The 57671-nt window shown below is 67.3% G+C and carries 49 protein-coding genes, 2 tRNA genes and 1 riboswitch (2 of these 52 cut by a window edge); of the genes, 20 read left to right on the forward strand and 31 right to left on the reverse strand.

Translation table 11 applies throughout. The features are described from left to right. A protein-coding gene (locus EV191_RS01380; protein ID WP_132874951.1) for an ABC transporter ATP-binding protein crosses the window boundary here: on the forward strand, window positions 1-219 show its final stretch. Its footprint begins 570 nt before the window's first position; 219 of the gene's 789 nt are visible here — the last part of the coding sequence; the start codon falls outside the window, past its left edge; the stop codon is at window positions 217-219. Window position 220: 1 nt separating this feature from the next. Continuing rightward, on the forward strand, window positions 221-2797 hold the full coding sequence (locus EV191_RS01385) for an ABC transporter permease (protein ID WP_132874952.1): 2577 nt from the start codon (window positions 221-223) through the stop codon (window positions 2795-2797). Window positions 2798-2944: 147 nt separating this feature from the next. Here EV191_RS01385 and EV191_RS01390 read toward each other — a convergent pair. After that, window positions 2945-3017, reverse strand: a tRNA-Leu gene (locus tag EV191_RS01390). A gap of 83 nt (window positions 3018-3100) precedes the next feature. Next, complete coding sequence (locus EV191_RS01395) at window positions 3101-4426, reverse strand: NAD(P)/FAD-dependent oxidoreductase (protein WP_132874953.1); 1326 nt, start codon at window positions 4424-4426, stop codon at window positions 3101-3103. Window positions 4427-4599: 173 nt separating this feature from the next. On the opposite strand from EV191_RS01395, the gene EV191_RS01400 reads away from it, so the two are divergent. Both EV191_RS01400 and EV191_RS01405 read left to right on the forward strand, forming a co-directional pair. Continuing rightward, a complete protein-coding gene (locus EV191_RS01400; protein ID WP_132874954.1) occupies window positions 4600-5409 on the forward strand; it encodes an ArsR/SmtB family transcription factor in 810 nt (269 codons plus the stop codon). Between the two features lie 14 nt (window positions 5410-5423). Next, on the forward strand, window positions 5424-5894 hold the full coding sequence (locus EV191_RS01405; RefSeq protein ID WP_132874955.1) for an SRPBCC domain-containing protein: 471 nt from the start codon (window positions 5424-5426) through the stop codon (window positions 5892-5894). A gap of 24 nt (window positions 5895-5918) precedes the next feature. On the opposite strand, the gene EV191_RS01410 is transcribed toward EV191_RS01405, so the two are convergent. Genes EV191_RS01410 through EV191_RS01420 form a run of 3 tightly spaced genes read right to left on the reverse strand, consistent with a single transcriptional unit; the run spans window position 5919 to window position 7305 of the window. Beyond that, window positions 5919-6323 (reverse strand): type II toxin-antitoxin system death-on-curing family toxin, encoded by a 405-nt coding sequence (locus EV191_RS01410; protein WP_132874956.1) that lies wholly within the window; start codon window positions 6321-6323, stop codon window positions 5919-5921. After that, window positions 6320-6523 (reverse strand): DUF6290 family protein, encoded by a 204-nt coding sequence (locus EV191_RS01415; protein ID WP_207894365.1) that lies wholly within the window; start codon window positions 6521-6523, stop codon window positions 6320-6322. Before EV191_RS01415 ends, EV191_RS01410 begins: the two co-directional genes overlap by 4 nt. A 35-nt stretch (window positions 6524-6558) precedes the next feature. Beyond that, window positions 6559-7305, reverse strand: coding sequence for a uracil-DNA glycosylase (locus EV191_RS01420; RefSeq protein WP_132874957.1), 747 nt, complete (start codon window positions 7303-7305; stop codon window positions 6559-6561). A gap of 18 nt (window positions 7306-7323) precedes the next feature. On the opposite strand from EV191_RS01420, the gene EV191_RS01425 reads away from it, so the two are divergent. Beyond that, window positions 7324-8808, forward strand: coding sequence for a S10 family peptidase (locus EV191_RS01425; RefSeq protein WP_132874958.1), 1485 nt, complete (start codon window positions 7324-7326; stop codon window positions 8806-8808). A gap of 33 nt (window positions 8809-8841) precedes the next feature. On the opposite strand, the gene EV191_RS01430 is transcribed toward EV191_RS01425, so the two are convergent. Beyond that, a complete protein-coding gene (locus tag EV191_RS01430) occupies window positions 8842-9795 on the reverse strand; it encodes a Ppx/GppA phosphatase family protein (protein ID WP_132874959.1) in 954 nt (317 codons plus the stop codon). Window positions 9796-9821: 26 nt separating this feature from the next. Continuing rightward, window positions 9822-10964: a lytic transglycosylase domain-containing protein gene (locus EV191_RS01435; RefSeq protein ID WP_132874960.1), complete on the reverse strand. Its 1143-nt coding sequence runs from the start codon at window positions 10962-10964 to the stop codon at window positions 9822-9824. Between the two features lie 180 nt (window positions 10965-11144). Here EV191_RS01435 and EV191_RS01440 point away from each other — a divergent pair, with 180 nt between their 5' ends. After that, window positions 11145-12839: an acyl-CoA dehydrogenase family protein gene (locus EV191_RS01440; protein WP_132874961.1), complete on the forward strand. Its 1695-nt coding sequence runs from the start codon at window positions 11145-11147 to the stop codon at window positions 12837-12839. A 2-nt stretch (window positions 12840-12841) separates the two neighbouring features. On the opposite strand, the gene EV191_RS01445 is transcribed toward EV191_RS01440, so the two are convergent. From EV191_RS01445 to eno, 3 genes are read right to left on the reverse strand one after another with little or no spacing between them, the layout of a single operon-like run. Next, complete coding sequence (locus tag EV191_RS01445) at window positions 12842-13339, reverse strand: DUF501 domain-containing protein (protein WP_132874962.1); 498 nt, start codon at window positions 13337-13339, stop codon at window positions 12842-12844. Next, a complete protein-coding gene (locus EV191_RS01450; RefSeq protein ID WP_132874963.1) occupies window positions 13340-13798 on the reverse strand; it encodes an FtsB family cell division protein in 459 nt (152 codons plus the stop codon). It abuts the gene before it with no gap. Window positions 13799-13801: 3 nt separating this feature from the next. Further along, entirely contained in the window at window positions 13802-15088 is a 1287-nt protein-coding gene (gene eno, locus EV191_RS01455; RefSeq protein ID WP_132874964.1) for a phosphopyruvate hydratase, read from the reverse strand. Between the two features lie 297 nt (window positions 15089-15385). Between eno and EV191_RS01460 the strand changes: the two genes are divergently transcribed. Continuing rightward, window positions 15386-15796: a tetratricopeptide repeat protein gene (locus EV191_RS01460; RefSeq protein WP_132874965.1), complete on the forward strand. Its 411-nt coding sequence runs from the start codon at window positions 15386-15388 to the stop codon at window positions 15794-15796. Window positions 15797-15839: 43 nt separating this feature from the next. Here EV191_RS01460 and EV191_RS01465 read toward each other — a convergent pair whose 3' ends face one another. Together EV191_RS01465 and EV191_RS01470 are read right to left on the reverse strand one after the other, a co-directional pair. Next, the gene (locus EV191_RS01465; RefSeq protein WP_341539588.1) at window positions 15840-16595 is read right to left on the reverse strand and encodes a lysozyme family protein; all 756 of its coding nucleotides are present in this window, start codon (window positions 16593-16595) and stop codon (window positions 15840-15842) included. 99 nt (window positions 16596-16694) lie between these two features. After that, entirely contained in the window at window positions 16695-19886 is a 3192-nt protein-coding gene (locus EV191_RS01470) for a S41 family peptidase (protein WP_132874967.1), read from the reverse strand. Between the two features lie 111 nt (window positions 19887-19997). On the opposite strand from EV191_RS01470, the gene EV191_RS01475 reads away from it, so the two are divergent. After that, complete coding sequence (locus EV191_RS01475; protein WP_132874968.1) at window positions 19998-21215, forward strand: cysteine desulfurase-like protein; 1218 nt, start codon at window positions 19998-20000, stop codon at window positions 21213-21215. A 15-nt stretch (window positions 21216-21230) separates the two neighbouring features. Here EV191_RS01475 and EV191_RS01480 read toward each other — a convergent pair whose 3' ends face one another. Genes EV191_RS01480 through mfd form a run of 3 tightly spaced genes read right to left on the reverse strand, consistent with a single transcriptional unit; the run spans window position 21231 to window position 26821 of the window. Continuing rightward, entirely contained in the window at window positions 21231-22208 is a 978-nt protein-coding gene (locus EV191_RS01480) for a nucleoside triphosphate pyrophosphohydrolase (RefSeq protein WP_132876073.1), read from the reverse strand. A 2-nt stretch (window positions 22209-22210) separates the two neighbouring features. Next, a complete protein-coding gene (locus tag EV191_RS01485; RefSeq protein WP_132874969.1) occupies window positions 22211-23200 on the reverse strand; it encodes a hypothetical protein in 990 nt (329 codons plus the stop codon). A 51-nt stretch (window positions 23201-23251) separates the two neighbouring features. Next, complete coding sequence (mfd, locus tag EV191_RS01490; RefSeq protein WP_132874970.1) at window positions 23252-26821, reverse strand: transcription-repair coupling factor; 3570 nt, start codon at window positions 26819-26821, stop codon at window positions 23252-23254. 188 nt (window positions 26822-27009) lie between these two features. On the opposite strand from mfd, the gene EV191_RS01495 reads away from it, so the two are divergent. Beyond that, window positions 27010-28212, forward strand: a complete 1203-nt coding sequence (locus EV191_RS01495; protein ID WP_132874971.1) for a PQQ-dependent sugar dehydrogenase — start codon at window positions 27010-27012, stop codon at window positions 28210-28212. Here EV191_RS01495 and EV191_RS01500 read toward each other — a convergent pair. Both EV191_RS01500 and EV191_RS01505 read right to left on the reverse strand, forming a co-directional pair. Continuing rightward, window positions 28196-28792 (reverse strand): TetR/AcrR family transcriptional regulator, encoded by a 597-nt coding sequence (locus tag EV191_RS01500; RefSeq protein WP_132874972.1) that lies wholly within the window; start codon window positions 28790-28792, stop codon window positions 28196-28198. The two genes, EV191_RS01495 and EV191_RS01500, sit on opposite strands and share 17 nt — an antisense overlap. A 95-nt stretch (window positions 28793-28887) precedes the next feature. Next, window positions 28888-29856, reverse strand: a complete 969-nt coding sequence (locus EV191_RS01505; protein WP_132874973.1) for an acyl-CoA desaturase — start codon at window positions 29854-29856, stop codon at window positions 28888-28890. 291 nt (window positions 29857-30147) lie between these two features. Here EV191_RS01505 and EV191_RS01510 point away from each other — a divergent pair. The 4 genes from EV191_RS01510 (at window position 30148) to EV191_RS01525 (ending at window position 34616) form a co-directional block, all read left to right on the forward strand. Then, window positions 30148-30218 (forward strand) — tRNA-Gln (locus EV191_RS01510). 109 nt (window positions 30219-30327) lie between these two features. Beyond that, window positions 30328-31998: a GGDEF domain-containing protein gene (locus EV191_RS01515; RefSeq protein WP_132874974.1), complete on the forward strand. Its 1671-nt coding sequence runs from the start codon at window positions 30328-30330 to the stop codon at window positions 31996-31998. Between the two features lie 81 nt (window positions 31999-32079). Continuing rightward, on the forward strand, window positions 32080-33639 hold the full coding sequence (gene glmU / locus EV191_RS01520) for a bifunctional UDP-N-acetylglucosamine diphosphorylase/glucosamine-1-phosphate N-acetyltransferase GlmU (RefSeq protein WP_132874975.1): 1560 nt from the start codon (window positions 32080-32082) through the stop codon (window positions 33637-33639). Next, the gene (locus EV191_RS01525) at window positions 33636-34616 is read left to right on the forward strand and encodes a ribose-phosphate diphosphokinase (protein WP_132874976.1); all 981 of its coding nucleotides are present in this window, start codon (window positions 33636-33638) and stop codon (window positions 34614-34616) included. Before glmU ends, EV191_RS01525 begins: the two co-directional genes overlap by 4 nt. 76 nt (window positions 34617-34692) lie before the next feature. On the opposite strand, the gene EV191_RS01530 is transcribed toward EV191_RS01525, so the two are convergent. Further along, the gene (locus EV191_RS01530) at window positions 34693-35982 is read right to left on the reverse strand and encodes an Nramp family divalent metal transporter (protein WP_132874977.1); all 1290 of its coding nucleotides are present in this window, start codon (window positions 35980-35982) and stop codon (window positions 34693-34695) included. Window positions 35983-36297: 315 nt separating this feature from the next. Here EV191_RS01530 and EV191_RS01535 point away from each other — a divergent pair, with 315 nt between their 5' ends. Then, window positions 36298-36927, forward strand: coding sequence for a 50S ribosomal protein L25/general stress protein Ctc (locus EV191_RS01535; protein WP_132874978.1), 630 nt, complete (start codon window positions 36298-36300; stop codon window positions 36925-36927). A 29-nt stretch (window positions 36928-36956) separates the two neighbouring features. Continuing rightward, the gene (pth, locus tag EV191_RS01540) at window positions 36957-37550 is read left to right on the forward strand and encodes an aminoacyl-tRNA hydrolase (protein WP_165912779.1); all 594 of its coding nucleotides are present in this window, start codon (window positions 36957-36959) and stop codon (window positions 37548-37550) included. 43 nt (window positions 37551-37593) lie between these two features. On the opposite strand, the gene EV191_RS01545 is transcribed toward pth, so the two are convergent. From EV191_RS01545 to EV191_RS01555, 3 genes are read right to left on the reverse strand one after another with little or no spacing between them, the layout of a single operon-like run. Then, window positions 37594-38562: a sugar kinase gene (locus tag EV191_RS01545; RefSeq protein ID WP_243658689.1), complete on the reverse strand. Its 969-nt coding sequence runs from the start codon at window positions 38560-38562 to the stop codon at window positions 37594-37596. Then, a complete protein-coding gene (locus EV191_RS01550) occupies window positions 38559-39218 on the reverse strand; it encodes a bifunctional 4-hydroxy-2-oxoglutarate aldolase/2-dehydro-3-deoxy-phosphogluconate aldolase (RefSeq protein WP_132874979.1) in 660 nt (219 codons plus the stop codon). Before EV191_RS01550 ends, EV191_RS01545 begins: the two co-directional genes overlap by 4 nt. After that, a complete protein-coding gene (locus EV191_RS01555; RefSeq protein ID WP_132874980.1) occupies window positions 39215-40597 on the reverse strand; it encodes an MFS transporter in 1383 nt (460 codons plus the stop codon). The genes EV191_RS01550 and EV191_RS01555 overlap by 4 nt, the downstream gene beginning before the upstream one ends. Window positions 40598-40687: 90 nt before the next feature. Between EV191_RS01555 and EV191_RS01560 the strand changes: the two genes are divergently transcribed. Both EV191_RS01560 and dgoD read left to right on the forward strand, forming a co-directional pair. Beyond that, window positions 40688-41428: an IclR family transcriptional regulator gene (locus tag EV191_RS01560; RefSeq protein WP_132874981.1), complete on the forward strand. Its 741-nt coding sequence runs from the start codon at window positions 40688-40690 to the stop codon at window positions 41426-41428. A 28-nt stretch (window positions 41429-41456) separates the two neighbouring features. Then, window positions 41457-42602, forward strand: a complete 1146-nt coding sequence (gene dgoD / locus EV191_RS01565) for a galactonate dehydratase (protein WP_132874982.1) — start codon at window positions 41457-41459, stop codon at window positions 42600-42602. Between the two features lie 8 nt (window positions 42603-42610). On the opposite strand, the gene EV191_RS01570 is transcribed toward dgoD, so the two are convergent. The 9 genes from EV191_RS01570 to metG form a co-directional block, all read right to left on the reverse strand. Beyond that, complete coding sequence (locus tag EV191_RS01570; RefSeq protein WP_132874983.1) at window positions 42611-44284, reverse strand: fatty acyl-AMP ligase; 1674 nt, start codon at window positions 44282-44284, stop codon at window positions 42611-42613. A gap of 123 nt (window positions 44285-44407) precedes the next feature. Then, entirely contained in the window at window positions 44408-46216 is a 1809-nt protein-coding gene (locus tag EV191_RS01575) for an ABC-F family ATP-binding cassette domain-containing protein (RefSeq protein WP_132876076.1), read from the reverse strand. A gap of 45 nt (window positions 46217-46261) precedes the next feature. Next, window positions 46262-46687, reverse strand: coding sequence for an ASCH domain-containing protein (locus EV191_RS01580; RefSeq protein WP_243658690.1), 426 nt, complete (start codon window positions 46685-46687; stop codon window positions 46262-46264). Beyond that, complete coding sequence (locus EV191_RS01585; RefSeq protein WP_132874984.1) at window positions 46684-47649, reverse strand: 4-(cytidine 5'-diphospho)-2-C-methyl-D-erythritol kinase; 966 nt, start codon at window positions 47647-47649, stop codon at window positions 46684-46686. The genes EV191_RS01580 and EV191_RS01585 overlap by 4 nt, the downstream gene beginning before the upstream one ends. 63 nt (window positions 47650-47712) lie before the next feature. Beyond that, the gene (locus tag EV191_RS01590) at window positions 47713-48723 is read right to left on the reverse strand and encodes an ATP-binding cassette domain-containing protein (protein ID WP_132874985.1); all 1011 of its coding nucleotides are present in this window, start codon (window positions 48721-48723) and stop codon (window positions 47713-47715) included. 169 nt (window positions 48724-48892) lie between these two features. Next, a riboswitch (SAM riboswitch) is annotated at window positions 48893-48983 on the reverse strand. Between the two features lie 134 nt (window positions 48984-49117). Continuing rightward, window positions 49118-50002, reverse strand: a complete 885-nt coding sequence (gene rsmA, locus EV191_RS01595; protein ID WP_243658691.1) for a 16S rRNA (adenine(1518)-N(6)/adenine(1519)-N(6))-dimethyltransferase RsmA — start codon at window positions 50000-50002, stop codon at window positions 49118-49120. A 57-nt stretch (window positions 50003-50059) separates the two neighbouring features. After that, on the reverse strand, window positions 50060-51505 hold the full coding sequence (locus EV191_RS01600; RefSeq protein WP_243658692.1) for a resuscitation-promoting factor: 1446 nt from the start codon (window positions 51503-51505) through the stop codon (window positions 50060-50062). Window positions 51506-51747: 242 nt separating this feature from the next. Next, a complete protein-coding gene (locus tag EV191_RS01605; RefSeq protein WP_132874987.1) occupies window positions 51748-52635 on the reverse strand; it encodes a TatD family hydrolase in 888 nt (295 codons plus the stop codon). 9 nt (window positions 52636-52644) lie between these two features. Further along, window positions 52645-54438, reverse strand: a complete 1794-nt coding sequence (gene metG / locus EV191_RS01610; protein ID WP_132874988.1) for a methionine--tRNA ligase — start codon at window positions 54436-54438, stop codon at window positions 52645-52647. Window positions 54439-54544: 106 nt separating this feature from the next. On the opposite strand from metG, the gene EV191_RS01615 reads away from it, so the two are divergent. From EV191_RS01615 to EV191_RS01625, 3 genes are all read left to right on the forward strand, one after another. Beyond that, window positions 54545-55150 carry a PadR family transcriptional regulator gene (locus EV191_RS01615; protein ID WP_132874989.1) on the forward strand — a complete coding sequence of 202 codons (606 nt, stop codon included), beginning with the start codon at window positions 54545-54547 and terminating at the stop codon, window positions 55148-55150. Between the two features lie 285 nt (window positions 55151-55435). Then, window positions 55436-56419, forward strand: coding sequence for an ATP-binding cassette domain-containing protein (locus EV191_RS01620; RefSeq protein ID WP_132874990.1), 984 nt, complete (start codon window positions 55436-55438; stop codon window positions 56417-56419). Then, window positions 56409-57176 carry an ABC transporter permease gene (locus EV191_RS01625; RefSeq protein ID WP_132874991.1) on the forward strand — a complete coding sequence of 256 codons (768 nt, stop codon included), beginning with the start codon at window positions 56409-56411 and terminating at the stop codon, window positions 57174-57176. Before EV191_RS01620 ends, EV191_RS01625 begins: the two co-directional genes overlap by 11 nt. Window positions 57177-57188: 12 nt before the next feature. Here EV191_RS01625 and EV191_RS01630 read toward each other — a convergent pair whose 3' ends face one another. After that, window positions 57189-57671, reverse strand: the final stretch of a protein-coding gene (locus tag EV191_RS01630) for an aldo/keto reductase (protein ID WP_132874992.1). It continues 489 nt past the right edge of the window; only the last 483 of its 972 coding nucleotides appear in the window; its start codon lies beyond the right edge, outside the window; it ends in the stop codon at window positions 57189-57191.

A 57671-nucleotide genomic window follows, 5' to 3' on the forward strand; every position in this document is an offset into this window, starting at 1 on the left:
GCGTTGCTGCGGGACACCGTGCGCGCGCAGGGGCACACCATCGTCATGGTCACGCACGACCCGGTGGCCGCCTCCTACGCGCATTCGGTGGTGTTCCTCGCGGACGGCCAGATCGTCGGCAACGATGTCTCGCCGACCGTCGACTCGGTCGCCGAGCGGATGGCTCACCTCGGCGAGCAGGTGGCCGAGAACCGCTCCGTGCGCACGCGGAACCGCTGACATGTTCGGCATCGCCCTGCGCACGCTCCGCAAACGCACCGGCAGTTTCGTCGCCACGTTCATCGCACTGTTGTTCGGCACCGCCCTCGTCGTGGGCTGCGCGGGGCTGCTCGAATCCGGGATCACCACCGCGGTCGCACCGCAGCGTCTCGCGGAGGCGCCGGTTGTCGTGACGGGAGCGCAGAGTTTCCAACTACCGCAGGACGATCCGGACGCCCCGCGTGATCCCGACGACGAACTCGACACCCAGGAGGCCACGCTCCCCGAACGAATGCGGCTGGACCCGAACCTGGTGTCAACGCTGAAGAAGGTGCCGGGGGTAGCCGAAGCGGTCGGCGACATCTCGTTCCCCACCACCGTGGCAGGCGACGGTGTCGCCACGACAGGGCACGGCTGGGATTCCGCCGCCCTTACCCCGTACAGACTCGATGCGGGCACGCCACCGGGTTCCGGCGATGTTGTCCTCGACCGCGACACGGCGGAGCGCACCGGACTCACGGTCGGCGATCGTGCCGACGTCTCGGCGCGCGGCGACAGCACCGGGTTCCGGGTGTCCGGCATCGCGGCTCCGGAAGCTGGCAACACGCCAAGCACCTCCGCCCTGTTCTTCACCGGCACCGACGCCGAACGACTATCCGGAAACACCGGAAACGTCGACGCCATCGGGGTTCTTTCCCAACCCGGCACCAACCGTGCCGAGCTGAGCGCCGCGATCGAGTCGGCGCTCGCGGGCACCCCCGCGACGGTGCTGACCGGGGACGAGCGGGGTCTCGCCGAGTTCCCCGAGGCCCAGGACCGCAGTGTGGACCTGATCTCGCTGTCCGCGGTGTCCGGCGGGATGGCCACCGCGGTGGCGATGTTCGTCGTGGCGAGCACCATGACCCTGTCGATCCAGCATCGTCGCAGGGAACTCGCACTGTTGCGGGCGATCGGCGCGACCCCCGGCCAGGCACGCCGGATGGTGATCGGTGAAACGTTGGTCACCGCCCTGCTCGCCGGTGCGCTCGCGGTACTCCCCGGAATACTGCTCGGTGATCGGCTGTTCGGACAGCTGACCGCCAATGGTGTTGTGCCGCAAGCCATGGAGTACCGGCAGAGCTGGATCTCCGTGCTGTCCGGCGCGGGTGCCGTCTTGCTCGCGGCGCTGCTCGCCGCATGGGTCTCCGGGCGCCGAGCGGCCCAGTCTCGTCCCGTCGACGCGCTCACCGACGCGGCCATCCCGCGCCGGTGGGTGACCGCGTTCCGGGTGATCACCGCGATTCTCTGCTTCGGCGGTGGTTTAGCGCTGTTCATCGTCACCGTCGCGGTAATGACGGGGCCCGTCGCCGCCAGCACCGCGGGGCCGTCCGTGCTGCTGTGGGCGATCGGGCTCGCGATGATCAGCCCGGGCGCCACCCGAATCGCCGCGGCCGTGCTGCGTCCACTGCTGCGGCTGGTCACCGGGGCGGGCGGGTACCTCGCCGTGCTCAACGCCCGGTCCCGCGTGGTGCTGGTGGCTTCCGCGGTCACGCCCATCATGCTCGCCGTTGGCGTCACTACGGCGAACATCTATCTACAGACCACACAGGACGAGATGAGCGAACGCGCCCGGACCGAGAGCCTGCGGGCCGACGCGGTCGTCAACTCCGCGCCATCCGGTCTGCCCGCTGATCTGCTACCGAAGATCCAGTCGCTTCCGGGTGTCGCCGGTGCCTCGGAAACGGCGGACAGCAGGGTGTTCGTGGTGGATCCGTTCGAGGGGACACAGGATGACGAGGGGTTCCCCGCGCTCGGCCTGACGGGATCGGGCGCCGCGGCGACCACGTCGATCCGGCTGACGGAGGGCGATCTCGCCGACCTGACCGGGAACACCGTCGTGTTGCCTTCCGAGTACGCGAAGATCCTCGGCCGCGGCGTCGGGGACACCATCACACTGCGGATGGGTGACGGCAGCACGGAGGACGTCCAGGTCGTCGGCATCGCCGACCAGTCCGAGGACGAGGATCAGCGATTCCTGTTGCCCGCGCGGTTGCTCGCGGCACACACCACCGACGGGGTGGCGACCACCATCCTGGTGCGCGCCGAGCGGAGCACGGATCCGGCTCGGCTGCTCACGTCGGTGCGGCAGCTCACCGCGGACCAGCCGGGCATCGCCGTGAGCGACCGCGCGGCGGTTCTCGCGACACAGGCCGAGGACCAACGCACCGGCGCTTGGGTCAACTACCTGATGAGCGCGATGATCACGGCCTACACCGTGATCGCCGTAGCGAACACGCTCGTGATGGCCACGGCCCGGCGGCGAAGGGAGTTCGGCCTGCAACGGCTCACCGGTTCGACCCGTGCCCAGGTGATGCGCATGATGGGGATCGAGGGCGTTCTCGTCGCGTTGATCGGAATCCTGCTCGGCACCGTCGTCGCCGCACTCGGCATCATGCCATTCACCCTCGTGGCAAGTGACTCCATCATGCCCTCCGGTCCACTGTGGATATATTTGACCATTGTCGGGATCGCGGGCTTGCTCACGTTGCTGGCGACCTTGGCCCCTACCTGGTCAGCCACCCGCGCCGCGCCCGTCGAAGCCACGAACGATCTGTCCTGAGCCCGACCGTCGCCAGCGCACGCACGAATTCGACAAACCCAGCCAAGGAGACAAAGCGGACACCAGCCTCCCTGGCTTCGACCTGTTCCCGGCCGCGGAGTGCTCATGAGGCGGCAGGATTACCTGCCGCCTCATGAGCTGAGCCTGTGCCCCCGACCGGATTCGAACCGGCACTTGAACCGTTTTAAGCGGCTTGCCTCTGCCGTTGGGCTACGGGGGCAGGTAGCAGCCTAAGCGCCAAACTCGATCCAGTCTCCGGGTTTCGGCAAAAAGCTCACCGTGACTTAACCCGCACGTGTGATGTCAGGTACGGGTCGTCCGGTCGAACTCCGCCTTCGGGTCGTTGATCTGCCCGAGCGAGATCGCCTCCCGCCGGAAGAGTCCACCGAGCAGCCAGTCCACGGTGATCCGCGCCTTGCGGTTGAACGTGGGCATCCTGCTGACGTGGTACGCGCGGTGCATGCCCCAGGCGATGAAGCCCCTGGCCTTGATGTTGTAGACATCCGCGACGCCCTTGTGCAGACCGAGGCTCGCCACCGAACCCACGTTCTTGTGAAAGTACTCCTTCGGCTTCTTCCCGCGCAGCACGGCCACGATGTTCTTGGCCATATGTTGTGCCTGCCGGACCGCGTGCTGGGCGTTCGGGGCACAGGTAGCGGTCGGATCATCGGCCGTTTTGGACAAATCCGGCACCGCGGCGTTGTCTCCTGCGGTCCACGCGTCCGGCATGCCTTCGATTTGCAGGGCCGCCGTCGCCTTGACCCGCTTACGCTGATCCAGCGGCAGGTCCGAGGTCTTGAGCACCGGGTTCGCCTTCACGCCCGCCGTCCACACGATGGTGTCGCTTTCGAACTCGTTGCCGTCCGACAGCTCCACCTTGCCGCCTTCGAAGGACTTGACCATGGTGGACAGGTTGACCTCGATACCGCGCTTTTCCAGCTGCAACACGGTGTAGACGCCAAGGCTCTCGCGCACCTCGGGCAGGATCCGGCCGGCTGCCTCGACCAGCACCCAGCGCAGATCCTCCGGTTCGATGTTCTCGTAGTACCTGGTGGCAAAGCGCGCCATATCCTCGAGTTCACCGAGCGCTTCGATCCCGGCGAACCCGCCGCCGACGAAGGTGAAGGTCAGCAACCGCTTGCGCAGCTCAGGGTCGGTCGTACTGGAAGCCTGGTCCAGTTTGCTCATCACGTGGTTGCGCAGGTAGATGGCCTCGCCAATGGTGCGGAAGGCAATGCCCTGCTCGTTCAACCCCGGAACCGGCAACAACCGGGCGACCGAACCGAGCGCGACGACCAGCACGTCGTAGCCGAGCTCGTCGATCTGACCATCCGGCCGCTCCACGGTGACCTTACGCTCGCCGTGCTGCACGTCGGTAACGCGCGCGGTGAGCACATGACAGCGCTTGAGCACCCGCCGCAGCGGCACGACCACGTGCCGAGGCTCGATCGAGCCGCCCGCCGCCTCCGGCAGGAACGGCTGGTAGGTCATATGCGGCTGCGGGTCCACGACCGTCACCGACGCCTCGCCGGCCTTCAACTTCTTCTGCAGGCCAAGCGCCGCGTACAGGCCGACATAACCGCCGCCGAGAATCAGGATCCGCGTGGGTTCCCGGTTGATCGCTGCCATGCCTCAATCGTCTCACCCAGGGCAAACCTACGCAGGTCAGCCCATCGCAGATGTGACCGCAATCGCTTGCCAAGCAAGGTCTCGCGGCCGGTAATTGACATGCAGCCGTGCGGCTGCCTATCTTTTGTTCATGCAGCCGCACGGCTGCATATTGATCGATCGACATGAGGAACATGGACGACGTCTTCCGAGCATTGGCCGATCCGCACCGACGGCGGCTACTCGACAGCCTCAATGCCCGCGGCGGGCAACGGCTGTACGAGCTGTGCGCGAACCTGGACATGGCCCGGCAGTCGGTCAGCAAACACCTCGCGGTACTCGAGGCGGCCAATCTGGTCACCACGATTCGCCGCGGCAGGGAGAAGCTGCACTACCTCAACGCCGCACCAATCCAGGCGCTCAGCGATCGCTGGATGCGGCAGTACGACCGGCGGCGCGCCGAAGCGCTTGCTGACCTCACCCGAGCATTGGAGGAACCGCCCATGGCCGAACAGGCCTTTGTGTACACCACGTTCATCAAGACGACGCCCGAGAAACTGTGGCAGGCGCTCACCGATCCGGCGTTCACCAGTCAGTACTGGGGCGTCACCTTCGAAACCGACTGGCAGCCCGGGTCGCCGATGGTGTGGAACGAGAACGGGAGCCGGATCGTCGATCCTGGCCAGACCGTGCTGACGGCCGAACCGTATCGAAAGCTTGCCTACACCTGGCACGTGCCGACCGAGGAATGGGGCGTCGCGGTCGGTATCGATGAATCGCTGCGGTCGAAGTTGGCCACCGAGCGTCGATCCAAAGTGACCTTCACCCTCGAACCCTTCGGCGAGACGGTCAAACTTACCGTCGTGCACGATGATTTCCCGCCGGAAAGCACCATGCGCGAGATGGTCAGCGGCGGTTGGCCACACCTGCTTTCCGATCTGAAGACCCTGCTGGAGACCGGCGAGACGCTTCCGCCGGTGCCGGCCGAGGCATGGCAGAACTAGCCGAAGGAGTCGTGATGTCCACATCGAACAAGCACGCGCCGCAAGTCACGGCCTCGACGCTGATCCGCCGGCCGCCGGCCGAGGTGTTCGCTGCCTTCATCGATCCGGTGCATACCACGAAGTTCTGGTTCTCCAAGAGCAGCGGGCCGCTTTCGCCGGGCGCCGAGGCGCACTGGGAGTGGGAGATGTACGGGGCACAGGCGAGCGTGCGAGTCGCGGAGTTCCAGGAAGCCGAACGGCTCGTCGTCGACTGGACCGGCACCGACGGGTTGCGCACCGAGTTCCGGTTCGTGCCGCACGCCGATGGCACGGTCGTCACGGCGATCGAATCCGGTTTCACGGGCACCGCTGAAGAGGCCATCGCCTACGCGATCGACTCGACCGGCGGCTACACCACCGCGCTCTGCGGCGCCAAGGCACTACTTGAGCACGGCCTCGAACTCGGCGCCGTACGCGACAAGTTCCCCGACGCCTGGGTTCAATAGCCACGCTAACCCTAAAGAACGCGGTTACCGTGCTCCGCCCTGGCGGCGGACGTCACGAGACTCTGTCGCGATACGAAGCTGATCAGCAATAACGGAAACTTCGTTCAGCTCACCTGCCGACACCTGGATGACGAACGTATACGCTTCGTCATTGGTGAGGGTCAGCCGGAAGCCGTTGACACCAAGGAAAGCAATCGTCGCCGCGAGCGCCAGCCGCTTGTTGCCGTCGACAAGGGCGTGGTTGCGCGCAAGAGAATGCAGCAACGCCGCTGCCTTCTCCGCGAGGTCGTGATAGGCATCCGCGCCGAACACGGTTGTTCGTGGCCGCGCCAGCGCCGCTTCCAACAAGCCGTGATCCCGGATCTCTGGCTCGTCGCCGAGCGTCCGCCTGGCGACATGATGTAATTCAGCCAGCGTCAAGTAGATCACCGCCCGAGCCGCTCCAGAGCCTCGGCGTAACGCGGCAATTCCTCATCGAGCACTTCGTCGAGCAGCTCGACACGACTGTGGTTCTCCACGTATTCACGAACCGCCTGCCGCGCCACCTCCTGCATCGAACGCTCCTCAAGCTCCGCACGTCGGCGCAGTGCAGCCGCTTCGTCATCCGAGAGCCGCAAGGTCATAGGCATGCTCGTATGATACCACTACTGATACCAGTAGTCGCTCATCGTAAGCCGGCGGCGTCGCGGGCCTCGGCGAGTACGGCTTCGAGCATCGCCGGGGTGAGCCGACCCGTATAAGTGTTTTGTTGTGATGGGTGGTAGCAGCCGAACAGTGACAACGGCTCGGCACCATCCCGCGCGGTGAGCTCGACCCGTACCCCGTGTCCGAACTTTGGCCTCGGCCGGGGAATCTCCCAGTCAGCCGCGTCGAGCACGGGCAGCAGCGCCTGCCAACCGAAGCCGCCGAGCACCACGATCGCGCGCAGTCCCGGTCGCAGTAGCGACAACTCGCGCGCCAGCCATGGCCGGCAGGTATCCCGTTCCCCCGGTGTCGGCTTGTTCGCCGGCGGCGCGCAGTGCACCGGCGCGGTGATCCTGGTGCGGTGCAGCCGCAAGCCGTCATCGCGGTGCGTGACGGTGGGCTGCGAGGCGAGACCGACCGTGTGCAACGCCGCGTACAACACATCACCGGACCGGTCACCGGTGAACATCCGCCCAGTGCGGTTCGCCCCGTGCGCGGCCGGCGCCAACCCCACGATGGCCAGTGCCGCATCCGCTGGGCCGAACCCGGGGACCGGCCGGCCCCAGTACTCCTGACCGGCGAAGACCGCGCGCTTCACGCGCGCCACCTCCTCCCGCCAGTCAACCAGCCGAGGGCAGGACCGGCAGTCGGCGACGGCGGCGTCCAGCTCAGCAATATCGTGACAACCATTAGCCGTCCGCGAAACGGCAGACCTTTTACTCGGCACGCACGTAGGCTCTCAGGCATGGCCGATGAGCAAAACCAGGACACCGACAAGCCGGAGCCCACCAAGCCCGCCGAGACCCCGGTGGATGATCTAGTCACCACGCAGCATTCGATCACGATCAAGCGCCGCAAACTCGCCTACACCGCGCAGACTGGTCGGGTCGTGCTGCGCAAGGAAGTCACCACGGATGGCAAGTTCGAGGGCCACCTCGCCAAAGCGGAGGTCTTCCTCACCGCCTATACCCTGGACGGTGCCGAACCCGGCTCGCGGCCAGTGACGTTCGCCTTCAACGGTGGCCCCGGTTCCTCCAGCATCTGGCTACACCTCGGGGTGCTCGGTCCGCGCCGCGCGGTCTCCGGCGACGTGAACGATCCGGAACCTCCGCCATACCGGCTCGCGGACAATCCGCAGACCCTGCTCGCGCACAGCGACCTGGTGTTCATCGACCCGGTTTCCACCGGTTACTCGCGCGCCGTCACCGGCGAGCAACCCAAGGACTTCCACGGGTTCACGCCGGATATAGAATCCGTTGGCGAGATCATTCGGCTGTGGACCTCGCGTAACGGGCGCTGGCTTTCCCCCAAGTTCATCGCCGGCGAGTCCTACGGAACCCTGCGCGCGGCCGCGCTGGCCGCGCACCTTCAGGATCGGCACGGATTCTTCCTCAATGGACTGTTGCTGATCTCCTCGGTGCTGGATATGGGCACCATCGTCTTCCACGAAGGCAATGATCTGCCGTACTCGCTGTACCTGCCGACCTACGCGGCAATCGCGAACTATCACGGCAAGCACGGCGATCGGCCGCTCGACGAAGTACTCGCCGAGGCCGAGGAGCTTGCCGACCGCGACCTTCCGGTCGCCCTGCGGCGCGGCGCTCGGCTGGACGCCGATGAGCGCGCCGAGTTGGTGGCACGGATCGCCGAGCTCACCGGGCTCAGCGCGGACTATGTGGACCGAGTGAACCTGCGGATCGAACACATCAGGTTCTTCACCGAGCTGCTGCGCGCGGAAGGCCTGACCACCGGGCGGATGGACGGCAGGTTCACCACCTGGGAGCCGGACGGCGGCAGGGAGAAGATGAGCGACGATCCGTCGATCTCGCGCATCATCGGGGCGTACTCGGCGGCGTTCAACCACTATGTGCGCTCCGAGCTTGGCTACGCCAACGACCTGCCGTACGAGATCCTGTCGATAGATGTGAACAGGGCATGGTCGTACTCCGACTTCGAGGGCCGCTCGGTGTCGGTTGTGGACCAACTGGGCGCGGCGATGCGCGCGAACCCACACCTGAAGCTGCATGTGGCGCTCGGCCACTACGACGGAGCTACCCCGTACTTCGCGGCCGAGTACGTACTCGCACAACTGCCCATTCCGGATTCCTTGCGGGACAACATCGAAACCGCGTACTACCCCGCAGGGCACATGATGTACGTGCACGATGACAGCCGCAAACAGCAGGCGGCGGATCTCGCGGACTTCGTCAACCGAGCCGCGAACAGGTAGCCGCCCCCCGAAACGGGACTCGGGGGCTCGGCCTCAGACCAGGGAGAGTGCGATGCCATCCAGGATGTCGTGCTCACTCACCCGCAGCTCGGTGATTCCGGCGCGGTCGGCGAGTTGCTCGGCGAGTACCCGTACGACCAGTGCGCCGCCGGCGATCACGTCCACCCTGCCCGGGTGAATCGTGTTGATCGCGGCCCGCTCGTCGTGGGTCATACCGAGCAGCCGATCGGTCGTTTCCCTGATCCCGTCAAGCGAAAGCCGGGAAAGGTGGATGCGCTCGGCGTCGTAGGCATCCAACCGCATCGCGACCGCGGAAAGTGTGGTGACCGTGCCGGCTACGCCGACGAAGGTTTTCGCCCCCTGTACCGGCACGGTTTCGAAGGCTTCGGCAAGCTTCTCGCTGGCGAAGCGCTCCGCCTCGGCTACCTGCGCGCTGGTCGGCGGATCATCGGACAGGCACCGCTCGGTGATCCGCACACAGCCGACGTCGACCGAACGCGCCGCGGTGACCTCGGCGCCAGCCTGACTCGACGTGCCAAGCACCAGCTCGGTCGAGCCGCCGCCAATATCGGCTACGACGAACGGGCCCTCCGCCGGGTCCAGGTCGCCGACCGCGCCGACGAAGGACAGCTCGGCCTCGGTGTCGCCGCTGATCACCTCGGCTTCCTTGCCAAGCAGCTCGGCGGTCATCGCGAAGAAGTCCTCACGATTGCTGGCGTCCCGGGTGGCCGAGGTGGCCACCATCCGAGCCCGTTGCACTCCCTTACGCCGCAACACATTGGTGTAGTCGGCAAGGGCCGCCCTTGTCCGCTCAATGGCCTCGGGAGCGAGCCGGCCGGTGGCGTCCACACCCTGGCCAAGTCGGACGACCCGCATCTCCCGATGCACATCGCGCAGCCACGAGGTGCCGTCCTCGCGTTCGGTCACATCCGCCACAAGCAGCCGGATGGAGTTGGTCCCACAGTCGATTGCCGCAACCCTTGCCATAAGCGCCACCCTACTGGTTAGCGCGTTCAGCAGGGCGGCAACTGCGGTGTGCTCGGCGTTGTACTAGACGGTGGAGTACTCGAAGGTGGAGTACTCGACGGCGGTGTACTCGACGGCGGCGTCGTACTGGACGGCGGGCTGGTGGGCGTACTTGATGACGGCGGCGTCGTGCTGCTGGATGGTGGGTCCTCCGGGGTGCTCGGGATACAACTCGGCGGCGGTTGGCTGGAGCTCGGCGGACTCGTCGTCGATGGCGGCGGTGTCGGCCTGCTCGTCGGCGGCTGTGGCCGCGGCGACGTGGGCCGGTCCGGACTGCCCTGCGCCGCCGCCTGCTGCTCCACCGGACGAGTCGCGCTGTCCGGCAACGGTTGCACCCGCTCCGCGTAGGCCGCGGCCCAGATCAACACCGTCCGCACGTAGTCATCGGACTGGTTGTAGCGGAACACCGCCCGCGCCTGCTGGCGCTCATCGGAGAGATCCGCGCCGTTGGCACACAGGAAATTGCCCGCGGCCAGGGTGGCGTCGTACATATTGTGCGGATCGGCAGCGCCATCGCCGTTGCCATCGACGGCGTGGTTTCGCCAGGTGCTCGGAATGAACTGCATCGGCCCGACGGCACGATCCCAGGTCCGGTCACCGTCCAGCTCGCCACCGTCGGTATCGGCGATCCGCGCCACCCCGTCACCGTTCAACTGGGGGCCAAGGATCGGCCGCAGGCTGTTGCCATCGGCGTCCAGTTGACCACCGTTGGCGTGATTCGACTCGATTCGCCCGATCGCCGCCAGCAACGACCAGTCAAGCTTGCAGGCCGGAGTGGTCATTTCGATTCGATCGGCCGCCCGCTGATAGGCACGCATCGCCCCGCCGGGGATGCCGAGCGGACCTTCTGGCAGTTCGAGGAACGGACCGGCGTCGGCGACCAGCTGATCCAGGTCATCGGCGGAGGCCAGTAGATCCTCCGGTAGCTCCGCCAGCTCCGGTAGCTCACCGTTGGCGGGCAGTTCGACGGCCTGCTCGTCGATCATCCGATAGCGCTCCCCGGTGGCATTCGTCCACGTCTGCGCACTACCCGTACTGAGCACGACCACGCCCGCGACGAGCCCGAAGGCCACCAAGCCGACGGTGAGCTTGCGCAGCAGCCGGTCCTGCTGACCCGTTTCGCTGCTCATCGAACCTGTACCTCCCCCAGCTATCTCCCTGACACCTAGCGTGCCGCAGCTACCCCGGGACGCGCATCCTCAGCGCGTACGAGAGGCACACCGGTAACGAGAATTACCCCGTCCGGCCCAATACCAACGGCGGGAAAGCAGGTCTAGCCGAGCCGAGGGCGCCCGACCTACTCTCGAGTTATGACGGCAGTACAGCACGGCTCAGACGCAGCGGCCGAGGTCACCGGGTTTACCACCCATGAGGTACGCAATCAGCCACCAAGGCTGGTCGACTACCACCCGCTGGACTGCGATCCGGCGCTGGTCACGGCGCTACGCGCGTACGGGGCCGACGAATGGTTGCCCGAGCTCGGCGAGCTCGGGCGCACCGCGGCCTCCGCCGAGGCCCGCGAGCACGGCAGGTTGGCCAATGAGTTCCCACCCCGGCTCTACACCCATGATCGCTACGGGAACCGGGTGGACGAGGTGGAGTTCCACCCTTCCTGGCACTGGCTGATGGAGCGCGCGGTCGGGCACGGGCTGCATGCCGCCGCGTGGGCACCGGACGCGCCCGCGGGCGCGCATCTGCGCAGGGCGGCGGCGTTCTACCTGTGGTCGCAAGTGGAGCCAGGGCACGCCTGCCCGATCTCGATGACCTACGCCGCGGTGCCCGCGCTGCGCTACAGCCCCGAACTGGCCGCCCAGTTCGAACCCGGCCTGCGGTCCCGGGTCTACGATCCGGGGCTGCGCGAGCCGAGCGGGAAGGCCGGGCTGCTTGCCGGGATGTCGATGACCGAGAAACAGGGTGGCTCCGACGTACGCGCGAACACCACGACGGCAAGCGCCAACGCCGACGGCAGCTACCGGCTCGTCGGGCACAAATGGTTCACCTCCGCGCCGATGAACGATGTGTTCCTGACGCTGGCGCAAACCGAGCAGGGCGTGAGCTGCTTCCTGCTGCCGAGGGTGCTGCCGGACGGCAGCCGCAACGCACTCCGGATCGCGCGACTGAAGGACAAGCTCGGCAACAAGTCGAATGCCTCTGCCGAGCTGGAGTACACCGGCGCGATCGGTTGGCCGGTTGGTGAGCTGGGGCGCGGGGTGCGCACGATCATCGAGATGGTCTCGGCCACGCGGCTGGACTGTGTGCTCGGCGCGGCCGCGAACGTCCGGCACGGACTGTCCGAGGCCGTACATCACGCGCGCTATCGCAGCGCGTTCGGCGCCAAGCTGATCGACCAGCCGGCGATGCTCCCCGTGCTCGCCGATCTTACCGTGGAATCGGATGCGGCGATCGCCCTCGCGATGCGCCTTGCCCTCGCCGCGGACAACGCGCGCGGGGGCGATGCCAGCGAGGCCGCGCTGTTGCGGCTCGCGCTGCCGGCAAGTAAGTACTACGTGTGTAAACGCGCGCCCATCGTGCTCGCGGAAGCCTTGGAGTGCTTGGGTGGAAACGGGTACGTGGAGGAATCGGGAATGCCCCGGCTGTATCGCGAGGCGCCGTTGATGTCCATCTGGGAAGGCTCGGGCAATGTCACCGCGCTCGATGTGCTGCGCGCACTCGCGAAGGAACCCGCGATAGCGGACGCTCTACTGTCCGAATTGGACGCTAGCGTGGGGTTGGACGCGCGGTTCGACGCGGCGGTTGCCGAACTGCGCACCGAGCTCGCGGGTGCCGAGCAGGCACGGGCGCGCAAACTTGCCGAGCAGATTGCCCTGTGCTTGCAGGCGGCGCTGCTGCTCCGGCAGGGCCCGACCGAGCTCGCGGACGCCTTCCTGGCCACGCGGTTCGGTACGGCGCGCAATACGCTTGGCATCCTCCCGCGTGGGCTCGCTGTGACCGAGCTGGTTGATCGGGTAACACCCCAGGTCACCGTGGGTGAGCGCGTTCTTTGAGGTTAGCGGGGTTGGGGCGCGCAGGAGCCGGTCGGCCAGTGCTCCTGGATCCGGCGGAGGGTTTCGTCGCCGACCGGGTTGATCCCGGTGCCGCTTGCCAAGCTGTGCGCCAGGTGCACGTGTAGGCATTTGACCCTGGTGGGCATCCCGCCCGCGGTCACCGTGGTACCCAGCGATTCGATCGCATCGCGTTCGGCAAGGTAGGCATCGTGCGCCGTCTGATAGGCGGCGGCCAGCTCCGCGTCGGTGTCCAGCCGTTCGGTCATCTCGCGCATCAGCCCGGCCGCCTCCAGCGTGCTGGTCAGCGAGCACAACCGGGGACAGGTCAGGTAGTAGAGCGTCGGAAAGGGAGTTCCGTCAGCCAACCGGGGGCTGGTCTGCACGACGGCGGGATGTCCGCTCGGGCAGCGTGCCGCGATCGCACGCAGCGCACGCGGCGGCCTACCCAGTTGTTCGGCGACCACCGCGCGATCGGCTTCGTGTACTGCTTGGAGTGCCACCTAGTTACCCGTCATATCGGACCAGAGTTCTTCGTACCACGCCTTGCTCGGCGCGGGCCGCGGCTTCTCGTCGTTACCGCCGCCCGCGCCCTCATCGCCAGGCAACTGCACGATATACGGCGTTTCTCCGGGCATTACGTACCGGAGTCGTTCCCGTGCCTCGGCCTCGATCTGCGTCGGGTCCTCTAGCTGTGCCTTTCGATTCTCCAGGCGTTCCACCTGCTCCCGCAGGTTCGCCGAACGCTGCTCCTGAACGGAGACTTCCGCCCGCTGGGTGAGATAGGTGCGCAGCGGCACCGCCAAACTGAAGGCCAGTGCCGCCACCACGAGCACCAATACCGCGGCCCGTCGCGTGTTGAAGAAGCCGGACGAGGCCAGCCGTTGCCACAGCCGGTTCCGCCCGACCCATCTGGCCACGGCGTTCTTGCCCCCGGCCCGCTGCTTCACCCGCGACGACACGGCTCAGGATTCCGGGCTGAACCGAGGGAAGGCCAGGTCACCCGCGTAGCGGGCGGCATCACCGAGGGTTTCCTCGATTCGCAGTAGCTGGTTGTACTTGGCTACTCGCTCGCTGCGCGCTGGCGCGCCGGTCTTGATCTGGCCAGCTCCGGTCGCCACCGCGAGATCCGCGATCGTGGTGTCCTCGGTCTCCCCCGACCGGTGACTGATCATGCTCTTGTAGCCGAACGAGGTGGCAAGCGAAACGGCGTCCAGCGTCTCGGAAAGCGTGCCGATCTGGTTCACCTTGACCAGTAGCGCGTTGGCCACTCGGCGGGAGATCCCGTCCTCCAACCGCTCCGGGTTGGTCACGAACAGGTCATCACCGACCAGCTGCACCGAATCGCCAAGCGAGGCGGTCAACTGCTCCCAGCCAGACCAGTCGTCCTCGCCCAATGGGTCCTCAATGGACACCAGCGGGTAGGCCTTGACCAGTTCGGCGTAGTACTCGCTCAGCTGCTCGGCGCTACGCTTGCTGCCTTCGAAGGTGTACACCGAATCGGCGTAGAACTCGGTTGCCGCCACGTCGAGCGCGAGCGCGATATCCCTGCCGGGCACATAGCCGGCCTTCTCGATCGCCGACATGATCATGTCGAGCGCTTCGCGGTTGTTACCGAGCGAGGGCGCGAACCCGCCCTCATCGCCGAGCCCGGTCGCCAGCCCACGGTCACGGAGCACCGACTTGAGCGCGTGATAGGTCTCGGTGCCCCAGCGCAGTGCCTCGCGGAAGGACTCGGCGCCGATCGGCGCGATCATGAATTCCTGGATGTCCACGTCGGTGTCGGCATGCGCACCGCCGTTCAGGATGTTCATCATCGGCACCGGCAGCACATGGCCGTTCGGGCCGCCGAGGTAGCGGAAGAGTTCCAGCCCGCTGGTCTCCGCGGCCGCCTTGGCCACGGCAAGGGACACGCCGAGGATGGCGTTCGCGCCGAGCCGGGACTTGTCCGGCGTACCGTCCAGGTCGACCAGCTTCTGGTCAACGATGCGCTGGTCAACCGCGTCGATGCCAGCCAGTTCGGGGCCGATCTCGTCGAGCACCCCAGCGACGGCGCGCTCCACCCCTTTGCCGAGGTATCGACGCTGTTCCCCGTCACGCAACTCAACCGCTTCGTGCTCCCCGGTCGAGGCACCAGATGGCACGGCCGCGCGCGCCAGTGTGCCGTCGTCGAGTGCCACCTCCACCTCAACGGTGGGATTGCCCCGCGAATCGAGAATCTCGCGTGCACCGACCTGCTCGATGACCGCCACGCCTACTCCTTCACCCCGTCTGGAAATCAGCAAGTGCTACCCGCCGAAAGGGTAGCGGGCCACCCGGTTCGCCCGGTGGAGGCACGCACAAATGATTCGGAAACGGACGGTCACGGATTGGCTGGTCGACGTCACCCCGCCGCGTCAGCTTGGCCACCGTCGGCAAGCGTGCGCCCACTACCTGCTACGGCGCTCCCGGAGGGGCAGGGCGAGCAATCCGATAGATCAACACCGACTCGATCACCACACAGAAGGAGGTCGAGAAACGCGCACGGCCCGGGTACCGTCACTACGATTATGGCGGACGATTCAGCAGCGTCGGGCCCATCCCCGGCGGATCAGGAGAACCCGCTCGCCGCGTACCGCAAGGCGGAGTCCTTGGTACGACGCAGGCCACTGGCCGCACTCAAGGCGCTCGAACCCGTACTCCGCGTCGATCCAGACAAGCCAAGCGTCCAGCTACTGGCCGCGCGGGCGTACTTCCACTCCGCTCAGCTGAATCGCGCCGAGCGGGCGTTCAACCGGGTGCTTGAACTCGACCCAGCGGATCACTACGCGCGGTTCGCCCTCGGCCGGACACTGCAACGCCTCGGCCGGCTGGTCGAGGCGCTTGGCCAGCTGCGCATGGCCTCGGCGATGAACCCGGTACCCGAGTACCAGGAAGCGCTCGGCGAGGTCAGCGCCCGCATCGCGGTGCAGCGCGGCTGATATCGCCACGCTCAGTAACCGCGTTCTTTAAGGTTAGCGAGGATCAGCTGGCGCGGGCGTAGGCATCCGCGCCGCTGAACACGTCTTTCCCGTAGGACACCGATTCGTTGTAGGTGAGTACGGCCTGCCACCAGCCACGCCCGGTGCCCAGGTCGGTCCCCGAAGCGCACAGGTAGCGCGCGGCGGACAACGCCGCGTCGTCCACGTTCTGCGGATCGGCCGCCGCCCCGTCCCCACTGGCCCGTTCGCCCCAGCGGGCCCACGTAGTCGGCAGGAACTGCATCGGCCCGACCGCCCGGTCATAAGTGGTATCGCCGTCCAGCTCGCCGCCGTCGGTGTCCCTGATCTCCTTGACTCCTTCGGAACCATCCAGTGGTGGCCCGATGATCGGCGGCGAAACCGTACCGTCCGCGGCGAGCGTGGCACCACCGAACTGGCCATGGTGCGACTCCTCCCTGCCGATCCCGGCAAGGGTCGCCCAGGACAGCCGGCAGCTTGGCTGCTCAGCACGCAGGGTCGCCTCGGCCCGTACGTAGGCGTAGACGGCCCGCTCCGGAATATCCGTGTTCTCCGTGACACTCCGTGCCCATTCGGCGAGTTGATCCCGCTCGTCCCGCTGGGCGCCGCCCAACTCCGGTGGCCGCGACGCGTTCGGCGGGGCTGACTCCCAGGGCGCGACATCCAAGGGCTCGACAAAGAAGCCGGTTTCGGCCACCGCTGACTCATCCGGATCATCGCGACCGGAAATCAGCACGACTCCGCCCACGATGACCGCGCCGAAAGCGGCTAGCAGCAACACGCCAAGGATTGCGCGAGCCGCTAGCCGCGGCGGTCTCGGAGGCTCTTGAACAGGATCGGTCACGCCAACCAGGCTACGTGGTGGCGCGGAACACCCCGCTTACAACGGCGGCGGCTCCGGCATACTCGCCGCCGGCGTACGCTCCAGCTCCGCCAGCGCCAGCTCGACGGCGGTGTTCAGCTGCGGGTCCCGTCCGGCCGCGTAGTCCTGTGGGGTCTGCACAACCTCGACGTCCGGCTCCACCCCGTGGTTCTCCACTCCCCAGCCGGGGCCAGCCAACCAGGTGGCGTACCTGGGTTGGGTCACCAGCGTGCCGTCCACCAGGTGGTAGCGCATATCGATGCCGATCGTGCCGCCCCAGGTCCGCGTGCCGACGACCGGCCCAATGCCCATCGCCTTGATCGCCGCGTTCACGATATCGCCGTCCGAACCGGAGAACTCGTCCGCGACCGCCACCACGGGCCCACGCGGCGCATCACTCGGATAGCTCGTCGCGTGGTAGCCGTCCCGCCCGGTCTGCCAGCCGATCACCTTCCGGGCGAGTTTTTCCACCACCAGCTGGGAAAGATGCCCGCCTCGGTTCTCCCGGACGTCCACCACCAGCGCTTCGTTGCGCACCTCTACCCGTAGATCGCGGTGCAGCTGCGCCCAACCTGGCGCCAGCATGTCCGGCACATGCAGGTAGCCGACCCGGCCACCACTCATCGCGTGCACGTGCGCCCTGCGGTCCACCACCCATGCCTGGTAGCGCAGCGGCATCTCGTCCAGCAGTGGAACGATCACGACCCTGCGCGGCTCACCCCCGCCGGCCGGCCGCACGGTCAGCTCGACCGGCTTGTCCGCGGTACCAGCCAGCAACGGCGCGGGCCCAGTCACCGGGTCAACCGGTCGGCCGTCCACGGCCAACACCGCATCGCCCTGCCGGATCCCCACACCCGGCGCGGACAGCGGCGAACGCGCCTGCGGATCGGAGGTATCCCCTGGCAGGATCCGCGCGATCACCCAGCTGCCGCCGGCCTCCCGCCGCAGATCGGCACCGAGCAGTCCCTGCCGGCGTTTCGGATCGCCGCCGCTGCCGGGAGGCACCACATAGGCGTGCGAGGTCGCCAGTTCGCCCTGCACCTCCCAGAGCAGGTCAACGAACTCGCTCCCCGAGCCGACCCGGTCGACCAGCGGGCGGTACCGGTCTAGTACGGCCGACCAGTCCACCCCGCCCATGTCCGCGCGCCAGAAGTGATCCCGCATCAGCCGGCCGGCCTCGTCAAAGGCTTGCGGCCATTCCGCCGCCGGATCCACGGTGACCCGCACCCTGGACAGGTCCACGTCCACCCGGTCGTCCGAGTCATCCGAGTCGACCTTCTTGTCCGCAGGCTGCACCCGCAGCTTTCCGTGCTCGCGCAACACGATCCGGGCACCGTCGCCGCTGACCCAGTACTCCTCCACGTCGTCCACAAGGGACTCGGCCTTGCGCTTGTCCAAGGCGAACCGCTCGAGCGCGCACGGTTGACCGTCCTCGGTCGAACCAGCCAGGTCATCCCCGAGCACACCGCTGACCTGCTCACGCAGCCACAGCAAGCCGCCCTTTGCCGCCCGCAAACCCACGTAGCGAGCCGCGGGCACCGGGAAGGCGACCGCGCGCTCGGTCAGCCCGTCGATGTCCAGCCTGGTCCGCGGCGAGCCCGAGTCCCCGTCGCTTTCCCCTTCACTCTCGCTCTCGTCCCCGACCGGCCGGCCATCCAGCTGCGGGGCGAACGGCGAAGGCGTGTCCGCGGCCAGCGGCACCAGATACGGTCGAACCCCGTTCGGGAACGCGAGGTCGAAGACGTGCGCGTCGTAGATCGGGTCGAAGTTCCGCGCGGAGAGGAACGCCAAGTACTTACCGTCCACGGTGAACACCGGGTCGTAGTCCACGAAGCGCATCGTCGTGACGTCTACAACGGACAGGTCAGTAGTGTTCGCCAGCTTGATGTGCCGCAACGGATCCGGGCCCGGATGCGACCAGGCGAGGTAACCGGAATCCGGGGAAAAGGTAAGTCCCGCGGGATCCTGCTCGGTTCCTCGGTCTACTTCGGATAGTTCACCGGAGTCGACGTCAATCAACAGTACCCGGCCGTCGTGACTGATCACGCCCAGACGCTTACCGTCCGGCGAGGCAATCAACTCGAGCACCCTGCCCAGCTTGCCGGCGGCGAGCCGCCGGGTGCTGCCACCCGGTTCCAGACCGGTGGTCGGCACCACTTCCAGTGCGTCATCGCCGTCCACATCACTGACCCAGGCAACCAACCCGCGTTCGCCGAGTACCTGTGGCAGCCGGGCGCGTACCCCCGGCCGCACGGACAGCGCGCGGACCGGACCATCCCGATGGCTGAGCCAATGCACCGTGCCGCGCACCTCGACCGCGCTTGCCCTACCCGTGTGATCCGAGCACAGTTCGTTCAGCTCGTCGGTTGCCGCCACGGGGAAGGGCTGCCGAGCAACCTGTGGCCCGCCCAGCTGGATATCCACCTTGCGCGGCTGCGCATCCAGCCCGTCAAGCAGCCAGACATCGCCCGCGCAGTGGTAGACCACCCGCTCGCCGTCGGTGCTCGCGTTCCTCGCGTAGAACTCGTGTTCGGTATGGCGACGCAACTCGCTGCCGTCCAGCGCGCAGGAGTACACATTGGCGACGCCGTCATGGTCGGAGAGGAACACCACCCGCTCGCCAAGCAACATCGGCGCGCTGAGGTTGCCATCCAGATCGGCGGCCAGCCTAGTGAACTCCCCGGTATTACCCTGATCCACCCACAGCTTTCCGGCCGTACCACCGCGGTATCGCTTGCGCCAGGCGGCATCCTGCGAAATACCCGCGGACACCAGCACGGTCGCGCTCGCGCCGACCGCGATCCCGCCAACCGGCCCGTAGGGCAACCGTCGAGCGGGGCCGCCGTCCAGTGGCACGGCATACGCCCAACTATGCCGACTTGACGTCTCGCCAACACAGCTCAGCGCGAGCACTTCGGTGTCGGAAAGCCAGCCGTGCACCGAGGTCCGCACATCGCCCCAGTACGTCAACCGCCGGCTCCCGCCGCCGTCCGTATTGGCCACCTGAACTTCCGGCTCGACATCCCGAGCACTGGTCCAGGCAATGCGGGTCCCGTCCGGGGAGAGGCGAGGATAGCTCGCGGTTACCCGGTCCGCGGACAGCCGCCAGGCACGTCCGCCGGTAATCGGTGCCAGCCACACATCGTCTTCGGCCACGAAGGTCAACAGGTCGCCGGCAAGATGGGGAAATCGGAGATACGCGTCGGTCACTCGCGCCACGCTATCCCTTCACCCGATCATGGCGCAGCGAACCCGCCGAATTCATCCGGCGCACACAGGCACGCACCGGATACGAGCGGCTACGCTCACGGTGGAGGTGCCATGAAGTACAACATCAACAGCATTCGCGGAGACTTTCCCGCACTGGACGAGGGGGCCGCACACTTCGATGGCCCTGGCGGCGTGCAGGTGCCGCGCCAGGTCGCCGATGCGGTAGCCCAGGCCCTCTGCTCGGCGATCGCGAACCGGGGCACCGTCACCGCGGCCGAACACCGCGCGGAGGGTGTGGTGCATGCCGCGCGTGCGGCGATGGCCGATCTGCTCGGCGTAACCGCCTCGGGAATCGTGTTCGGTCGCAGTATGACCCAGCTGACCTATGACTTCGCCCGAACGCTCAGCAAAGACTGGCTACCTGGCGACGAGATCGTGGTGACCCGGCTCGACCACGACGCGAACATCCGCCCGTGGGTGCACGCCGCCGAGCCTGCCGGAGTGGCCGTGCGCTGGGCCGATTTCGATGCGGCTAGCGGGGTGCTCGCGCCGGAGGCCATCGCGGAGCTGCTCACGGACCGAACCAGGCTGGTCGCGGTAACCGGGGCGAGCAATCTGCTTGGCAGCCGTCCCGACGTGGCGCGAATCGCGGAGCTGGCCAAGGCGCGTGGCGCGCTGGTGTATGTGGACGGAGTGCACCTGACCCCGCATCTGCCGGTAGACGTCACGGAGTTGGGCGCGGACTTCTTCGCCTGTTCGCCGTACAAGTTCCTCGGGCCGCACCACGGGGTGGTTGCCGCCGAGCCGGCACTACTCGACACGCTGCGGCCGGACAAACTGTTGCCGGCCACCGACGAGGTACCGGAACGCTTCGAGCTCGGCACCCTGCCGTACGAACTGCTCGCCGGTACGACGGCCGCGGTGGATTTCCTCGCCGGGGTTTGCGCACGGCCGAACATCCCTCGGCGGCACCAGATCACTGCCAGCATGCAGGCCCTCGCTGAGCACGAGGAAGCGATGCACGCGAAGCTGGAAGCTGGGTTGGCGAATATCTCCGGGATCCAGTGTTACGGCGCGCCGGATCGGGTCCGCACGCCGACCACACTGTTCTCGGTGGCCGGGGTGCCGAGTCCGCAGGTGCACAAACTGCTTGCCGAACGTCGCGTGAACGCCCCTGCCGGCTCGTTCTATGCGGTGGAGTGTTCCCGCTGGCTCGGGCTCGGCGATGGCGGCGCGGTGCGCGCAGGGATCGCCCCGTACACCAACGAATCCGATGTGGACCGGCTGCTGGAGGCGTTGACCGAGATCGCCGAAAACCCATCCAGGTAGCCGCGTTCTTTGAGGTCAGCGAGGCCAGTAGCGGCGCCAGCCGTCGGCTTCCAGGGTTTCCGGGTTCACACCAGCGGCACGTGCCGCGCGCTCGGCCGCGCGCACGTTCTCGGCGAACTGTTTGGCCACCGCGCGCGACTCACCCTCGGGCTCCACACCACCGCGTTTGGCCGTCGCGGCAAGCCGGAACAACCGGACCGCCGCGGTATCGCCATCCGGCAGCAGGTCGAGCGGAATACCCGCCCGCCCGGTTCGGCTGGCCAGTTTGGCCGCCAGCGCGAGCGCCGGCTGACCGAGCGCTACCCCGTCGACCACCGATTCCCTGCGCTTTTCCTGCTGCTTCAGCTCCTGCCAGCGCAGCTCCTGGGTGGCCGCGTCGCGGACGGCCGGATCACCGCCGGCGAACACATGCGGATGCCGACCGACCAGTTTGCGCACCAGCTCGGCCGCGACGTCGTCGATATCGAACGGATCGGTGGGGCGCTCGGCGGCCAGCCGCGCGTGGAAGATGATCTGCAGCAGCACATCGCCAAGCTCCTCGCGCAGTGCCTCGCGGTCCCGCCGTTCGATCGCGTCGAGCAGCTCGTAGGTTTCCTCGACCAGGTACTGGCACAGCGAATCGTGAGTCTGCTCGGCATCCCACGGGCACCCGCCAGGATCCCGCAGCCGGTCGAATACGGCGACCGCGGAGGCTACCGAAGCGCCGGACACCCGGGGCGGCTCGATCAACCGCGCGCCCTCGGCGCACAGCGCGACCGCGGCCGGATCGTCGGCGCCGATCGCGAGCACCGCGATCGGGCCCCGTGCCGCGCGCCGCAGTAGCACCGGATGCTCCGGCTCGCGAAGCGCGCCGAACCGTTTCGCCAGCTGCTCGGGAACCGCGGCGCTGGCATACAGCTCGGCGGCGGCGCGCAGCGCCGGTACCGCTTCGGGCGCCATGCCGTGCGGCTCGTCGAGGCACACCACGACGGTGCCCTCGACGACACCCGACATGGTCACTGGTTGCTGTTGGCGGTCTTGCGCGCCGGGAATTCCTCGCCGAGCAGTTCATCGTCGCTTGGCGCGATCGTCATCCCCACCTGGTCCCATACGCCGTAGCGCGGGCTTACCTGCACGCCAAGCTCCTCGGCGATCGGCGCGAGCATGCGCACCCCGACCTGGTACATCATCTCCGGGCTTGCCTGCTGCGCCGCATCCGCGCCGCCGCCCCTGGCGTTGGTGTTCCGCTCGTGAATGAACGCGACCATCCAGCCGGCCTGCTCCCTGCTCGGCTGGAACGCGACCGCGGTGTTCTCCGGCGTGCCGAACAGGGCACTCGCCGCGAGCTGACCGGCGCCATCGGCACCCATGCTCTCCGCGAGGGTGAGTTTCTGCCTGGTCTGCGCCGGCGGCATGGAACTCGCGTCGGTAATCAGCTCACTCGCCCGCTCCGGTTCGGCCGCCAGGTTCCTGGCCAACTCCTTGGCCTGCTGCTCGGCGGTGTTACCCGGCTGCTCCTCGGTGATCACCGCGGCCGAGAAGTCCACCTCGAGCTTGCTCAGGTAGCTACGTCCCAGTTCCTCGATGAGCAGCTGATCCCGCGCCACCTCACGCAGCCGCTCTGGCGGCACGCCAACTGCCTTCGCGGCCTCTTCTTCGCCACCAGCGGATTCCACCAGCTGCTGGATCTGCCCGGAGTCCACCCGCAGGTTCTCTCGCTGCTGCGCGACCGCGAGCAGCTCATGCAGCACCCGCGCGGCCACCGCGTTCCGGGAGAACTGGTCCAGGTTGCCCTGGTCCTTCGCCTGCTGCGCCTGCGGCACGTTGTCGATCATCCACTGGATCTCGTACTGCACGTCGCCGAGCGGTATCGACTTGTCCCCGATGATCGCCGCGGAGTTCACCTGGCTGGGGCCGGACCCACATGCGGTGAGCAGGAAACCAAGCGCGGTCACCAGGACGAGCAGTGCCCGCGTACGCGCGGGGCGGCGAATGACTGTCCTCACACCGGACACCTTCTCATATTGCCGGCCTCGCATCTGGGCGCCCTCTCATGGTCAGGCCGCCGGAACCGGCGCCGGCCGCATCGCCTGCAACAGCCCGGTACACCAGTCGAGCAGGTCGGTGTCCCGCAGTGGTGGCGCGCCGATCCGCCCACCCGCCGGCCCTTCGGTGGGATGGGGCGCCGCCACGGTGTGCGTGACCGCCTTGTAGGTCGCCTTCGGGTACAGCCGTTTGAGCCGGACCAGCTGCGAATCGGCCAGTTCCAGCGGGGTGAACCGGATCAGATTTCCCTGCTTGGACACCTCGGTGACCCCGTTTGCCCGGCAGATCTGGCGGAACGCGGCCACCGCGAGCAGCCGCTCGACCGGCGCTGGCAGCGCGCCGTACCGGTCGGTGAGCTCGGCACGCACCGCGTCCAGTGCCGCACTGTCCGGGGCGGCGGCGAGCTTGCGGTACGCCTCGAGACGCAACCGCTCACCCGGTACGTAGTCGTGCGGGATATGCGCGTCCACCGGCAGATCCACCCGAACCTCGGTCGGCGTGTCATCGACGGCGCCGCCCGCGCCGGTCAGCTCGGCGCGATAGGACTCCACCGCCTCGCCAACCAACCGTACGTAGAGGTCGAACCCGACACCGGCGATATGCCCGGACTGTTCCGCGCCGAGAATATTGCCGGCACCCCGGATCTCCAGGTCCTTCATCGCCACGGCCATTCCCGCGCCAAGCTCGGTGTTCTGCGCGATGGTCGCCAGCCGGTCGTGCGCCGTCTCGGTGAGCGGCTGCTCGCCGGGGTAGAGGAAGTAGGCATAGCCACGTTCCCTGCCGCGCCCCACCCTGCCGCGCAGCTGGTGCAGCTGGGCGAGTCCGAGCATGTCGCCGCGTTCCACGATCAACGTGTTCGCGTTCGAGATGTCCAGTCCGGTTTCGACGATCGTGGTACAGACCAGCACGTCGTACTCGCGTTCCCAGAATCCCTGGATGATCTTCTCAAGGCGTTCTTCGGGCAGCTGCCCGTGCGCGGTTACGATCCGCGCCTCAGGGACGAGTTCACGCAGTTCCCGCGCGGCTTTCTCGATGCTCTTGACCCTGTTGTGCACGTAGAACACCTGGCCGTCGCGCAGCAACTCCCTGCGGATCGCGGCGCCAACCTGTTTGTGGTCGTTCGCGCCGACGTAGGTCAGGATCGGATGCCGGTCTTCCGGTGGGGTGAGGATCGTGGACATTTCCCTGATCCCGGCCATGGACATCTCCAGCGTCCGCGGGATCGGCGTCGCGGACATGGTGAGCACGTCCACGTGGGTACGCAGCGCCTTGATGTGTTCCTTGTGCTCCACCCCGAAGCGCTGCTCCTCGTCCACGATGACCAGGCCGAGGTCCTTGTACCGGATACCGGTTTGCAGCAGCCGGTGCGTGCCGATGACGATGTCCACTTCGCCGTCGGCGAGCCCGGCGACGGTTTGCTCCGCCTCGTGCGGATCGGTGAACCGGGAAAGCCCCTTGACGGTGACCGGGAAGGAGTGCATCCGATCGGTAAAGGTGTTCAGGTGCTGCTGCGCGAGCAGGGTCGTCGGCACCAGCAGCACGACCTGCTTGCCGTCCTGTACCGCCTTGAACGCCGCACGCACCGCGATCTCGGTTTTGCCGTAGCCGACGTCGCCGCAGATCACCCTGTCCATCGGCACCCCGCGCCGCATATCGGCCTTGACCTCCTCGATCGCGGCCAACTGGTCGGCGGTTTCGGTGAACGGGAAAGCGTCTTCCAGTTCCCGCTGCCATGGAGTGTCCGGTCCGAAGGCGTGCCCTGGCGAGGCTTGCCGAGCGGCGTAGAGCTGCACCAGCTCGGCCGCGATCTCCTTGACCGCCTTGCGTGCCTTGGCTTTGGTGTTCTTCCAGTCGGCCCCGCCGAGCTTGTTCAGTGCCGGTGTTTCGCCGCCGACATAGCGGGAGACCTCGTCCAGCTGGTCGGTCGGCACGAACAGCCGGTCGCCGGGCTGACCCCGCTTGGTGGAGGCGTATTCGAGTACCAGGTATTCCCTGGTCGCCCCGGATACGGTGCGCTGCACCATTTCCACGTAGCGACCAATGCCATGCTGATCGTGTACCACGAAATCGCCTGGCCGCAACGCGATCGGGTCCACCGCGTTGCGCCGCCGGGACGGCATCTTCGTGGTCATGTCCCGTGTGGACGTTCCGTGCCTGCCGCCGGTGAGGTCGGTTTCGGTGAGCACGACCAGGCCGGCTTCGGGGAACAGGAAGCCGTCCTCGAGCAAGCCGCGAACCACGGTGACCACTCCGGTCTCCGGTACCGCCGCAAGCGATTCGACGAGTTTCGCCGGCACCTCGGCCTCGCCAAGCTGCTCTACCGCGCGCTGCGCGGTGCCTGAGCCAGGCACGACGAGCACCGCCGCGCCACCGGCCGCGGTATGCGCCCGCAGGTCAGCGAACGCTCGCTCGATCTCGCCGCGATAGCCGGCAACCTGCTGCGCGCCAAGCTGAACCGCCTGCTCAGTGTCCGAAGTGAACTGACTGATCGTCCACCATGGACATCCATGCGCGACGGCGTGCTCGGCGACGAAGGAGAGATCACGGTAGGCGGAGGCACCGAGGTCGATCGGCGCCTGGCCACCATCACCGGCGACCAACCAGGAAGCCTCGAGGAACTCCTGCCCGGTACGGACCAGATCGGCGGCCCGCGCGCGGACCTTCTCCGGATCGGCCACCAGCACCTGGCCACCCTCCGGCAGCACGTCGGTGAGCAGCTCCATCTCGCCAGCGCAGAGCGCGGGGATGAGCGCTTCCATCCCTTCGCAGGGAACCCCACCGGAGAGTTTGGTCAGCATCTCGGCCAGCTGAGTGTCCGCGGCATGTTCGGTGGCCAGCTCCGCGGCCCTGCGCCGCACGTCGTCGGTGAGCAGCAACTCCCGGCAGGCCGGTGCGCCCACCCTGTCCAGCTCGCCGGGCAGGGACCGCTGGTCGGCGACCGCGAACGCGCGGATCTCGCTGACCTCATCGCCCCAGAACTCCACCCGGACCGGATGCTCGTAGGTGGGCGGGAAGAGGTCGATGATGCCGCCCCGGACGGCGAACTCACCGCGCTTTTCCACCATGTCCACCCGCGCGTAGGCGAGGTCGGCCAGCCGGGTCAGTGCCTCGCTGAAATCCTGCTCCTCGCCGGTGACCAGCTCGAGCGGGGCCAGCCGGCCGAGGCCGGGCGCCATGGGCTGGATCAGGCTGCGCACCGTGGTGACGACGACGCGCAGGCCATCCTGGTTCGGCAGATTCAACCGGTGCAGCACGTCCAGCCGCCGGCCAACGGTGTCCGCGCGCGGGGACAGCCGTTCGTGCGGCAGCGTCTCCCATGATGGGAAAACGGCCGTGCTGCCTTGCCCGAGGAGTTCACCGAGCGAGCTGCCCAGTTCTTCGGCTTCCCTGCCGGTGGCGGTGACCGCGAGCACCAGTCGATCGGCGCCCTCGCTCGCCGCCAACGCGCCCGCGACCAGTGCGCGAGCGGCTGGCGGACCCTCGATGTCGATGGACTCGGAGCCGGCCGCGGACAGCACGGATCGCCCACCAATGGTGGCGAGTACAGCGGAAAGCAGACCGGAGAGTGCGGCTGAAGCCACGAACGATCCCCTCGGTGAATCGGACGAATGCGGGCACACCCCTGCCCGGGACGAGACCGGCAGGGGTTCTCGCTACCTAGCTTACGGAAAGCTCTGAACCCACCGAAGTCGCGGGCGGGCCGGCGCCCGCCCCGCGTATCGCCCGCTCAGGCGTGGCCAGCCGACCGGCCAACTGGCACGGTGAACGAATGAGGCTCCATAGCCCGTTTCTGGCCCGCCCCGTCCTTGCCCTGGCGCTGTTGCTGTTCGTGAGCTCCTGTACCGCCGAGCCCGCGACCGAGACCGAGACCGGTGGTGCGACCGCCCGCACCACCGACGCGCCCGAGCTGACGGTGACCGAGGTGGCCGGCGGCCTCGAGGACGGCTGGGATATCGGCTTCCTGCCGGACGGGCGGCAACTCGTCCCGCAGCGCTCGGGCTCGCTGGCGCTGATCACGAACGGCAGGGTCCGCGAGGTGCAAGCGGATTTCTCGGACGTACTCGCGGTCGGCGAGGGCGGCCTGCTCGGCATGGTGCTTCATCCGGATTTCGCCGAATCCCGCCAGTTCACCACCTGCCAGACCTATCAGCGGGACGGCGATGCGGTGGACGTACGGCTGGTGAACTGGGAACTGTCCGGAGACGGAACACGCGCAAACCGGGTGGCCGATCCGCTACTCGGCGGCTTGCCGGTGAACCCGAGCGGGCGACACTCCGGTTGCCGGCCGACGATCGCCCAGGACGGCGCGCTACTGGTCGGCACCGGCGACTCGGCCGACCCGAACACCTCGCAGGACCGTAGGTCACTCGGCGGCAAGGTGCTGCGGCTGGACCTGAAAACCGGCGAACCGCTGCCGGACAACCCCTTCGCCGACTCAAGCAACCGCGACGAGCGGTTCGTCTACAGCTATGGACACCGCAACGTGCAGGGCGTGGCGGTACGCCCGGACAGCGATCAGGTGCTGCTCACCGAGCACGGGCCGGACGTGGACGACGAGGTGAACCTGTTGCGCGCGGGCGGCAACTACGGCTGGGACCCGAGTCAGGGCGGCACCGAGGACAGCTACGACGAGAGCGTGCCGATGACCGACCTTGAGCGCTTCCCCGACGCCGTCCGGGCGCAGTGGTCATCCGGTTCGGAAACCCAGGCGATCGCCGGCGCGGCCTTCGTTGCCGGCCAGCGCTGGGGCAGGTTGGATGGGGCACTCGCGGTGGCCGCGTTGAAGGGCTCGAAGCTGTACTTCTTCGACCTGGACAAGGCCGGCGCGGTCCGCGAGCTGTCGATACCCGAGGAACTGGACGACAGCTACGGCCGGCTGCGCGCGGTCCGACTCGGGCCGGATGGCGACCTTTACGTGACGACCAGTAACGGATCGGACGACACGTTGCTACGGATCAGCCCGGCAGCGTGAGCTTCGGCTTGTGCTCCAGATGGGACAGCCCGTTCCAGGCCAGGTTCACCAGGTGCGCGGCCACTTCGTCGCGCTTCGGCTTGCGCGCGTCCAGCCACCACTGGCCGGTCAGCGCCACCATGCCGACCAGTGCCTGGGCATAAAGGGGCGCCAGTTTCGCATCGTAGCCGCGGGCACTGAACTGGGTCGCGAGGATGTGTTCCACCTGGCTGGCGATGTCGTTGAGCAGGTTGGAGAAAGTGCCCTGAGCGGAGAGCACCGAGGAGTCCCGCACCAGGATGTGAAACCCGTCCGCGGATTCCTCCACATAGGTCAGCAGTGCCCTGGCGGCCTGTTCCAGCATCGCCCTCGGATGCCCACCGGAGAGCGCGGAAACCACCTGGTCGAGCATGATCTGCATCTCCCGGTCCACGACGACCGCGTAGATGCCTTCCTTACCACCGAAATGCTCGTAGACCACCGGCTTACTGACATCGGCCCGATGTGCGATCTCTTCGACCGATGTGCCGTCGTAGCCCTTGTCCGCGAACAGCTTGCGGGCCACGTCCAACAGTTGCTGTCTGCGTTCCTTGCCGGTCATCCGAACCCGGCCGGCTCGACTACTCGTCGAATCGGCCGGGCCAGACCTCGTTCCCCTCGCGCGCCGTCGTACCACCCCGTGACACTAGCGCGCGGTTACGACTTCTTTGCGGCGAGTCGTTCCAACCGCTGGGTCGTTGGCCACCGCACGTTCGACGCCCAGCCGAACTTCTCGAACAGCCAGATCAACCGTGCGGTGATATCGATCTGCCCGCGCTTGACACCGTGCCGCGCGCAGGTCGGGTCGGCGTGATGCAGGTTGTGCCAGGATTCACCAAAGGACACGATCGCCAGCGGCCAGAAGTTCGCCGCCTTGTCCCTGCTGGCAAACGGGCGCTCACCGATCATGTGGCAGATCGAGTTGACCGACCAGGTGGTGTGGTGCAGCAGCGCGACGCGGATCAGGCCGGCCCAGAAGAACGCGGTGAGCGCACCCCACCAGGACCAGGTGGCCAGGCCACCGATCAGCGCGGGCAGGGCAAGCGAGACGAGAGTCCACAGGCCGAACTGGCGGTTCACCCGCATGATGTCCTTGTCCCGCAACAGATCGGGCGCGAAGCGGTCCTGGTTGGTCTGGTCCCGTTCGAACAGCCAACCCATATGCGCGTGCCAGAAACCCTTGGCAAGCGCGGGGAGGCTGGTGCCGTACAACCACGGCGAGTGCGGGTCGCCCTCCCGGTCGGAGTAGGCGTGGTGCCTGCGATGGTCGGCCACCCAGGTGATCACCGGCCCCTGCAGGGACATACTGCCCGCGATGGCCAGCGCGATCCGCAGCCCGCGCTTCGCCTTGAACGAGCCGTGCGTGAAGTACCGGTGGAAACCCGCCGTAACACCGATACCGGAGATGCAGAAGAACAGCGCCGCCAACCCGACGTCGAGCCAGCTAAGACCCCAACCCCAGGCGAAGGGCACCGCCGCGACAAGTGCCACGAGAGGCAACAGCACACCCGTGTAGACGGCGATCTGCACGCCGGGGCCACGCCGACCTTCGAGGATTGGCTTGGGGCCCGACTGCGGCTTACCTGATGGGTCTTCGGAGGTGGCCTGATCGAGGACACTCGTCATAGATTGGGTACCTAACGTCTCGGGTAAGGATGCCCTTACCTACGGCATCGTAAGTTACGATACAGCAGCCCAGCTACCGCCGGGACCCCCAAGCGTCGATTGCTTAGGCAATTCCAAGCTTTCGCCGGTGCGTTTCGCCAGCCGAAACAGGCTTATCCACCCTTGGTGAGCGACCGAAAGCCGGGCGTCGCCGAACGGCCTCGGCTTAATCGGGGCCTGCGTCCGACTCGGCGAGATCTGTCCAATATCCTCTTCAGCGAGCCCCACGCATGGCACGATGTCGGGGCACGATCCGCCGTGGTGTAAAGGCAGCACCTCAGATTTTGGTTCTGATGGTCCAGGTTCGAATCCTGGCGGCGGAGCGGGATCGTGCGACCAGGCGTGTTACCGGCAGCGCGAAACGATGGGGTGACCTAGCTGCGAGGCGTATCGGCCGAGGAACCCGAGACTCGCCAGCATTCGCTGAGCGAGATGTCCGACGCGTGGCTGATCGGCCGGGCACGGGAACTCATCGCCGTCGCGCAGTTCAGCAAGCCGGCCGAGCAGCTACGGACGGTTGCCGAAACGGACCAGCTGCTGACCGAGGCCCAGCATCGCGGCGAGCCGAATATGATCGCGCAGCTCCTGCGCTCTTCGGCGGTAACCAGGCTGGTCAGCAAGGGCATGGTCGAAGCGGCCGAACCGATGCTGGACGAGATGCTCGCGCACTGCCGGCGGCACGGGCTGGTCGTACTCCAGGCCAACGCGCATGCGCTGCGCGGCCGGCGGCTGTTGCTTGCCGGTTCGGATGACGCCGCACTGACCGAGGCGGCCCAGGCGCTTGCCATCCTGGACGAGGAGCTGGCCCCCGATCTGCATGTCGGCAAACGGTACTGGCAGCGCATGCTTGCCAACTCGCTCACCGATATCGCGCTGGTACTCACCCAGCTCGGCGTCTATGAAGTCGCCGACCAGGTCATGGCACGGGGGCACGAACATATCCGGGACGCCGGCGGCCCGCATGAGATCACCGTGCATCTGCTCAACCGCGCGCGGCTGCTGATCGGCTGGGGATGCCGGTTGGAACGGGTTGCCGATGAGCAGGGCGCACGGGAGAAGTTCGAGCTGGCCGCGTCCATCGCGGATGCGACCGAGGCGCCGTTTCGGCAATCGCTCGTCCCCCGTGACCCGGCACGTACCGCGATCGAGCAACTACCCATCCTGGCCGCCGCCGTGGCGTTGCACTCCCCTGGGCCGGAGCATCTTGCGCGGCTGCACCATGCGCGGGAGAACGCGAAGTACCCAAGGGAACAGATCATCGCCGCGCTCGCCTACAGCCGGTGTCTCGAGCGCGCGGATCGGCGCGAGGAAGCCGTCGCCGCGCTGGCCGAAACCAGGGATCGGCTGGGCGAGGCGCAGTCCGAACCCACCCTGTGGCTGGCGCTCGTCCGGGAGTACGCCAGGGTTTCTGGCCCGGACGGTGGGGAACGCACGATGAGCGCGCTGGAGGACTACGTCGCCGAACTGGAAAGCGAGCTGTCCGACCTGCGGGAGTCTCGGATCAACACACTGCATACCCGGCGCGAGCACGAGCGGTTGACCAGAGAACACGGCGCGATAGCCAAACAGGCGCTGCAGGATCCGCTCACCGGGTTGCCGAACCGCAGGGTGCTGGACGAACGGCTGCGCAAACTGGTCATGCGCGCGGATGCGCAACCGCTGACCATCGCGCTGATCGATCTGGATGGTTTCAAGGGCGTCAACGACCGCAACTCGCATGCGGAGGGCGACGACGTGCTACGCGTGGTGGCCAGCACGCTGCGGGACGCGTTGCGTGGGGACGATCTGGTCACCCGCTATGGCGGCGATGAGTTCGTGGTGTTGCTTCCCGGCGCTCCCCTTCAGGCCGCCAAGGCCGCACTGACCAGGGCGGTAAACGCGGTAGCCCAGCTACCCCGGCAGCTGTCTCGCGGGGTGACACTGTCCGTCGGTGCCGTTTCGGTGCGCACCGAGGAGCAACCTGACCAGGCGCTTGCCCGTGCGGATACCGCGATGTACGAGGCCAAACGTGCCGGCGGGAATCAGATTTGGGCCGCAGCCAGTGGATCATCGCCGGCGAGCACGGATGGTGACCCTGGCTGGCCGCGTTCGGAGGGGACGTAGGATCGTGCTGCTCGCCTGCCGTCGCCGCTGGTAGGCCAGAACAACGAGAACCGCTCACCAAGACAACCAGGGAGCGCACCAATGCCCGATGGTGGGCAACCGCCCGAACAGGGAAACAGCACGCCACCCGCGGATTCGCCGGCTCCGGACGCGCAGCCGCTGCGCACCATCGTCCTCGCCGCGGGGGAAGGCAAACGGATGCGCTCGGCCGTACCGAAGGTGCTGCATCCCCTCGCCGGCCGGCCGCTGCTGGAACACGCGGTCCGGGCCGCGGCCGGCCTAGATCCCGCTGATCTGGTGGTCGTGATCGGCCATGGCCGCGAGGCGGTCGGGGAGCACCTGGACGGGCTGGCCAAACGGCTCGGCCGGCCGCTGACCACCGCGGTGCAGACCGAGCAGCTGGGCACCGGGCACGCGGTTGGTTGCGCGCTGGCCGAACTTCCCTCGGACCTTTCCGGGACCGTCGTGGTCAGTTACGGCGATGTGCCGCTGCTGGATGCCGCGACGCTCACCGAGCTACGTGCCGCGCATGTCGCCGAGGGCAACGCGGTGACCGTGCTCACCGCCGAAGTCGCTGACCCCACCGGCTACGGCAGGGTGCTGCGGGACGCGGACGGCGCGGTGGCGGGAATCGTCGAGCACAAGGACGCGGACGAGCGGCAGCGGGCAATCACCGAGGTCAACTCCGGGGTGTACGCCTTTGACGCGCAGACGCTCAAGGCCGCGCTTTCCCGGGTGTCGACTGCCAACGCGCAGGGCGAGCAATATCTCACTGACGTGCTTGGCATCGCCCGCGCGGACGGTCAGCGGGTCGGCGCGCTGACCTGCACCGACCCCTGGCAGGTGGAGGGAGTGAACGACCGCGCACAGCTGGCCGCGCTTGGCGCCGAGCTGAATCGCCGGCTGGTGCGACACTGGATGTACGCGGGGGTGACCTTCGTCGATCCGGCGAGCACCTGGCTGGACGCCGACGTGGCGCTCGCCCCCGATGTGCTGATCGAGCCGGGGGTGCAGTTGCGTGGCGGTACGGCCGTGGCCGAGGGCGCGACGATCGGTCCGGATACGACACTGACCGATGTGCGGGTTGGCGCGGCGGCGACCGTGGTCCGCACGCACGGCAGCGCATCGGATATTGGCGCGCGGGCAAGCGTCGGCCCGTTCGCCTATCTGCGACCGGGCACCAAATTGGGCGAACGCGGCAAGATCGGAACTTTCGTCGAGGTCAAGAAATCGGACATCGGGGACGGCTCGAAGGTGCCGCATCTTTCCTACATCGGTGATGCGAGGATCGGCGAGCACAGCAATATCGGTGCGGGCAGCATCACGGCTAACCACGACGGTACGAACAAGAACCAGACGGTGATCGGTTCCTATGCGCGAACGAGTTGTGACAACACATTCGTCGCACCGGTGACCGTCCACGATGGTGCTTACACCGGCGCGGGAACCGTGGTACGCCGCGACGTGCCGCCGGGTGCTTTGGCGGTGTCCGGTGGTCCACAACGGAATATTGACGGCTGGGTGGTGCGGCGCAGGCCGGGCACCCCGGCCGCCGAGGCAGCGGAACGGGCAATTGCCGCCTCGGCTGGTGAATCCGAAACATCCGGCAGCCAGGACGACAGTGAGGGACGGGAGCAATGAGCCCGAAAGAGGGAACACCCAAGAAGAACCTGATGTTGTTCTCCGGGCGAGCGCACCCGGAGCTCGCCGAAGAGGTCGCCAAGCACCTGAACGTTAGCCTGACCTCGCAGGCTGCGTACGACTTCGCGAACGGCGAGATCTTCGTCCGGTTCAACGAGTCGGTGCGCGGTAATGACGCCTTCGTGATCCAGAGCCACACCGAACCGTTGAACAAGTGGGTGATGGAGCAGCTGATCATGGTGGACGCGCTCAAGCGCGGCTCCGCCAAGCGGATCACCGTGGTGATGCCGTTCTACCCGTACGCGCGGCAGGACAAGAAGCACAAGGGCCGCGAGCCGATCTCCGCGCGGCTGATGGCGGACCTGTTCAAGACGGCTGGCGCGGATCGGATCATGACGGTGGATATGCACACCGCGCAGATCTCCGGGTTCTTCGACGGCCCAGTGGACCACCTGTTCGCGCAGAACGTGCTCGCCGACTACATCAGGGAGAACTACCCCACGGACAACCTCACCGTGGTGTCCCCGGATTCGGGCCGGGTGCGGCTAGCGGAGAAGTGGGCGCAGGTACTCGGCGACCGGCCGATCGCCTTCATCCACAAGACCCGTGATCCGTCCAAACCGAACGAGGCGGTGGCCAACCGGGTGGTCGGGCACGTCGACGGCCAGGTGTGCGTGCTGCTCGACGATATGGTCGACACTGGCGGCACGATCGCCAAGGCCGCGCGGGCGCTGCAGGAGCAGGGCGCGAAGCAGGTGATCATCGCGGCCACGCACGGCGTGCTCTCCGGTCCGGCCGCGGAGCGGCTGGCCAACTGCGGTGCGGCTGAAGTGATCTTCACGAACACCCTGCCGATCTCGGACGAGAAGCGCTTCCCCGGGCTGACCGTGCTCTCCATCGCACCACTGCTCGCCAACGCTATCCAGCAGGTCTTCGAGGACGGCTCGGTGACGAGCCTGTTCGACGGCAACGCCTGAGTTCGCGACCCTCGCGCCCAGCCAGCCTGGTTCCGTGCCGGAACAGGTGGCTGGGCGCGGGTATGTGTGGAGCCGGCTAGTCGAACTGGCCGATGATCTCGTTCACCGCGAGCACGACGAACAGCACGAGGCAGAGCACCAGTATCCCGTTGGACAGCCAGCGGGACCGGTACTCCGCCGGCATCAGCTGTTTGGAGTTCAGCAGCATCAGCAGGGTGCCCGCGAGGAACGGCATGAACAGCGCGCCGAGCACGCCGTAGACCACGACCAGCTGGAACGGCCGGTCGAGGAAGAGCAACAGCATCGGTGGGAAGGTCAACCACAGCAGGTAGAGCCGGAACGCCAGGCTGGTCCGTCCCGCTTTGTCCTGATAGGACTCCACGGTCTCCGCGGGCGCTTCCTTGGGCATCCGCCAGGTTCGCCACCAGTCCGCGAACATCAGGCTGACCCCGTTCCACACGCCGAGCACCGAGGAGAAGGCCACGGCGAAGAAACCGATCAGGAACGGGATGCGGGCCCATTCGCCGTAGTCGTTGGCAAGGACGGTGCCAACGGTGAGCAGCCCCTCGTCGTCCTCGGTGATGTTGGTGCCGCCCAGGATTCCAGCGCCGACCACCAGCATGGCAAGCACGAAGATGCCGGTCATGGTGTAGCCGACCGCGTTGTCGAAGCGCATCATCGGCACCCAGCGTGGTCCGCTCCACCCCTTGGACAGCGTCCAGTAGCCGTAGGCGGCCATCGTGATGGTGCCGCCGACCCCGCCGATCAGCCCGAGTACGTACACCAGTGAGCCACTCGGCAGCCGGGGCACGAATCCCTCGAACAGGGCGGGCAGGTTCGGGCCGACCAGGATCGCGGTGCCGACCACGGTCACGAACATGACGCCGACCAGCACGGTGATGACCTTCTCGAAGATCGCGTACCTGCCGAACCAGACCAGTACTAGGCCGAGTACGCCGCAGATCATCGCCCAGTACCGCACCGAGATATCCGGGAACAGCGCGTTCAGCGGCAGTGCCGAGGCGGACATCGCGGTGGCCCCGTAGACGAAGCCCCAGACGACGACATAGGCGCCGAAGTAGGTAACCGCCCAGCGCCCGAGGGTGCGCCAGCCGGACATCATCGTCCGGCCGGAGGCCAACGACCAACGGCCGACCGCCTCACCGAGCGCGAGTTTGAGGATCGTGCCGACGATGACCGCCCAGAACAGCACATAGCCGAACCGCGCGCCGGCCACCAGGGTGGCCACCAGGTCGCCGGCACCAACACCGGTGGCCGCGGCGATGATGCCGGGGCCGAGTTGCTTGGCGCGGGCACGGAAGCCGGTGGGTGGCTGGGTGGGGTTATCCGAGGTGGCTTGTGTCACGCGGTCAAGCTACGTCGCGCCCCGACCTGTGTCTATCGGTGCACGCTGGGTAGATATCGAGTCGTTGGATTTCGCCACCGCGTACCCCGGGGCTCGCGCGGATAACCGGCGGCCTAGAATGGGTGGGTTGCCTCGGCGAGGCTGGCTCGGGTTTGTTCGGCCGGCGTGATCGACGCGGCAGTGCGCCATTCGATGCGTGCTGCGTGCCGCGTTCATGTCTCCGCGCCCAGCCGCCTGGCCGCCGGCCACTGCCCCGACTCATGATGCGCGGTGATGTCCGCCGTGCACCGTATCGTTCGCAAGGAGAGCATTACCGTGTCCGAGGTCCGTTTGAACGTCGAAGCGCGTACCGAGTTCGGTAAGGGCGCGGCCCGTCGAACCCGCCGCGCGGGCAAGATCCCCGCGGTGCTCTACGGCCACGGCTCCGACCCGAAGCATGTCTCACTGCCGGCCGTCGAGTTCGCCAGGGTGATCCGGGAGAACGGCCACAACGCCGTTCTCGAGCTGCGTATTGGCAGCACCGACCGCGAGCTGGTGCTGACCAAGACGATCACCACGCACCCGCTGAAGAACTACATCGAGCACGTCGACCTGCTTTCCATCAAGCGCGGCGAGAAGGTCAACGTGGATGTGCCGATCGTGGTTTCCGGTGACCCGGAGCCGGGCACCCTGCTCACCCAGGACCTGAACGAGCTGTCCGTCGAGGCGGACGCGCTGAAGATCCCTGAGCAGATCGAGCTGTCCGTGGATGGCGCCGAGGCCGGCACCCAGTACCACGCTTCCGACCTTTCGCTGCCGGATGGCGTCGAGCTGGTCAGCGACCCCGAGCTGCTGGTGGTCAACATCGTGGTCGCGCCGACCGCGGAGGACATGGAGAGCGAGGGCGACACCGACGGTGCCGTCGCCGAGGAGGAGCCCGCGGCGGAGTCCAGCGAGGAGAGCTGAGGCTACTAGCCCGATTGCCTGGAGAACAGGTGACAACGGCGAACGATATTCCCGGGGCCGGCGAGCGGATTCTGCTCGCCGGCCTTGGCAATCCAGGGCCACGCTATGCGGGTAACCGGCACAACGTGGGCTTTCTGGTGGTCGATGAGCTTGCCGCGCGGCTCGGCGGCAAGTTCAAGGCGCATAAGTGCGGCGCCGACATCCTGGAGGGGCGGCTCGGCGGGGCGCAGGTCGCGCTGGTCAGACCGCGTTCCTTCATGAACCTTTCGGGTAGCGCGGTGGCTGGCGCGGCGCGGTTCTTCAAGGTGTCCCCTGCCGGAATCGTGGTCGTACACGATGAGCTCGATCTGCCGTTCGAGGCGGTACGGCTGAAGCTCGGCGGCGGCGAGAACGGCCACAATGGACTGCGTTCGATCAGCAAATCGCTGAGTACCAAGGATTACTTCCGAGTGCGCGTCGGGGTGGGGCGACCGCCGGGCAGGATGGATCCGGCCGACTACGTGCTGCGGGACTTCTCTCCGGTGGAGCGTAAGGAGTTGGCCTTCGTGGTGGATCGCGCGGCGGATGCCACCGAGGCGTTGCTGCGGGGTGGCTTGGCCGCCGCCCAGAACGCTTTCCACTGAGCGCCGCACCCACCGTGACGCCGCGTAGCCGCGTTCTTTAAGGTTAGCGCGCTACGTCGGGGCTGGTGAGCAGGTCGAGCTCAGCCCGGGTGGGCAGTCCCTCCCAGTCGCCGGCCACGGTGACCGCGAAAGCGCCTACTGCCGCGGCGATGCGCAGCCGGTCCGCGATGCTGCCCCCGCGTACCCGTTCCGCGAGGTAGCCAGCCGCGAACCCGTCGCCGGCGCCCACCGGATCGAGCGCGCGCACCTGGTAGCGCGGCGCCTCGTATGTCTCCCCCGCGACGCAGGCGGTCGCGCCGCGCGCGCCCCGCTTCAGCAGCACCTCGCCGGGCCCGAGTTCGCCGAGCGCGCGGGCGAGTCCGGAACTGTCCATTGTGTCCGCGTCGTCGACGAGTAGTCCCGCCTCTGTTTCGGTGGCGAACACGATCTGGGCGTGCTCGACCAGCCAGCGGTAGTCCGCGACGGCGTGCGCCGCGCTCCACAGTGTCTCGCGGTGGTTGATGTCCACTGCCACGGGCACTCCCGCGTGATTCGCCATCCGCACGGCGGCCCGCACCGCCTCGCGCGCGGATTCACTCAGCGCCGGGGTGATCCCACTGACGTGCAGTACCGCCGCGCCGGCAACCAGCTCTGGATCGACATCCTCCTGGCACAACTGAGATCCGGCGCTTCCGGCACGGCGGTAGCTGACCCTGGTGACCTCCGCGGTACGCCGCTCCTTGATCATCAACCCGGTCGGTGCCGTGGCATCCGTGCCCACCCCGGAAACGTCCACGCCGGCACCGGCGAGGGTTTGCCGGATCAGCTCGCCGAACTCGTCAGCGCCGACCCTACCGAGCCAGGCGCTCGGTAGGCCAAGCCTGGCCGCACCAATGGCCACTGTGGACTCCGCGCCGGCCACCCGCAGATCGAGTCCGCGCTGCTGGCGCAACAACCCCACTTCCGGGCAGGCGAGTACGGCCATGGTTTCGCCGAGCGTCACCAGTGCCGGACGCGTGGACGGGCGACTCACTGACGCTCCCGCCCGCTCGCCACGGCGGCCAACACCGTGCGAGTCCGTTCAGCCAGTTCGGCCAGTGAGCCACCACGTAGTGCATCGCCGAGCAGTGGGTTGCCCAGTCCGAGCGCGAGTGCGCCGGCGGCGAGGTAGTCGCCGGCCAGCTCCAGCCGAACACCGCCGGTTGGGATCAGTGGCACATCGTCCAGCGGGGCACGGAGTTCGCGAAGGTAGGCGGGCCCGCCGAGGTTGGCGGGGAACAGTTTCACCGCAGCGGCGCCGAGCTCCCATGCGGTGCTCACCTCGGTGGCGGTGAACGCGCCTGGGTACCAGGGCAGGCCCACCTCGAGCGCGGCCTCGCCCACGTCCGCGCGCGTGTCCGGGGCGACAAGGAACCGCGCACCGGCGGAGATGGCGGCCCTGGCCTGGGCGGCCGTCCGCACGGTGCCCGCGCCGATCTCCGCCCGCGTGCCGTACCGCCGCGTTGCCGAGCTGATGATCTCCAGTGCGCCCGGGGTGTTCAGGGTGACTTCCAGGCAGGTGCAATCGGCGTCGACCAGGGTGTCGATGATCTCGCCGAGCCGGGGTGCGGCAACCGCATCGCCGCGCAGGATGGCCACCACCCCGATTCGCCGTAGTTCGGCCCCTGGGGTGGGTCGATTACTGGTCATCGGGAGGTTGCCTCCGTCGTCGTTTCCGTACCGGTCGCGGTGACCTCGGAGAGCTCCGCGGCCACGTGGTCGCCGCCGATCCCGGCCTTCACCGGCGCGGTCTCGGGCAAGGCAAGTGCGCACACCGCTGTGATGATGCCGGATAGCGCCATATAGCCGGCGAGGTACCAGGGTTGGTCGTTACCGAGCTGGACGAGCAGTGCGGCCATGAACGGCGCGGTACCAGCGAAGATCACCCCGTTGAACTCCCGAACCGCGACCAGGCCGCTGTAGCGCACCTCGGTGGGGACTGCCTCGGAGTAGAACGAACCGGTGACCGCGAAGATCGAGTTCAGGATCAGCGCGAAGCCGATCACGATGGCCAGCCAGATCAACCAGGTCTGTCTAGTGTTGATCATCAGGAAGAACGGGTAGGCGAAGGCGGCGATCGCGAACCCGCCAACAATGATCACCGGTTTACGGCCGATCCGGTCAGATAGCGCCCCGGCGATCGGGATGGTCACAATGGACACCATCCCGGCAATGGTGGTGCCAAGCACCGCGATGTTGTCGGAAAGCCCGAGCTGCTGGGAGAGGTAGCTCGGTAAGTATCCCTGGATCGAGTACGAAGCGACCGCCGTCGCACAGCCCGTGCCGATCAGCAACAGGATGGCCTTGGGCCGGGTGCGCAGGGTGGTCAAGATCGGCAGTCGTTCCCGCCGGCCACTTTCCCGCACGTTCTCGAACTGCTCGGATTCCGGCATCATCGCGCGCAGCACGAGCGCACCGAGCACCACGATGATCGAGGCCAGGAACGGAATCCGCCAGCCCCAGGTGAGGAACTGCTCTTCCGGCAGGCTGGCGACCGCGCCGAGCGCGCCGGAGGCGAGCACCACACCGATGAACTGCCCCGAGCCCGGCAGCGAGGCGTAGAAGCCGCGCTTTTCTGGCTTCGCGCTTTCCGCGGAGAGCACCAGCGCGCCGCCGTACTCGGCGCCAACTCCGAAGCCCTGCAGGAGCCGGCAGAGCACCAGCAGGGTGGGCGCCCAGAAACCGATCTGCTCGTAGGTGGGCAGGAAGCCGATCGCGAAGGTGCTGACCCCCATGAGCAGCACGGTAAGTAGCAACACTGGCCGGCGACCGATCCGGTCGCCGAGGTGCGCGAGCAGCACGCCGCCGATCGGCCGTACCGCGAAACCAACCCCGAAGGTGGCGAACGAGGCAAGCGTGCCCGCGGCGGGAGAGGCGGCCGAGAAGAACAGCTTGTTGAACACGATCGCTGACGCCGCGCCGAACAGGAAGAAGTCGTACCACTCGAGGATCGAGCCGACCACGCTCGCCCGCGCGGTACGACGCTGACGCACGGAAAGCGGCATCGTCGCCGCCGGTGAACTCCCCACTGGAACCTCCGCTTGCAATATTTGCAAACATCTTGTTAATGTTGCAAACACGGTGGCATCTGGGGACACTGTTGGTCAAGGAGGACGGCGATGTCGAAGACGGTGGCGAAGGCGTTGAGCGCGCTCGAGCTGGTGCGCGGGGGTTCGCGCAGCCTCTCCGAGCTCGCCGATCATCTGGGCACCCATGCGTCGACGGCGATGCGACTGTTGCAGCCAGTCGTGGACGCCGGACTGCTTGCTCGTGGCGCGGATGGCAGGTACCGGCTCGGGTTGCGCTTGGTGGAGCTTGGCCAGGACGCGATGGAGACGTTGGATCTGCGCGCCGCCGCGCACCCGTACCTTGTCGAGTTGGCCGCGCAGACCCGTTGCACGATACATCTGGCGCAATTGCTTGACGACGCGATCGTCTATGCGGACAAGGTGGAGGCACCCGGCGGGGTGCGGATGTGGTCGCGGGTCGGCCGGCAGGTTCCGTTGCACACGGCGGCGGCGAGCAAGGCGATCCTCGCTGGGCTACCACCGGAGCAGCGTGTGGATCTGTTGCGTGGCTGGGAGTTCACCCCGTACACGCCGCGCACGGTAGCGGATGTGTCCGAGTTGGAGCTTCAACTGTCCGAAGTGGCCGAGTGTGGCTTTGCGCGGGACGATGCCGAGTTCGAGCCGCTGGTGCACTGCATCGGGGTTCCGCTGCGCATCCCTGGTGAGCTGGCGCCGGCCGCGATCTCGGCAACGGCGGTGCGTGAGCGCCCGAGTGATGCGGAAGTAGCTGAGTTGGTCGAGCGGTTGCGCGCGACGGTGACCGCGATCCAGCGTGAGCTGGGCAAGACCTGAGATACCGAGGTTGGGAAGGATCCGGCTTTTGTTGATCACGAGTGTAGAGACGTTCCTGGTGCCGCCCCGCTGGCTGTTCTGCAAGATCAGCACGGATGAGGGCGTCGTAGGCTGGGGCGAGCCGGTGGTCGAGGGCAAGGCGCATACGGTGGCTGCCGCCGTCGATGAGCTCGCCGATGTGCTGATCGGGGCGGATCCTGCGCGGATTGAGGATCTGTGGCAGGTGATGAGCAAGGGCGGGTTCTATCGGGGCGGCCCGGTGCTTTCCAGCGCGATCAGCGGGATCGATCAGGCACTCTGGGATATCAAGGGCAAGGCACTCGGGGTTCCGGTGCACGATCTGCTCGGTGGCGCGGTGCGCGATCGGGTGCGGATGTATGGCTGGATCGGTGGGGACGCGCCGGCCGAGGTTGGCGAGGGCGCAGCCGAGCGGATGGCCGCGGGTTATACGGCGGTCAAGATGAATGCCGGCGGGCGGATGCGCACCCTGGAATCATCTTCGGAGATCAACGGCGTAGTCGACCGGGTTGCCGCGGTTCGCGAGGCGATTGGCCCCGATCGAGATGTGGCGATTGACTTTCACGGCAGGGTTTCCCCCGCGCTCGCCCGCGTGCTCTGCAGGGAACTTGCCCCGCTGCATCCGCTTTTCGTGGAGGAACCGGTGGTACCGGAGCTGTCCGCGGAGTTCGGCAGGATCTGCGCGGACACCTCGGTCCCGATCGCGACCGGCGAGCGCTTGTACTCGCGCTGGGATTTCGCGCCGGTGTTGGCCGCGGGGATAGCCGTGGCACAGCCGGATCTGTCGCATGCCGGTGGGATATCGGAATGTCGCCGGATCGCGGCGCAGGCCGAAACACACGGTGTCGCACTGGCACCGCACTGTCCACTTGGTCCGATCGCACTTGCGGCCTGCCTGCAGGTGGATCTGGCCAGCCCGAACGCGCTGATCCAGGAGACGAGTCTGGGTATCCATTACAACGTTGGCGCGGACACTTTGGACTATCTTGTCGATCCGACGATCTTCCAGCTCACCGATGGGTTCGTCGACAGGCTGAGCAAGCCGGGCCTGGGGATCGAGGTGGATGAGCAGGCAGTACGCGCGGCCGCGGACCGGGGGCACCGCTGGCGCTCCCCGGTCTGGCGGCACGCGGATGGCGGTTTCGCCGAGTGGTGACGGCCCGCTCAGCGGCCGATGCGGTCGGCGAACTCGGTGCCGGCCGCTGACCTGCGCAGTTTGCCGGACGGTGTCTTCGGCAAACTGCCTGGTGCGAGCACCACGACCGATACCGGCCGCACTCCTACCGCGTCCATCACCCGCGCGGTGACGTCCTTGGCCAGTGCACGCTCCGCTTCTTCCTCACCGGCCTTTGTGGACTCGAGGACGACGGCGAAGCGCTCCCTACTCTTGCCCGCGTCGATCCGCACGGCTACCGCGTTGCCTGCGCGTACTCCGGACACCGAGCAAGCGGCGCGCTCCACATCGGTCGGGTAGATGTTCCGCCCACCCATGATGATCACGTCTTTGCTCCGTCCGCAGATGACGATCCGCCCGTCGGTGAGGTAGCCAATATCGCCGGTTGCGAGCCAGCCATCGGCGTCTTGGGTCGGCTTTGGACCGTCCACGGTGAGATACCCCGGCGTCACGGCCTCACCACGTAGCCGTATCTCGCCAACTTCCCTGTCGTCGAGTCGGTTGCCGTGTTCGTCGACGATCTCGGCTTCGATCCCGGCGAGCGGTTTGCCGAGTATCGCGAAGGAGCGGACCGCTTCGGTGCCCCTGCGCGGATCGTCCTCGGCCACCGGGACGGCCTTGCCGCTGGTTTCGAGGGATTCGGCCTCGATCACGTCGGTGACCAGCCCGGTGAACATGGGCACGAAGGAGACCGCGAGGGTCACCTCCGCCATGCCGTAGGCGGGGAACACGCATTCTGCTGGCATGCCGAAACGTGCGCCGGCTTCGGTGAAGCCGCGAACGGCTTTCTCGTCGATCGGTTCGGCGCCGTTGAGCGCGATCCGCATCGTGGACAGATCGTATGCCTTATCGTCGTCCACTTTAGACATCCTGCGGCCGACGATGGCGTAGGCGAAGTTGGGTGCCGCGGTGATCGTCGCGCGGTACTTGCTGATCAGATCGGGCCAACGCAACGGGCCGCTGAGGAACTCGGTCGGCGTGATCTTGACCAGTTCCACGCCGAGTGTCATGGGCAGCGTCAGGAAACCAACCATGCCCATATCGTGAAAGAGCGGCAGCCAGGACATCATCGTGTCGACGCCCGGTTCGAGTCCGGCGCCCTCGGCCATCGCGGTCATATTGCTGTACAGGTTGCCGTGGGTGATCCGGACGGCTTTGGGTGCCGCGGTCGAACCGCTGGTGAGCTGGAGTAGCGCGTGATCGTCCTCGGCCGCTTCGATCACCTCAGCCAGCTCCGCGCCGTCGAGCTGATCGATCATCCGGTATTCGATGCCGTGCTCCTCGAGAACGGCGCTGAGCTGGGCGAACGGCTCGCCGAGCAGGACCGTGCTGGAGTCGATCATGCGCAGTACCCGCACGGTGTCCTCGGCCCATTCGGCGAGGTCGGTGCGTGGCGTCGGCTGGTGCAGCATGGTCACGCTGCCGCCAACGAGCCAGACCGCTTGCACGGCTGGCGCGATCAACGCGGGTTCCCCAGCGAGTACCGCGATCGCTGGACGCTCCGGCACCCCGCTCGCCAGCAAACCGCCGGCCATCCGGCGGGCCTGCGTATGCACTTCCGCCCAGGTACGGCGCACCGGGGCGGCTGGCTCACCGGTCACCATGCCCGTACTGGCGCCATGGCTTCGTGCGGTGGCGAGCAACGTATCCACAAACCGACTCATACCGCCAAGCCTATGTGACATCCCGGCGCTCTTTGGTGCGTAGACCGGTAATTGACCAACATCAGAGCCAACGGGCAACCCCATTGCCGGATTTGTCCAATTCGGCAAGTTCTCGCGGGGTACTCAGCCGGCGGCGTCCGCGGTGGCCAGCCACTGCTGTTCGAGCTCGTCCTTTTCGGCGAGCACGCCGCGCAACTGCTCGTCCAGCTCACGCAGCCGATTCGGATCGGTCGCCGCTTCCGCCAGCGCGGTATGCAACCGGGTTTCCTTGTCCTGCAAGGAGTCCAGCTTGCGTTCCAGCCGCGCCAGCTCCTTTTGCGCGGCTCGCTGTCGGGCCGCTCCGCTAGACTTGCTCGCCGGGGGCCCCTCCCTGGAGCCGGTGGCACTGTCGTTCGGCGCCTGGGAGTTCGGTGCTTGGGAGTTCGACGCCAGGGCCGCGTCCCTGCGTACGAGGTATTCGTCGATCCCGCCGGGCAGGTGGGTGATCTTGCCGTCGCCGAGGAGCGCCACCACGGTGTCGCAGACGCGTTCGGTCAGGTACCGATCATGCGAGACCACGACGAGCGTGCCTGGCCAGGAGTCGAGCAGGTCCTCCAGCTGCTGCAGGGTATCGATATCCAGGTCGTTGGTCGGTTCGTCCAACAGCAGCACGTTCGGTTCGGCCATCAGCAGTCTGGCCAGTTGCAGCCGCCGGCGTTCACCGCCGGACAGGTCGGCTACCGGGGTCCATTGCCGTGCGGCGGGAAAACCAAACCGTTCCGCCAGCTGCGAGGCGGAGAACTCGCGTTTGCCGAGCGCGACCCGCTGCCCGATCTGCTCGACGGCCTGCAGTACCCGTAGGTCGCCGGGCAGGTCCTCCAGCTCCTGGCGCAGGTAGGCCAACCGGACGGTCTTGCCGGCGACCCGCCTGCCCTGCACTGGTTTCTGGTCGTCCGCGAGTAGCCGGAGCAGGCTGGTCTTGCCCGAGCCATTGACGCCGACCACGCCGATCCGCTCGCCGGGCCCGAGCCGCCAGGTGACCTCGCGTAGTAGCTGCCGTTCGCCGATCGTGTAGGAGACGTCTTCCAGTTCGAGCACGGTCTTCCCGAGCCTGCGCTGGGCGAAGGCGACCAGCTCAGTGGATTCACGGGGTTCCGGCTCGTTCGCGATCAGCGCCTCGGCTGCTTCTACCCGGTAGCGCGGTTTCGAGGTACGGGCTTTCGCGCCACGCCGCAGCCAGGCCAGCTCTTTCCTGGCGAGGTTGCGTCGCTTTTCCTCGGCGCTGGCCGCGATCCTGGCGCGCTCCGCGCGGGCGAACACCCAGTCCTCGTAGCCGCCCTCGTACTGCGCGATCCGGCCGTCCGCGACTTCCCAGGTGTTGGTGCACACCTCGTCGAGGAACCACCGGTCGTGGGTGACCACGACCAGCGCGCAGCGGCGGGCAACCAGATGTGCCGCGAGCCAGCGCACACCTTCCACGTCGAGGTGGTTGGTGGGCTCGTCCAGCACGAGCAGGTCGAGTTCGCGGACCAGCGCGGCGGCCAGCGCGACCCGCCGGCGTTCGCCGCCGGACATGGTGCGCACCGGTTCTTCGAGACCGAGCGCCTCAATCCCGAGGCCGTGCATGATGGAGCGGATTCGCGGGTCGGCGGCCCATTCGTGTTCGGCGCTGAACCCGTGCGGTTCCAGTACGGCCTGGCGAACCGTGGCGTCGTCCGGCAGATCGGTGCGCTGGGTGACGACGGCCTGGCGTAGGTCGCGGACCCTGCTGACCCGCCCGGCATCGGGTGGTTCCACCCCGGCTAGTACTTCGAGCAGGGTGGTCTTGCCGCCACCGTTCAACCCGACAACGCCTACCCGCTCGCCTTCGGCGACGCCGAGGGACACGTTGTCGAGCAGCGGGCGCACCCCGTAGCTCTTGTGCACCGCCTCCAGATTGACCAGGTTGGCCACGCCGATTGTCCTCATTCCACGATTCAGCAGTCCTGCGCCCCACATCTACCACAGGCGTTCAGGGGCACGTCGCGGCCAGGCTACGAGCCGGAATCGTTGCGCCACGACCATGGTGTCGTCATCCACGGTGAACTCCGGCAGCCCGAGCTCGGCGCGCATCTCGGCGGACTGCCAGAACCGCTCGTGTTCGGCCCGCCACTCCGCGACCGTGCGGTGGCCCTCCCCCTCGGCAACCGCATGCGCGAGATCCACCTCGGCCAACCGCAGCACGCGCACGCCCGTCGTCTCGAGCACCGCCACCGGTTCGCCAGCCGAGTCGACCAGCCGCTCGCGGTCGCCAGCGGAAGGGAGCTCGTCGCCGTACTCCATGAGCAAGCTAGTGGTCGCCGTCTTCTCCCCGGCCAGAATCGCCGCGACCAGCCGATCACGTAATGGACCGGGAAAGCCGAACTCCGCGTCCGGCAAGCTCACGCGTGCACCTCGGGCGGCGCCGGTCGCGGCGAGTCATCCCCGCCGATCACCCGCGCGCCGGGCACCGGTCCGTGTGCCACCCGCACCGTGCGGCACACCCCGGCGCCAGAAAGCTCGGTGGCCACCTCGACCGCGGAGTCGTGATCGGGACACAGGAAGGCACAGGTCGGCCCCGAACCGGACACCGCGCCGGCAAGCGCCCCGGCACTCACGCCCGCGCGTAAGGTGCGCCGCAACCCCGGGCGCAATGACACGGCCGCGGCCTGCAGATCATTGCCGAGCAGCAGCGCCAGCTGCCGCGGATCGCCCGAAGCCAGCGCCTCGAGCATCGGTTCGACCGAACCCAGCCGGGGCGGATCACCGTCCGCCCGCAACCGGTCCAGCTCCTGGTAGACCTGCGCGGTCGACAGCCCGCGCCGATCAAACGCGAGCACCCAGTGAAAGCTGTGCCGGGACAACACCGGCACCAGCCGCTCACCTCGCCCCGTACCAAGGGCGGTGCCGCCGTGCAGCACGAACGGCACATCGCTGCCAAGGCGCATCGCGATCGCCGCCAGGTCGTCCCTGCCCAGCTCCAGCCGCCACAGCGCGGCAAGGCCAACCAGCGCCGCCGCCGCGTTCGCGCTCCCGCCGGCCATCCCGCCAGCAACCGGGATCGCCTTGCGAATCACCACGCGGACCTTCGGTTCGTCCGGGTCGCGCCCGACGTGCTCGGCCAGCGCACGCACCGCCCGCCAGGCCAGATTCGACGGCCCGGTCGGCACCGAGCTCGCTCCCTCGCCGTGCACCTCCACGCCCGGGGTGTCCGCGACACCCACGGTGACCTCATCGGTCAGCGAAAGCGCCTGAAAAACCGTGGACAGTTCATGGAAACCATCCGAACGCGCGTCCCCGACGGCGAGATGCAAATTCACCTTCGCGGGCACGCGCACCGTAACGGGCGGCGGGACAACGGCGAGCACACTATGCAGCCTACGGGGTCGATGGCCGGTTCGGTTCACCACGACCGATTACCCGCCACGCGGTCAGGCAGCCACGCCGCGCGGCCCCCGCCGCGCCTGCTTGACCGCACCACCACGATCGGCGATCCAGGCCACCGCGCCATCCGCCCGCTCGCCGCGCAGGCCAAGCCGGAACCGCGCCACCGGAGTGTCACCAAACCTGGTCACCCCGCCACCGATCACCGCGACCTCGGTGTCGAACCGGCTGGCCGCCTCCGGGAGCAGCGCGCCGACCGCGGCGAACCCGATCAGCACCACGTCCACCACCTGGTCGTAGCCGGCGCCAACCGACGCGGGCGTGTCGATCGCGGGCAGCAAGGCCTCGGCCACCGTGCCCTCCGCGTCGACCCCCACATCGAGCAACGCGCCCTCGGCCACCACCGCGCCACCGTCGAGCAGCGCCACGTCCTCGCAGATCCGCCGGATAACCCCGGCGTCCGGGGTGGTCACCAGCACCGTGCTGCCGAGCTCCGCACGGGCCCTGTCCAACACGGTGAGCACCGCCGCCTGCTCGGCCGAGGGCACCCCGTCGGTCGGGTCATCGGCGAAAAGCACGGTCGGCTTACTGGTCAACGCGCGCGCAACGGCCGCCCTGCGCAGCGCACCCACGGAGAGTTCACCGGGCAGTTCGTTCGCGCGACCGGTCAACCCGGCCAGGTCGAGCAGCGTGCCAACCCGGTCGCGCCGCTCCGGGCCAGCCATCCCGCTCTGCTCCAACGGCGCGGCGATATTGCCCGCGACGGTGCGCTCCGGATGAAACCGCGCGGCGGAGTCCACGACCGCGAGGCTGCCCCGCACGTCCCGGAGAGCCTTACCGGAAAGGCCAGCGGTCGGCACGCCATCGAAGCGGACGACGCCGCTGTCCGGACGCTCCCGCAACGCAAGCAGCTGGGTGAGCGTGGACTTGCCAGCGCCAGGGGCGCCGAGCACGCCGTAGACCGCGCCAGCCGACACGGACAGGCTCACCTCGCGCAACGCGCGGACCGAACCGGTACTAGTGGGGAAGGACTTGGTCAGATTCTCGACGGTAATCACGAAAGCTCCTGGTGAACGTGAACCGGGCACGCTGCTCGCGGGCCCTCGGGGAGTGGGAAGTCGGAAACGGGTCGGCTGGGTGCTCGGTCAGCGACAACAAGCACAGACCGTGCGACGACCCTGATCGACCACTCGTCGCGAGGTGAGCAGCTGGTCCACGTACACGATTCCTCCATCGCTCCTGGCGGTAGCACCTGCCCGCGAGCGGGTGGTTGCTGCGGCGTCGACGAGCCAGGTCTCTCGGCCGCTCGGGATGGAAACGCCTAGTAGTACAACGCACGATAAGGCGTCCACGCAAGCCCGGATGACGCGTACCACATGCGAGGTAACGACAAGCCCGCGCGTGCTATTCCCGTCGGGACGTGACTACGCTCCGCGACCGCGGTCGTCAAGGTTAGCGGGATTGGGTGCGGGCGCTGGCGATACGCGCGAACTCGGCAACGCCGAGGCTCTCGCCGCGTGCTGTCGGGTCCACGCCAGCCTCCGTCAGAATCTCCGCCGCCCGCGCCGAGGAACCGGCCCAGCCGGCCAGCGCCGCGCGGAGTGTCTTACGGCGCTGCGCGAAGGCCGCATCGACCACCTCGAACACCCGCTCGCGAGCGAGCTCCGCGGGTGGTGCCTGACGCTGCAGTGCGACGAGCGCCGAGTCCACGTTCGGCACCGGCCAGAACACCGCACGGGGCACCGAACCAGCTCGGCGCGCACTCGCGAACCAGGCCGTCTTCACGCTCGGCACGCCGTAGATCCGGCTCCCCGGCGCGGCCACCATCCGGTCGGCGACCTCGGCCTGCACCATCACCAGGGCACCGCGCAGCGAAGGCAGTTCGGCGAGCAAATGCAGCACCACCGGCACCGCCACGTTGTACGGCAGGTTCGCGACCAGCATCGTGGGTGCTGGCTCGAACTCGGCCGCGCGCACCCGCAGCGCGTCCCGGACATGCACGCGCAGCCGTTGCTGGAAGACCGCCGCGCGTTCGGCCACGGTCACCGGCAACCGGGCGCCGAGTGCCCCGTCGATCTCCACCGCGTGCACCAGTTCCGCCGCGGGCAACAGCGCCAGCGTCAGCGCGCCAAGGCCGGGCCCGACCTCGAGCACCACGTCCTCGGCACGCAACCCGGCCGCGCCGACGATCCGGCGCACCGTGTTCGGATCGTGGACGAAGTTCTGCCCGAGCCGTTTGGTCGGCCGGATGTCCAGCTCCGCGGCCAGTAGACGCACGTCGGCCGGCCCGAACAGGTGGGTTTCCTGCGGGCCGGCCGAAGTGGGGTCGGTTGTCACGCGGGCCATTATCGCGCCCGGTGATTACCGCTCGCGGTCAGGACCGGGCGAAGCGACTCAGGACAGGCCAAGCGAGGACGAGCAGGCCGGCCATGCGCCATAGCCACCCCGGTCGTCCCGGACCTTCTCCGCGGTCGCGATCTGCTGCTCACGCGAAGCCTCGTGCGGCAGCGGGGCGTAGGCATCGCCGCCGTAGGCACTCCAGGTCTGCTGGTCGAACTGCAGGCCGCCGTAGTAGCCGTTACCGGTGTTGGTCGCCCAGTTACCACCGGACTCACACTGCGCGAGCTGGTCCCATACGGCGCCGTTGGAGATCGCCGGCTGCGGCGGCTCCTTGGTGCCGACCTTGATCACCTTGGGCTCGGGCTTGGTGAGTTCCTTCGAGCTGATCTCCTCGCGGGCGATCTCCTCGTTGTTCTTCTTGGTGATCCGGTAGGTCACCATCTCGACGCCGGCCTTGCCCTCTTCGACGACCTCTTCCTCGCCGACGAGCATCGTGTCGTCTTCGATCTCCTTGACCGGCGGCTCAACGGATTCCTTCTCGTTGATCACCGTGATACCGGTCCGGCTGATCCGCACCTCGCCACCGTCGGCGATCTTCGCCTCGGGCTTGGCGTTCTCCACGGCATCTTCCTTGCCGAGTGGAACGTCCTGTTCGGCAAGGAACTCCTGGATCGTCACCGCGGTCGTGGTGACCTCGCGCGGTTTGGCGCCACCGTCGAAGAACGTGACCGTCTTCGGCGTCTTGACCTCGAGCGCCATCCCGTCCAGCGGGATCGCGGCGTTGCCGTCCTTGGACGTCCAGACACCCTGCTTCTCGATGCCGAGCTGGTCGAGCGCCTCGTTCACGTTGGTCGCGCGCACCCAGGACTCGCGCTGCTCACCGTCGACGGTCAGCTGCAGCTGGCGGCCGCGCTCGAGCACGACCTTGCCGCCGTCACCAACGGTGGCTTGCGGGCTCGGCGAGATCGCGTCGTGCTTACCCGGCGAGTAACCCTCGGCTTCGAGCACTTCGCCGACTGTGCCGGCGTAGGTGCTTACGGTCTCTTCCTTGCCGTCGACCTCGAGCGTCACCGACTTGTTCATCGCGAGCGCGGCGGCACCGCCGCCGGTCAGCGTGATCAGCACGGCGAGCGCGGTACTGCGCAGGAACCGCTTCTTCCAGCGCTGCGCGGCCTCGGCCACGGCGCTCTTACGCGGTTGCTCGTCCTCGGGCTCGGCGAGCGCCATGCCAACCCGGTCCGCGGAGACCTCGTCCGGGATCGGCGGCAGCATCGTGGTTTCCGCGTTGATCAGCGTGATCAACTCGTCGAAGTCGACGTCGGCCTCAGCCATCAAGACATCGGCATCCGGTCCCAACGCCTCGCGGACGTCGTCGGGGGTGACACGGAAATAGTCGAAATCGTCGGCTAGGTAGTCGGGGTCGGGTCCGGCGGGCCGGTCGAGGGTGGCGGTGCCACCTTCGGCTTGGCGCGCGCCAGCCCATCTACCACTAGCAGTCACTGGGTCGTAACCTCCAGAAGGCGGGGGCCTTCATCTAGCAGAGCTAGGCACAGTCATGTACCAGCGAAACAGGGCTAGGTCTCCCTGCCTCACTTCCCCGACGCAATAGTTGCTTGCATGGCCTGACTGTAGGTGCACCCATCAGCTCCGGTTAGTTCGGGGCAGAGCCGGGGGTACGGTCACGGGACCGTAACGGAGTCTGCGCGGGAGCGCAAACACCCGCCGCGAACTCGTGGCCCCAATCACTCCCTCGGGTGATCGATTGACACCCTGGTCAAGGGTGATTTTTCCGCTGATTCCATTACGGACCGCAGCCGGAACGTCCGTTCGGCCGTAGCCGTAACGGCGTTGGCCAGGTCTATTACCGATTGGCCACGAAGCTCGGCCAACTCACGGAGGGTATACGCCGCGCAGTAGGGCTCATTTGGCCTGCCCCGAAACGGGTGTGGCGTCAGAAAAGGGGCATCCGTCTCGACGAGTAACTGCTCCTCGGGAACCAGTTCCGCCGCCGCGCGTAGCTCCCTGGCGTTCCGGAACGTCACCGTGCCGGCGAAGGAGAGTACATAGCCAGCCGCCACACAGCGGCGAGCCATCTCGACTCCGCCGGAAAAGCAGTGGAACACCACCGTCTCCGGCGGCCCCTCCTGGTCCAGGATGGCCAGAATGTCGTCGTGTGCCTCGCGGTCGTGGATCATCAGTGGCTTGCCCAGCCGCTTGGCCAGCTCGATATGCCAGCGGAACGCGTCCTGCTGGGCCCGATGCGGGGCATAGTCCCAGTAGTAGTCCAACCCGGTCTCGCCGACGGCCACGACCCGAGGATGCTCGGCCAGCCTCGCCAGTTCGTCCTGCTGGTCCACAGTGAACTCACTGGTTCTGGTGGGGTGCAACGCGACCGCGGCAAACACTCGACTGTCCCATGTGGTCGCTGCGGTGGCCCAGCGCGCCGCGGCCATATCGTCGGCAACGGTGATCACCCTGCCGACGCCGGCGGAAACCGCGCGGTCGAGCATCGCGGAGACATCCGCGGCGTCCCGCGCGCCACAGGCGTCCAGGTGGGTATGCGCGTCCACGATATGCGCGGGAAGCGCCTCCGGGATCGGCGGCGCTTCCCGCTTGTCTTGCTTACTCACGCCCGCGCCTCAGTGCTGAATCGGCGCCCACGAGGGGCCGGTTTCGGCCAGTTCCGGGTCGAGCTTGGCGAACAGCGGCTTTGGCTTGTCCAGCGGGCGCCCCACCTCGATCGGGGTGGACTGCCAGGTTGCCTGCTCGGTGGTGTAATCCCCGGTCAGGATCGGGTTGATCCGGCCGGGAACGTCCAGGTCCTCGACATCCCGCAACTCGGGCTGGGCCGCCCAGGTCCCGCTGCCGCCGAGCAGTTCGTGCACCCGCTGCGCGGAATGCGGCAGGAACGGCGTCAGCAGCGTGTTCGCGTCCGAGACCACCTGCAGGGCGGTGTGCAGCACGGTGTCCCTGCGTTCCGGGTCGTCCTTGAGCTTCCACGGCTCCGTCTCGGAGATGTACTTGTTCGCGGCGGAAACGACGCGCATCGCCTCGCTGGAGGCCGCCCGGAACCGGGAGTGCGCCAGATGGGTGCCCACCGTGTCGAAGGCGCCTTTCGCCAGCGCGAGCAGTTCGGCGTCGGCCTGGGTCGGCGTGGCCGGCCGGGGAACCGCGCCCACGTTCTTGTGCGCCATCGAGATGGACCGGTTGACCAGGTTGCCCCACTCGTTGGCCAGTTCGAAGTTCACCCTCCGGACGAACTCGTCCCAGGTGAAGTCCACGTCCTGGGTTTCCGGTCCAGCCGCGGAAATGAAGTACCGCAAGGTGTCCGGGCCGAACTCGCGCAGGAAGTCGTTCAGGTAGATCACCGTGCCACGCGAGGTGGAGAACTTCGACCCGCTCATGGTCAGGAACTCACTCGAGGCGATCTCGGTCGGCAGGTTCAGTTCGCCGTACGGACCGGCCGTGCCGCCCTTGTCTCCCGCTCCGTTGTGCCCGAGCAGCAGCGCCGGCCAGATCTGGGCGTGGAAGGTGATGTTGTCCTTGCCCATGAAATGCACGATCCGCGCGTCCGGGTTGTTCCACCACTCGCGCCAGGCGTCCGGATTCCCGCTGCGCCGCGCCCATTCCACGCTCGCCGAGAAGTAGCCGATCACCGCGTCGAACCAGACATAGAAGCGCTTCAACGGCTGATCCCGCCAGCCATCCAGCGGGATGCGTACGCCCCAGTCCAGATCCCTCGTGATCGGCCGCGGCCGCATGTCCTCGACCAGGTTGCGGGTGAAGTTCAGTACGTTCGGCCGCCAGTCGGTCTTGGTGGACAGCCACTTGCCGAGCGTTTCGGTAAACGCCGGCAGGTCGAGGAACAGATGCTCGGTTTCCACGAACTTCGGCTTCTCGCCGTTCACCCGCGAGACCGGGTTGATCAGATCGGCCGCGTCCAGTTGGTTACCGCAGTTGTCGCACTGGTCCCCGCGCGCGCCGTCGTAGCCGCAGATCGGGCAGGTGCCCTCGATGTAGCGGTCCGGCAGGGTGCGTCCGGTGGACGGGCTGATCGCTCCCGTGGTGGTTTTCGGAATGACGTAGCCGTTGCGGTACAGCGCAAGGAAGATCTGCTGGGTGACCTCTTCGTGGTTACCCGACGTGGTACGGGTGTACAGGTCATAGGTCACGCCGAGGCCGCGCAGATCCTCGGCGATCACGCGGTGATACTTGTCCGCCGTCTCCCTCGGGGTGAGGCCTTCCTTGTCCGCCTGCACCAGGATCGGCGTGCCGTGTTCGTCACTGCCGGAGACCATCAGCACGTTGTTGCCGGCCATTCGCTGGTAGCGCGCGAAAACATCGGAGGGAACGCCGATTCCGGAAACGTGGCCGATATGGCGGGGGCCGTTGGCGTATGGCCAGGCCACCGCGGTCAACACGGAGGTGCTCATGAGCGACTAGCGTACGTACCATGCCCCGGCACGGCCCGTGCGGCCCTGCGCGCTGACCGGGCGTTGGGGGCGGGCGCAGGAACGGGTGGAGGGCAGGCAGACAACCATGTCAGCGACCAGGCTGTTGGTACTTGGCGCGGTGCGGATGTACGGCAAGGCGCACGGTTATCAGGTACGCCGTGAGCTGCAAACCTGGTCGGCGGACCGATGGGCGAAGGCACAACCCGGCTCGATCTATCACGCGCTGAAGAAGATGGCCGCCGAAGGACTACTCGAGGTGGTGGACACCGAACCGGGCAAGGCTGGGCCGGATCGAACCGGCTACCGGCTGACCAGCGAGGGCGAAACGCACTACCAGGTGCTACTCAGCCAGGCGGTGGTCGAGGCTGATCCGTGGCAGCCGCAGACCGAGCTCTTCTTCGCGGGGATGTCCCTGCTCCCCACGATGCCAAGGAAGCAGGCGATCAGCGCGCTACGGCAGCGGGTAACGACACTGCGGGCACAACGCAGCAACTGGCACCAGCATCTCGAGTCCTCGGAGGGCTGGGGCGAACCGCCGCATGTGTTCGAGATGTACCGGCTGTGGGGCGGCCAGGTGCATACCGCCATCGAATGGACGGAACAGCTGATCGACAAGCTGGCCGCTGGCGAGTTCGTGATGGCCGACGACTCGGCGGCCGCTTTCGGCGCGCCACCCAGCAACCACGACTGAGCACCCGCCCCGTAACCGCGTTCTATAGGAATCTTGCGGTGACTGTGCGCGGCGGAGGTGGTGACGTGCCGTGTTCGCGTTCTTCGAGGTTAGCGTGGCGCGCACGAGGAGATCGCCGGGCTACACCTGACCGCAGTCTTTAGGGATCTTGCGGTCAGCGGGCGCCGGATCTCGCGGATATTCAAGTTTGAACAGTTTGGCGCCCGGCGCTACACTCGCCAACTGTCATCAAATTTAGTCAAGTTTGACTAAAAATCATCCGGGGAGATCTCTCAGGGGAGCTTCATGATCAAGGCACGCGGACTTGCGCGGCGGTTCGTCGCGCGCGGACGCACGGTCAATGCCGTCAAAGGCGTTGACCTCGACGTACAGGCTGGGGAGCTCGTTGGCTTCCTCGGTCCGAACGGCGCGGGGAAAACCACTACCCTGCGCATGCTGACCACACTGCTCAAACCAACCGAGGGCACCGCCACCGTCGCGGGGCACGATCTACGCGCCGATCCGATCGGGGTTCGCGGGCGGATCGGCTATGTCGCCCAGGGCGGCGGCACCGCGCCGGAATGCACGGTAGCCAACGAACTCGAACTACAGGGCCGGCTGTACCGGCTCAGCAAAGCCGACGCCATCCGGCGCGGCACCGAACTCGCCGACCAACTCGACCTCGCCGGCCTGGACAAACGGCTGACCAGAACGCTGTCCGGCGGACAGCGCCGCAGGCTGGACATCGCGCTCGGACTGATCCACTCGCCACCGCTGATCTTCCTCGACGAGCCGACCACCGGCCTTGACCCGCAGAGCAGGGCGAACCTGTGGGAGCACATCAGGGGACTACGCGCCGAACACGGCGTGACCGTCTTCCTGACCACGCACTACCTCGAGGAAGCGGATGCGCTGGCGGACCGGCTGCTGGTCATCGACGACGGTGAGATCGTCGCGGAGGGCAGCCCTGATTCGCTCAAGGCGCGGGTATCCGGCGACGCGGTCAGCCTCGCGGTACCGGAAGGCAGCGGCGGCAAGGTCGCGGAGATCGCCGGCCGGCTGCCCGGCGCGCACGACGTGTCCACTGTAGACAACGAAGTGCGGTTCCGGGTACCCCGAGGGGATACCGCGATGCCGGAGCTGCTGCGCGCCCTGGATGCCGAGGGCATTCAGACGCAAGCGATGCAGGTGCACCGACCGACCCTGGACGATGTGTTCCTCACGCTCACCGGCCGCACGCTGCGCGATGCCGAACAGGCCGAAACAAGGGAGGAAAGTCATGTTGCGTGATATCTGGTTGATCTTCCGGCGCACCATGAGCATCTCGCTGCGCAACCCGGCCTGGGTGATGATCGGGGTACTGCAGCCATTGCTGTACCTGGTGCTGTTCGGCCCGTTGATGGAAAGGATCGTGGAAAGCACGCCCGGTTTCCCGCCAGGCAACAGCTGGACGATTCTCACTCCGGCGCTGGTGATCCAGCTCGCGCTGTTCGGCAGCGCGTTCGCCGGATTCGGACTGCTCGCCGAGTTCCGCGCGGGAGTGTTGGAACGGCTGCGGGTCACGCCGGTCAGCAGGCTCGCCTTGCTGCTCGGCAAGGTGTTGCACGAAGCGGTGCACGCGATCGTGCAGGCGGCGCTGCTGATCACGCTGGCGTTCTTGTTCTTCGATCTGAACGCCCCGTTCGGCGGGGTGCTGCTGAGCATGGTGATCGTGGCGCTGTTCGCGATCACGCTTGCCTCCGCCTCCTACGCGGTGGCGCTGAGCATCAAGAGCGAGGAGACGTTCCCGCAGCTGCTCAACTCGTTCACGCTGCCGTCGCTACTGCTTTCCGGGATCCTGATCCCGATCACCACGCAGCTCGCGCCCGACTGGTTGTACAAGCTGTCGCTGATCAACCCGTTCCGCTACATTGTGGACGCTGAACGGGCGGCGTTCCGAGGTGATATGACGATGGACGCGCTGTTCACCGGCTGCGTGGTACTCGCGGTGCTCACCGTGCTCTCGGTCACCTGGGGCGCACGTACCTTCCAACGCGAAAATGCCTAGCCCGCACCACCGCTACTGATCGACGACCGCCAAGGCGCCCGGCTGGTACCGGGCGCCGGCGACCTGATCAACCGGGATCGCCGCGCCGATCTCCGCCACCTGCTCCGCCGTCAACGCCAGCGTGGTGGCACCGGCGTTCTCGGTCAGGTAACTGATCCGCTTGGTCCCGGGAATCGGCACGATATGCGGATCCCTTGCCAGCAGCCAGGCCAGCGCCACCTGCACGGGACTGGCGCCAAGTCGCTCGGCGATGCGCCGCACGCCCTCCACCAAGGCCAGGTTGTGCCGCAGGTTCCGCTCGCTGGTTCGCGGGAACTTGTGTCGGGCGTCCTCGGCGCTCAGCTGATCCACCTTGCCGGTCAGCACACCCCTGCCAACCGGCGAGAACGGTACGAGGCCGACCCCGAGTTCCTGACAGGTAGCCAGGATTCGCTCTTCCAGCCCGCGCTCGAACAGCGAGTACTCGCTCTGCAACGCGGCGATCGGATGTACCGC

The organism is Tamaricihabitans halophyticus, from assembly GCF_004340875.1.
GTDB lineage: Bacteria > Actinomycetota > Actinomycetes > Mycobacteriales > Pseudonocardiaceae > Tamaricihabitans > Tamaricihabitans halophyticus.

Bases quoted from the DNA above. Each gene is read 5' to 3' on its own strand.
- EV191_RS01385 (WP_132874952.1), top strand. From the start codon at position 221: ATGTTCGGCATCGCCCTGCGCACGCTCCGCAAACGCACCGGCAGTTTC.
- EV191_RS01395 (WP_132874953.1), bottom strand. From the start codon at position 4,426: ATGGCAGCGATCAACCGGGAACCCACGCGGATCCTGATTCTCGGCGGC.
- EV191_RS01400 (WP_132874954.1), top strand. From the start codon at position 4,600: ATGGACGACGTCTTCCGAGCATTGGCCGATCCGCACCGACGGCGGCTA.
- EV191_RS01405 (WP_132874955.1), top strand. From the start codon at position 5,424: ATGTCCACATCGAACAAGCACGCGCCGCAAGTCACGGCCTCGACGCTG.
- EV191_RS01415 (WP_207894365.1), bottom strand. From the start codon at position 6,523: ATGCCTATGACCTTGCGGCTCTCGGATGACGAAGCGGCTGCACTGCGC.
- EV191_RS01425 (WP_132874958.1), top strand. From the start codon at position 7,324: ATGGCCGATGAGCAAAACCAGGACACCGACAAGCCGGAGCCCACCAAG.
- EV191_RS01430 (WP_132874959.1), bottom strand. From the start codon at position 9,795: ATGGCAAGGGTTGCGGCAATCGACTGTGGGACCAACTCCATCCGGCTG.
- EV191_RS01435 (WP_132874960.1), bottom strand. From the start codon at position 10,964: ATGAGCAGCGAAACGGGTCAGCAGGACCGGCTGCTGCGCAAGCTCACC.
- EV191_RS01440 (WP_132874961.1), top strand. From the start codon at position 11,145: ATGACGGCAGTACAGCACGGCTCAGACGCAGCGGCCGAGGTCACCGGG.
- EV191_RS01460 (WP_132874965.1), top strand. From the start codon at position 15,386: ATGGCGGACGATTCAGCAGCGTCGGGCCCATCCCCGGCGGATCAGGAG.
- EV191_RS01475 (WP_132874968.1), top strand. From the start codon at position 19,998: ATGAAGTACAACATCAACAGCATTCGCGGAGACTTTCCCGCACTGGAC.
- EV191_RS01480 (WP_132876073.1), bottom strand. From the start codon at position 22,208: ATGTCGGGTGTCGTCGAGGGCACCGTCGTGGTGTGCCTCGACGAGCCG.
- EV191_RS01495 (WP_132874971.1), top strand. From the start codon at position 27,010: ATGAGGCTCCATAGCCCGTTTCTGGCCCGCCCCGTCCTTGCCCTGGCG.
- EV191_RS01500 (WP_132874972.1), bottom strand. From the start codon at position 28,792: ATGACCGGCAAGGAACGCAGACAGCAACTGTTGGACGTGGCCCGCAAG.
- EV191_RS01505 (WP_132874973.1), bottom strand. From the start codon at position 29,856: ATGACGAGTGTCCTCGATCAGGCCACCTCCGAAGACCCATCAGGTAAG.
- EV191_RS01515 (WP_132874974.1), top strand. From the start codon at position 30,328: ATGTCCGACGCGTGGCTGATCGGCCGGGCACGGGAACTCATCGCCGTC.
- glmU (WP_132874975.1), top strand. From the start codon at position 32,080: ATGCCCGATGGTGGGCAACCGCCCGAACAGGGAAACAGCACGCCACCC.
- EV191_RS01525 (WP_132874976.1), top strand. From the start codon at position 33,636: ATGAGCCCGAAAGAGGGAACACCCAAGAAGAACCTGATGTTGTTCTCC.
- EV191_RS01550 (WP_132874979.1), bottom strand. From the start codon at position 39,218: ATGACCAGTAATCGACCCACCCCAGGGGCCGAACTACGGCGAATCGGG.
- EV191_RS01560 (WP_132874981.1), top strand. From the start codon at position 40,688: ATGTCGAAGACGGTGGCGAAGGCGTTGAGCGCGCTCGAGCTGGTGCGC.
- EV191_RS01570 (WP_132874983.1), bottom strand. From the start codon at position 44,284: ATGAGTCGGTTTGTGGATACGTTGCTCGCCACCGCACGAAGCCATGGC.
- metG (WP_132874988.1), bottom strand. From the start codon at position 54,438: ATGAGCACCTCCGTGTTGACCGCGGTGGCCTGGCCATACGCCAACGGC.
- EV191_RS01615 (WP_132874989.1), top strand. From the start codon at position 54,545: ATGTCAGCGACCAGGCTGTTGGTACTTGGCGCGGTGCGGATGTACGGC.
- EV191_RS01620 (WP_132874990.1), top strand. From the start codon at position 55,436: ATGATCAAGGCACGCGGACTTGCGCGGCGGTTCGTCGCGCGCGGACGC.
- EV191_RS01625 (WP_132874991.1), top strand. From the start codon at position 56,409: ATGTTGCGTGATATCTGGTTGATCTTCCGGCGCACCATGAGCATCTCG.